This is a genomic window from Paraburkholderia phymatum (genome assembly GCF_040965635.1).
GTDB classification, from domain to species: Bacteria; Pseudomonadota; Gammaproteobacteria; order Burkholderiales; family Burkholderiaceae; genus Paraburkholderia; species Paraburkholderia phymatum_B.
The window spans coordinates 1-57671 of sequence record NZ_JBFRCH010000011.1; the positions used below are offsets into that span (position 1 = coordinate 1).

The following is a 57671-nucleotide window of genomic DNA, read 5'->3' on the forward strand; positions in this document are numbered from 1 at the left end:
CACGCGTCGCCGACGCAAACCGGCTCGATGCTGCCGGACACCTCGAGCCCTTGCGACCACTCGACGAAGCATCGCCAGAAAGTGCGAAAGTCTCGCACGGAGAGATTGTGTAACGACTGGTAGTTATCGAGTACTTTGCCAGTGTGCGTCTGTAGCGCTGCAGCAAACGCGGTCATTTGCGATGTGACCGACCCCTCGGACGTTTCCTTATAAACTGGAATTCGTCCCGTGGTGACGCGTGTGCACGGCGGTGCGCCGGACAGGTTGCAACAGTCCATTGATAGCTCCATCAATGTATTTTTTTTCAAATCGAATTTGTCGAAAGGGCACGAATGCACCGCTCGTTATTCCACGCAGAGGAAGGCGTCGTGACCATTGCCGACTGCATTGCCCGTCTCCTTTGCGGGCGTGTACCGGGTACCGTGACCGTTGCATTTGCTGTGCCACACGCGATGATTTCGCTCTGGTTCATCGCCGTGCTCTTCCACAGCGACCAGTTCAGATGAAATCCCCTGCACGGCAGACATTCTTCTCATCGACAGATGCGGGGAAATATGGATTGGAGAAGTCACGGATCTTCCAGCCGTGTCAATCGCTCCCGCATTTCTTGATCGCAGGAAAAGTGCAATGATTCGCAGAGCGGAGAAGTAAATTCTGGACATCCAACACGCTGGCTGTAATCGATTTCTCCACGACATGTTGCCGTTCAAGGCAAAACCGCGATGCCCATTCGCGACCTGAGCGTCGAAACGATCTTCTTCTTCAGTCCGTTAGCGCACAAAGAGGTTTTAGATGAGCCAACCCATTAGCAGCGATCTCGATCAGTTGCTAGCGTCTATACATCCCGAACTGAACGAGGGTGTCTACGTATTCGCATCAGTGCCAGCGGAAACGGATGTCGATGCGTTGATGCCTGTTGCGACGTTTCGCGAGAAAGAAGGTCCGACACTTATCGTGGAGGAAGAGATAGCCAAGCGGGCGGGACTGGATGTTCTTTTCCGCTCTGCGTGGATTACGCTCACGGTGCGTTCCGATTTACAGGCAGTGGGTCTGACTGCGGGCTTTTGCAAAAGTACTCGGCGAGGCGGGCATTGGCTGCAACGTGATAGCGGCCGCGCATCACGATCATGTCTTTGTGCCCGTCGATTCGGCGAAGAAAGCGACGGCGCAATTGATTCTCTTGCAGAAGCGTGCGCAAGACGGCACCTGAGCCTGGTCGCCGTCATCATCGACGTGAGAGTCGCGCCTCGTAGACGCGCGGCGCGCTTTACGCTCATTCGTCTCGCTGATTCTCGCTGCGTTGTCCAATCGCATCGAGTTCGGCGAGCGTTGCGTCCGTCAGCTTCAATTCGCCTGCCTGCAAGTTCTCGCGCAGATGCGCAACGGACGACGTGCCGGGAATCAGCAGTATGTTCGGCGCACGATGCAGCAGCCACGCGAGCGCGACCTGCATCGGCGTCGCGCCTAGCTCGCTCGCGAGGTTCGACAGCGCCGACGATTGAATTGGCGTGAATCCGCCGAGCGGAAAGAAGGGCACGTACGCAACGCCTTTGGCCGCGAGTTCGTCCACGAGCGCATCGTCCTCGCGATGAACGAGGTTGTAGTGATTCTGCACGCAGACGATCTCCGCGATGCGCTGCGCTTCGGCAATCTGCGTTGCGGTCACATTGCTCAGGCCGATGTGCCGCACGAGCCCTTCGCGCTGAAGTTCTGCAAGCGCCACGACCTGCTTTTCGATCGAGCCTTCGCTCGGGCTGTGAACACTCCCCATGATGCGCATGTTGACGACGTCGAGCGCATCGACCCCGAGGTTGCGCAGATTGTCGTGCACGCCGCGCCGGATATCGTCCGGCTCGAACGCGGGAAGCCACGCGCCATCATCGCCTCGCACCGCGCCGACTTTCGTGACGATCAGCAGATCGTCGGGATACGGATGCAGCGCTTCGCGGATCAATTGGTTCGTGATGTGCGGCCCGTAGAAATCGCTCGTATCGATGTGATTGACGCCCGACGCGATCGCCTCGCGCAGCACGGCGATACAGGCGTCGCGGTCCTTCGGCGGCCCGAATACGCCGGGCCCCGCGAGCTGCATCGCGCCATAGCCCATGCGGCGAATCTTGCGGCCGGCAAGCGTGAAGTGATTGGCTGACTTGAACTTCGACATGACGCTCTCCTTGTTGAACGCCGCCAGTTTGATCCCGTTGCGCTGTTGAATAAAGCGACCTAAGGTGTACGGGTTGTTGAAAATTTCGAACAATCGACATGGAACTCAACGATCTCGCCGCCTTCTTCTCGGTCGCGCGCGCCGGCGGCTTTCGCGATGCCGCGCGTATCAGCGGCGTTTCGGCATCGAGCCTGAGCATCGCCGTTCGCCGGCTCGAAACGAAGCTCGACTTGCGGCTGCTGAACCGGACCACGCGCAGCGTCGCGCCGACGGAAGCGGGGCAGCGCCTGATCGACAAGCTGACGCCGCTCTTCAGCGAAATGGAAGCCGCGCTCGATGTGCTGAACGTATTCAGGGACAAGCCGAGCGGCACCCTCAAGCTGAACGTGCCGTCGAGCGTGGCGCGCATCGTGTTGCCGTCCGTCATCGCGTCGTTCCTCGATGCGTATCCCGACATCCGCGTGGAAGTGGTGGTCGAGGACGGCTTCGTCGATGTGCTGTCGATCGGCTGCGATGCAGGCATTCGCTACGACGAGCGTCTCGAACAGGACATGATCGCGATTCCCATCGGACCGCGCGTGCAGCGTTTCGCGACGGCCGCGGCGCCCGGCTATCTCGACGCGCGCGGCCGGCCGGAGCATCCGCGCGATCTGCTCGCTCATGCGTGTCTGCGCGGCCAGTTCGCGGGCGGCGCAATGCCGACATGGGACTTCGAGCGCGACGGCGAAGTGGTGCGGCTCGATCCGTCGGGGCCGCTCGTCGTCAGGCCCGGTGCCGCGATCGATCTTGCCGTCAGCGCGGCCGTCGCGGGCGTGGGAGTCATCCATCTGTTCGAGGGCATGTTGCGGCCGCATCTCGACAGCGGCGCGCTGGAGCCGATTCTCGAACCGTGGTGGCAGGCGTTTTCAGGACCTTTTCTGTACTATCCGGGTCGCCGCCATTTGCCCGCGCCGTTGCGCGCGTTCGTCGATTTCCTCAAGTCGCAGGATGCGCCCGATGCACCTTCCCGACGCCGACGATAGAGTTATCCCTTTCGACGGATGGACCGGCCCGCGCGCACGGCCTTCGCTGCCGCGCGATCGTTCCGTCCGTTCGCCCGCAAACCCAATCCGCCGAGGTTCACTGCCATGAAGAAGCTGTTGAACGATCCGACGCGCGTCGTGCGCGAAATGCTCGAAGGCCTCGCGATGCTCGCGCCCGATATCGCGCTGCTGCATGACGCGAACGTCGTCGTGCAGCGCGGTCTCCCCGCGCCGCACGCGCGGCGCGTCGCGGTCATCTCGGGCGGCGGCAGCGGGCACGAGCCGGCCCATGCGGGCTACGTCGGCGAAGGCATGCTCGCGGCGGCCGTGTGCGGCGAAGTGTTCACGTCGCCGTCGACGGATGCCGTGCTCGCTGCGATTCACGCGTCGGCGGGACCGAACGGCGCGCTGCTGGTCGTCAAGAACTACACGGGCGATCGTCTCAACTTCGGCCTGGCAGCGGAACTGGCGCGCGCAGAAGGGATTCCCGTCGAAGTCGTCGTGGTCGCGGACGACGTCTCGTTGCGCAACACCGTCGAACGCGGGCGGCGGCGCGGCATCGCGGGAACCGTGTTTGTGCACAAGGTCGCGGGCGCGGCGGCCGCGGCAAACAGGACACTCGGCGAAGTCGCAGCGCTCGCGCGCGAAGCCGCGAACGCGATCGGCACGATGGGCGTCGCGCTCGACGGCTGTACGCTGCCCGCCACGCGACTGGCGAGCTTCTCGCTCGCGGACGACGAGATCGAGCTCGGCCTCGGCATTCACGGGGAGAAGGGCGTGCAGCGCACGCAGCCGATGCCCGCCGACGAGCTGACGGAGACGCTGCTCACCACCATCGCCGACGATCTGCAACTGGCGGAAGGCGAACGTGTCGTGCTGCTCGTCAACGGGCTCGGCGCGACGCCACCGATGGAACTGGCCGTCGTCGCGCGCGCGGCGATCAACGGCCTTCGGCGACGCGGGCTCGTCATCGAGCGCGCGTGGTGCGGCACGCTGCTGTCGGCGCTGAACATGCCGGGCTGTTCGATCTCGGTGATGCGTGTCGACGACGCGCGCCTCGCGCTGCTCGATGCGCCGACCCGCGTCGCCACGTGGCGGAACACGGGACGCGTGAACGTCGACGGCGCAGTGGGTGTCGCGTCGCATGCGGACGGCGGCGCTGTAGCGGGCGCAGCCACGGCGATGCGTGCCGCGCAACGCTCGACGTTGCAGCATGCGTTCGACGCGGCCGCGCGCGCGTTGATGGGCGCCGAAGCGCGCCTCACCGATCTCGATTCGAAAGCGGGCGATGGCGACCTGGGTTCGAGCATGAAGCGCGCGGGCGAAGCGGTGCTCGCGTTGCCGGATACGGCGTGGCCTTCGGAAGCCGACGCGCTCGCGGAACTCGCCGTGACGTTGCGCCGCGCGATTGCGGGCAGCTCGGGGCCGTTCTATGCGACGGCCTTGCTGCGCGCGTCGCGCCGTCTCGCGGAAAGCCGCGCGCCTTCGGCATCGGATTGGGCCGACGCGTTCGATCTCGCCGTCGGCGCGATCGCGGAACTGGGCGGCGCGCAGCCCGGCGAGCGGACGATGCTCGATGCGCTGCGGCCCGCGGCGGACGCATTCTCCGCCGCTGTTCGCGCCGGCTGGCCGCTCGCCGATGCATGGGCCGTCACCGTCGAGGCTGCGCAGAAAGGCGCGGACGCGACCGCGTCGATGATGCCGCGCGTCGGACGCGCGAGCTATCTGGGCGAGCGTGCCGTCGGCGAGCCGGATGGCGGCGCGGTAGCGGCCGTTTGCTGGCTGCGTGCGCTGACGCCGTTCGTTCGCTAAACCGCTGCTAGTTAAAGGATGCGCAATGGCACCTGATCGCGGATCGGCGTCGATGCGCGTTTACGCGTGCGGCGCGATTGGCAACGGGCCTGGCGGCGAAGCGCCGTCGCTTTGATTTCGTTCACGCTCACCTGGCCGTGCAGATCGGTGTTCGTCAGCCGTGGGACGGCAACCACATGAGCCTTTACGCGATCGCTGCGTTGCGCGTCGGCCTTCGCGACTGCGCGCAACGCATCGCATCGCATGGATGTCACTGCGCGCCGAGCTTCTTGATCAGCGCATCGAGTTGCGCCATTTCGTCTTCGCTCAGATCGGTCAGCGGCGCGCGCACCGGGCCCGCGTCACGGCCGACCAGCTTCGCGCCCGCCTTCACGATGCTCACTGCGTACCCCTGGCGACGATTGCGGATCGCCAGATACGGCAGGAAGAATTCGTCGAGCAGCTTGCCCGTCGTCGCGTGATCGTCGGCGGCGATCGCGCGGTAGAACGCCATCGCTGTCTTCGGAATGAAGTTGAACACGGCCGACGAATAGACGGGGACGCCCAGCGCCTTGTACGCGGCTGCATAGACTTCCGCCGTCGGCAGGCCGCCGAGGTACGAGAAGCGCTCACCCATGCGCCGGCGGATCGTCACCATGCTTTCGATATCGCCCACGCCGTCCTTGAAGCCGATCAGGTTCGGGCACTTGTCCGCGAGACGTTCGAGCGTGTCCGCGTTGAGCTTCGAGTTCGCGCGGTTGTAGACGATCACGCCGATGTCCTTCACTGCGTTGCACACCTGCTCGACATGCGCGGCGATGCCTTCCTGCGGCGCTTCCGTCAGGTAGTGCGGCATCAGCAGCACGCCGCTCGCGCCGAGGCGTTCGGCTTCCTGCGCGTACTCGATCGCGACGCGCGTCGGGCCGCCCGCGCCCGCGAGAATCGGTACTTTGCCCTTGCACGTCTGCGTCGCGGTGCGGATGACGTTCGTATAGTCGGACTTCGTCAGAGAGAAGAATTCGCCTGTGCCGCCCGCCGCGAAGAGGGCCGTTGCACCATACGGCGCGAGCCATTCGAGACGCGCCGCATAGGTGTCGGCGCGGAAGTTGCCGTTGCTGTCGAAGTCGGTGACGGGGAACGACAGAAGGCCTTCGGAAACGATCGCTTTGAGTTCTTGAGGCGTGGTCATGGTTCGCTTTGAATGTCGGTCGATGTGAGGCGGCCATGCGTGCTGGCCGCGTTGCTTCGGCGTTTCGGTCTGGTTCGCTGTCAGCGCACGATCAGCGTGCGATGAGCGCGCGGTTAGCGCGCGGTTAACTCAACATCAGCGCACGAGGCAGGGGCGCTTGTTGTCGAACTTCCAGTTGGGAATCAGGTACTGCATCGCGACGCCGTCGTCGCGCGCGCCCAGTCCATGCTGCTGATACAGCGCGTGCGCTTGTTCGAGCGCATCCATGTCGAGCTCGATGCCGAGGCCAGGCCTCGCCGGCACCTTCACCTTGCCGCCGGCGATCTGCAACGGATCGCGCGTCAGATACTGGCCATCCTGCCAGATCCAGTGCGTGTCGATCGCGGTGATCTTGCCCGGCGCGGCGGCCGCGACGTGCGTGAACATCGCGAGCGAGATGTCGAAGTGATTGTTCGAGTGCGAGCCCCATGTGAGGCCCCAGTCGTTGCACATCTGCGCGACGCGCACCGAGCCTTGCATCGTCCAGAAGTGCGGATCGGCGAGCGGAATGTCGACCGATTGCAACTGGATTGCATGGCCCATCTGGCGCCAGTCGGTCGCGATCATGTTGGTGGCCGTCGGCAGGCCCGTCGCGCGGCGGAACTCGGCCATCACTTCGCGGCCCGAATAACCGTTCTCCGCGCCGCACGGGTCTTCGGCGTAGGCGAGCACATCGTGCTTGTCGCGGCACAGGCGGATCGCTTCCGCGAGCGACCATGCGCCGTTCGGATCGAGCGTCACGCGCGCATCGGGGAAGCCTTCGGTGAGCGCCGTGACCGCTTCGATTTCGGCGTCGCCGGAAAGCACGCCGCCCTTGAGCTTGAAGTCGTTGAAGCCGTAACGCGCCTGCGCCGCTTCCGCGAGACGGACGACGGCCTCGGGCGTCATCGCTTCTTCGGTGCGCAGGCGTTCCCAGTCGTCGCGCCCTTCGGCGCCGCTCGCATACGGCAGGTCCGTTTTGTTGCGGTCGCCGATATAGAACAGATAGCCGAGCATTTCGATTTCGTCGCGTTGCTGGCCTTCGCCGAGCAGCGCCGCGACGGGCACGCCGAGATGCTGGCCGAGCACATCGAGCAACGCGGCTTCGAGCGCCGTCACCGCGTGGATGGTCGTGCGCAGGTCGAAGGTCTGCAGGCCACGGCCGCCCGCGTCGCGATCCGCGAACTGCTTGCGTACCTTGTTCAACGCTGCGTGCAGATTGCCGATGGACTGGCCGACGACGAACGGGCGCGCATCGTCGATGGTCTTGCGGATGTTCTCGCCGCCCGGCACTTCGCCGACGCCTGTATTGCCCGCGCTATCGCGCAGAATGACGATGTTGCGCGTGAAGAACGGCCCATGCGCGCCGCTCAGGTTCATCAGCATGCTGTCGCGGCCGGCGACGGGCACGACGCGCAATTCGGTGACGGTCGGCGCGCCTTGGGTTTGGGATGCGATCGTAGACATGAAAGTCGGTCCTGAGGTTCGGTGCTGGGAGCTCAATGTGTGGGTTCAGCAGACGTCGTGCACGGGGTTGGCTGTGTCTGTGGAATGATTTCGATCCAGTTCGCGCCGCGTCCGCCTTCGCAGCGCGACAGCATGGCAAGCGCGCCTGAGCCCGCGTCGATCGCATAGACGGCGACGTGCGTCGACTGCTCGCCGCACGCGATCAGGAAGCGTCCGCCCGAATCGATCCTGAAGCCGCGCGGTTGCGTTTCAGTGTCGGTATAGCCCGCATATTCGAGCGTTCCGTGGTCCGTCACGCGATAGCCGATCAACCGGCTCGTCGTGCGTTCGGCGACGAAAACGAAACGTCCGTCGGGCGTGAGCTGGATGTCGGCGGCCCAGACAAGTGTCGATGGATCGACTTGGGCGCCCGCAGAGCCCGCAGCAAGCGGACGCGCGCGGCCGTCGTGCAGATGAGCGAGCGCGGGCGCACGCGGCGCGATCGAGCGTGCGGTGAGCGTGCCCGTTTCTGCATCGCGTGCGAAAACGGCGACCGTCGCGCGAAACTCGCTCGATACATAGAGCGTCTCGCCATCAGGCGAAAAGCGCAGATGACGCGGACCGAAGCCGGGCTCGACGCGCACCGTCTGCACGAGTTCGAGCCGCGCATCGGCGGCGCGCTCGACGATCGCGTAACACGACACCGTATCGGAGCCGAGCGACGCGACGTACGCAAAGCGGCCATCAGCGGACGCCACGATCGAATGCGCGTGCTCGATGCCGTCGATCACCTGGACCGGTTCGACGTGCGCGTGCGCATGAACATCGACGGCGCGATACAGGCTCACCGAGTGCTCGCCATACGATGCGCCGAGCAGCCACGCGCCGGACGGCGTCAGCGACAGATAGGCGAGGCTGGATGCAATGGACGTCGTTCGCAGTCGCGTGAGACCGCCCGTGCGTGAATCGACGGAATACGTGACGATGGTTCGCTTCGCTGCGCGTGTTGCTGCGTGGAGCACGCTGCCATCGGCGGAAAGCGCCATCGGCATGACGGCCTCGCCGGCGGGATGACGCGCAATGCACTCGATGCGGCCCGTCGATGCGTCGACACGAAACACGGCAAGATCGCCGTCCGCCGCATTCGAGACGATCGCGAAGAACGATGCGGGAGTTGGGGCGCTCATGACGTGCGTGCGTCCGTTCGACGATTCGATAATTGCGATGAACGCGTCATCGTCATCGTCATTTCCGCTGCTGCCCGATTTCGTGATCGGCGAGATACTCCAGCGCGCGGACCATGCCCGAGTGATCCCATGCGTTGCCGCCGTGCGCCGCGCACGCGTTGAAAAGCGCCTGACAGGTGGCCGTATTCGGCAGCGAAACACCGAGCGCCTGCGCCGTCGAAAGCGCGAGGTTCAGATCCTTTTGATGCAGCTCGATACGGAAGCCCGGATCGAACGTGCGCTTCGTCATGCGTTCGCCGTGCACTTCGAGAATGCGCGACGAAGCGAAGCCGCCCATCAGCGCCTTGCGCACCTTCTCCGCATCGACGCCCGCTTTCGACGCCAGCAGCAGCGCTTCGCCGACGGCTTCGATCGTCGCCGCGACGATGACCTGATTGGCCACCTTGCAGATCTGGCCCGCGCCTGCTTCGCCGATCAGCGAGACGTTCTTGCCCATCATGTCGAAGAACGGCTTGACGGTATCGAACGCGGCTTGCGAGCCGCCCACCATGATCGTCAGCGATGCAGCCTTCGCGCCGACCTCGCCGCCGGAAACGGGCGCGTCGAGGTATTCGGCGCCTTTCTCGCGCACGCGCGCCGCGAAGTCGCGCGTCGCGATCGGCGAGATCGAACTCATGTCGACGACGATCTGGCCTTGACGCAGCTTGCTTGCCACGCCGTTTTCGCCGAACAGCACGCGTTCGACGTCGGGCGTGTCGGGCACCATGATGAAGATCACATCGGCTTTTTGCGCGACGTCGGCGGGGCTGCTGCACGCGAGCACACCCGCTTGCGTCAGCTCATCCGGCACCCCGCTGCGCGTGAAGGCGGCAAGCTCGACACCGTTCTTGCGAAGATTGGCGGCCATGGGCTTGCCCATGATGCCGAGTCCGATGAAGCCTGCTTTTTTCATTCGCTACTCCAGATAGTGTGAGGTGAGGGAGCGTTCCGCTCAGTCCGGCATGAAATGCTTCCGGACGTTTAGCGCGGCGTTGCGCAGAAGCCCCATGTCGGCGCACACGGAAACCAGCGTGCTGCCCATCGCGAGATAGCGTTCGGCGTCCTGCTGCACGGGCGCGAGGATGCCCGAGGCCTTGCCCGCCGCTTTCGCCCGTTCGAACACATGCGCGATGGCCTGCTGGACATCGGCGTGCGCGGGATTGCCGAGCTGGCCGTATGCAGCGGCGAGGTCCGACGGTCCGATGAAAACGCCATCGATGCCTTCGACCGCCGCGATTTCGTCGATCGCTTCGACGGCCGCGCGGCTTTCGATCTGAACGACGACGCAGATGTTCTCGTTGGCGACGTGCAAGTAGTCGGCCACCGTGCCGTAGCGATTGCCGCGCTGACTGATCGACACGCCGCGAATGCCGTGCGGCGGATAGCGCGTGGCGGCCACCGCGCGGCGCGCATCGTCCGCGCTATCGACGAACGGAATCAGGAAATTGAAGAAGCCGAGGTCGAGCATGCGCTTGATGATCACGCTGTCGTTGGCGGGCGGCCGAACCACGGGCGCCGAACGGCTGTCTTTCAGCGCCATCAGTTGGGGGATCAACGTGAGTTCGTCGTTGGGCGCGTGCTCGGCGTCGAGCAGGAGCCAGTCGAAGCCCACGGTGCCCAGCAGCTCGGTCGTGATCGGGCTGGCAAACGACGCCCAGCAGCCGATGAGCCGCTCGCCGCTTCTGACGGCGGCGCGAAAGCTGTTCGGCAGCGGTTGATATGGGGGCGGCGGGGTCATCTCATTCTCCTGTCGGCCAGAGTGCGCGCTTTGTCTCGTGCTCTGGGCCCATGCAAGCTGATTGCCCGGCTGGGGAGCCAGGCGCCGGAACATGGTATGTTATAGGACGTCTGAACACAAGATAAGTCGTCAGTTGACCTGGAGGAAGGCTGGTAAACCCTGAGTTTGGCCCCGCGGCATCCGCTATAGGAGTGTAAGACGGCCGCGCTCAAGGGTACGCGTATGGCTACATTTGTGAAAGAGGTCGTACGATGACCGATGCCGACCGGAGGGTGAATGGAGAAAGAACAGCGCGCCCACGACGACTTTCCGAAGAGCCGTTTCCTCATCGGCTGGCCGGTGGACCTTCCGCTCAGCTAGCGGCGTCGCCGCGAAAAACGGATCGCCAACGCGCGACCATCAGATGCGCCGCGCGAAAAAAAAGCGGCCACATGCGGGCCGCTCTTCTGATTACGCTCGATGGGTCACGTCGTGCGAGTCGCCGCTTCTTCCGCCTGAGCGCTGGCACGGCGCAAGCGCTCGCGGCTGCTCGACAGATGCATGCGCATCGCGGCGCGCGCGCCGTCGGGGTCCTTGCGCGCGATCGCGTCGAGAATGTTTTCGTGTTCGAGATTGACGCGCGCCATATACGCGTTGAGATCGCTTTGCGCGAGCCCCGGTGAATCCACGCGGTGCCGCGGAATCAGCGCCGTGCCCAGTTGCGTGAGGATGTCGACGAAATAGCGATTGCCCGTCGCGCTCGCAATCGAAATGTGGAATCGCAGGTCGGCGGCCGTGCTGTCGCCGCCTGCGCGGCTCGCCTCTTCGACGGCGTCGAGCGCCTCGCGTATCTTCGCGATGTCGCGTTCGCTCGCGCGTTGGGCCGCGAGGCCCGCGCATTCCGTCTCGAGGCTGATGCGCAATTCCAGCACCGAGAGCACATCGTTGAGCGTGGTCGCGGGGACCATCTCGAGGCCCAGCGGCTCGCGACGCGGTTCGAGCACGAAGCTGCCGATGCCGTGGCGCGTTTCGATCACGCTATTCGCCTGCAGCCGCGAAATGGCTTCGCGTACCACGGTGCGGCTCACGCCGAGCAACGACATCAGAGTGGTTTCCGTCGGCAGTTGATCGCCGGGCTTGAGCGCGTGCGATGCAACCTGCTCGTTCACATAAGCGACGACCTGATCAGCAAGACTCCCGCGTGGTCGCCTCGGGGTCGAACCTGGTGCTGCAGACGCGGCCATGAAACGCTCCTCGGGGATTCAGATTTGTCTTCATTATACGTTGTCCTACAACGCGAAAGCGGCGTAGTTACGAATTGACTGGCCGCAAAAAGGCGAATACATGCCGGTTCGTATCGCTATTCGTGGCGTCATCGCGCGTCTCGTCGGACATCGCATTGCAAGCTCTCCCTCTACGCCTGACGTCCGTTTTGTTGCAGCAGCAAGCATCCGCAATCCGGCTCACGCATCTCCAGAACGATGCGCGGTGAACACGCGAGCGACACAGTCCGTGCCGGGCACACGTACCTGCGATCTGCGTTCGCCGTGCGGTATATTGCGAGCCTCATCTGCAGCGCACATGAAGTGGGGCAATTCCGTCGCCTTGCCGTCCGCGAGCCGGGACGGTTCTCATGTCGCCAGACCGCTATCGGAACCGTATGCCAGCCTTTGATCTTCGCACCGTCATTCTCATGTCGTCAGTCATGCCCGGGCTGATGTCGCTCGTGATGTTTTCGCTTGGACGTGGCTTTCCGGCGAACATTCGAGGCGTCGGGCATTGGGCGTCGGGGGCGTTGATCGTGTCGGTGTCGGCGATCATGCTTGCGCTGCGCGGCGGCATCGCCGACTGGCTTTCGTTTCTCGTCGCCAATGTCGGCATGATCCTCGGCACGGGGCTGTGGATGATCGGCAGCCAGCTGTTTTTCGGGCGCCGTCCGTCGCGGCGCTTCATCGCCTTGCTGCTGATCGTCGGCGTGATCGCGATGAGCTGGACGACGTGGGTGCAACCGTCCGCGGCGGGCCGCACGCTGTGGATGTCGGTGATCCTGACCTTGACCTACGGAATGCATTGCGTCGTGATGCTGCGTTTCGGCAGCGGCAGCAACACCGCGCTGTTCGTCGGCTGGATGCTGCTGGTCCAGGCGGCCGTGACGGCCGCGCGAGTCGCGACGATGTTCGTGCCGTCATGGGCGAACGCCGGGCTCTTTTCGGATGACATCTTCCAGAAGATCTATCTGACGACGAGCGCGCTGATGTCGCTGACAGTGACGGTCGGCCTGCTGTTCGCTGCGATGGACCGGCTTCGCAATCAGCTCGAACAGCAGTCCTTCATGGACCCGCTAACGGCCTTGCTGAATCGCCGCGCCTTTCTGAGCGCGCATCAGCAGGAACGCGAAAAGACGATGCGCACAGGCGGACTCCTTTCGCTGATCCTGATCGATCTCGATCACTTCAAGCAGGTGAACGACACGTACGGGCACGCGACGGGCGATCGCATCCTGATCGATTTCGCCCGACGCGTCTCCGACATGCTGCCGGAGCATGGCCACTTTGCACGCTGGGGCGGCGAGGAATTTGCGGTGCTGCTGCCACGCGCGCAGCCCGATGAGGTGAGAGAGCAGGCCGAATTCATCCGGCGACGGGTCGAGCAGAAAGAAGATGAGTCGCTGCCCGGCTATACGTGCAGCATCGGCGTCGCGTGCATGGCCGCTGCCGACGCGACGATCGAGCAACTCGCGCGCGATGCCGACGAAGCGCTGTACGGCGCGAAGCGCGGCGGTCGAAACTGCGTCCGAATCAGCGATCATGTGATCCTGCTTTAGACGCGTCATTGCCGCGAACGCAATGAAAACGCGAATTGGCGCGGCGCGCGTCAGCGGCTCGCGGAACGGGCTGCGTCCTGTAACGGGCGCGTTGTCGATCCGGGCGATGAATGTGGGCGCAACGATAATCGGCGTCATCCTGCAGCGCGAACGGCGCCGCAAAGACGCTCGTTCCAAGCTGTTGCCGTCGCGTGGCTTCCGTCATTTCTTCTTCTTGACCGCTAATTCTTGACCGCTAACGCTTGAACGCGAGGCCCGGCTGCAACGCAAAACGGCCCGCCGGGTGGCGGGCCGCTGAAACAGCACCGGTGCTTAGCTGGCGTGTGCCGGCTTAGCTGTCGGCGTTCGCCGCAATGAAGCTCGAAAGCGCCGAGTACGGCTGGCTAATGGGAGTGCCGTTGATCATAATGCCGTACGTGTTGTTGCCGCTGTCCAGCACGTAGTACATCACAGACTGGATATTGTGGCTCTTTCTCGACCGGTAGTAGCTTGCCAGAGTCGACGAAATATAGGCCGCGCGGTAATCCTCGGTTTTCTCGGGACCCGTATTCCATTCGGAGATGATGAACGGCACACCGTATCGGGCCTTGCAGTAGGTCGGCAGATCAAAGCCCGGACCTGCACCGTCGACGCCGATGTTGAAGATGTTGCCGTACACTTCGTAGTTGTGCCACGTCGTGACGTCCCAGCGCACTTTCGGATAGCCGCCGCTGCCGTCCGGCTGCATGCCGTCCCACAGCGCATCGGCTGCGCCGACGTCCGCAACGCAGAAGTTGATCCCGCACTTCGCCGACGGTTGAACCGACTTCACGCCGTCGATCATTCCGCGCATCACGCCGCGCATGACCGGCCAATTGGCGTTGTTGAAATCGGAGGCCTTCGTTCCCGCGTACGTGAAGTCCATGACAGTTGCGTCCTGTCGCGTCAGTTCATTTCCGCATTCATAAAGCGTGACGCCATACGGCTGGAGCGCTTTTGCGACCGCCATGCCGACCGCGAATCCACGGTTGTATGCGGCGCCTTCGCCGGGAAGCAGCTTGCCGGTTGCGTCATAGACGCCCTGGTTGACGAGAACGAACAGCGTGAGTCCAGCTGCCTGGAAGGCCTGCGCCAGCTTCGCGACGGCGTTCAATTGCAGCGGGTCGTCGGTACATCCCACGCGATACGACGTGCAGCCCATGTTCTTCAACATCGCGACGAGTTGCGCCGGCGTGTACGTGTAGTCGAAGTGTCCGTTGACGCCGTAAAAACTCCCGGCCGTCGTCAGCGACGTAGCAAGGCGCGGGTCGTCACACGGCAGCCATCTGTCGAGGTCGGCGAGTACATAGAACTGCCCGCCCGTGCCGCGATGCCAGATCTTGCCGCCGTACCACAGCAGAAGCGAAACGTTGTACGTGTTGCCGACGGTCGCGCGGTTGCGGTAAATGACGCCATTGACGACCGTCCAGATCGCGCCCGTCTTGTCGATGATGTACGTGGCGGAAGGAATGGTCGTGCCGTCGGCCGAAGTGCCACCGAGGCGCGGATCGTTGCAGGCGTTCCATGAAGAGCCGTTCCATCCATAGAACTGGCCGCCCGTACCCTGGTGATAAATGCTGCCGCCGAACCAGAGCAGCAGCGACACGTTGTAGGTGTTGCCGACGGTCGATCCGTTTCGATAGATCACGCCGTTGACGACGGTCCATACCGCGCCGGACGTATCGATGATCTGCGAGGCAGGGGGAATCGTGGTGCCGTCGGCGGAGGTGCCGCCGCCGCCCAGACGCGGATCGCCGCTCGCGAACCAGGTGGTCCCGTTCCACGCATAGAACTGGCCGCCCGTGCCCTGGTGATAAACGGTGCCCCCGTACCACAGCACCAGCGTGACGTTGTAGTTGTTGCCGGCCTTTACGCCGTTCAGATACACGGAACCGCCGGACAGCGTCCACACGGAGCCGTTGTTGTCGATGATGGACGACGCGGACGGAATCGTCGTGCCGTTCGCCGATGCAGCGCTTGCGCGGGCCGTCGATTTGGCAACGGGCGAGTCGCCGCTGATGCCTTCACCGCCACCGCCGCATGCGGTCAGAATGTAACTGCCCCCAAAGGAAGTTAGGAGTCCGAGAAATTGACGTCGTTTCATCATGGCTAACAAAGTCCTCGCCGTGAAGCTCACCGGCAGAAGTTGCGTAATTCGTCTGGGAGATGCGAGGAAAAGCGCAGATCGTCCGCTTCAGGGTTTGGAATTCCTGAAGCGCAAACGTTTGACCGACGCGGTGCGTTCCCGTGACAAGTTAAAAGAGTGCGGCAGGGGCACCCCTGTCCGCATTACCGTCTTGCAGGCAATAAGTACCTCAATGTCCGTAAAGCAGCAAATGTCACAGACTCGGGCAGCACTAAAAAGCAATGAATCGGTATTTAATGCCGTTCAATCAGTCTGAACAGCGCAAAGTCTACCGGGTTCTAGCGATTGTGCGTAATATCATAAGAAAAAACAAAGCAACCACACGGATTCGCCGCATTGGAGAAGTGTTTTGCGCGATGTGCGTTATGCTAAGCGGGTCTTTGCCGAATGATTTGGAGTGCGACCCCTTAGATAAGAATCGGGCAATTTAACCGGCAAGAAGACGGCGAATTATTACCGATTTCGGCATTGAAGGGAGCAAGTATTTTTTTCGGCCGATGGATCGCCTTGGTTGTGGCAGCGCAGGTTTTACCGAGGCGCCATTACCCGCAACACGGGATGTCCGTCGACGCTCTTCAGCGGGAAGTAGACACGATGCGTCGATGGATCGACAGCCACCACATGTGCGTTGGGTCCGATGCTGCCTTCGCCGATCTTCGACACAGCTGACGAACTCGCGGCAAACATCGACACGATGCCTGCCTCGCCCGCAACGTACAGCGTGCGCGAACCGGGATCGAACGCGAGCACGTCGGGATCACGACCGACATCGAACGATTGAACGACCTGCTTCGTGAGCAGGTTGAGCGTCAGCAGTTTGGCGTTGTCTTCGCAGGCAATAAACGCGAGATGCAATTGCGGATCAATATAAAGACCGTGATTGCCTTTAGCGCCAGGCAAATCAATGCGAGCGACGATCGCATCATTCGCTGGATCGATTTCGACGAGCTGTCTTCGCGTCTGCACATTGACGAAGATATGATGCGACGCGGCGTCGTACTGCGTATTGCCTGCTTCGCCGCCGAGGGGAATCGTGTTGATGCGTTGATTGGAGCGAGTATCGATCACCGTTTCGGTCCCGCCCGTCTCGTCGGAGACGTAGAGCTTCCCGGATTCGGCCGCATAGGCCATTCCGTCCGGATAGATGCCACCCGGCATGCGTGCGGTGATTTTCAACGTGGCTTCGTCGATGGCCACGATCTCGTTCGTGCCCGTCGCGGACGCGTACACACGCGACAGTTCGGGAACGACGAGTACGCCGTGCACGGCAGCGATGTTGCCGATGCGTGCGACGACGCGCGAAGCCTGCGTATCGAAGACGATCACTTCGCTGTCGCCCAGATGCGCAATGAACAGCAGATGCCGGCCCGGGTCAGCGCTTTCGTAGTCGAGCCGCGATGCGCGGCCGGGCAACGGAATGTCGGCGACGTGCGTCAACGGCAGATTTGCCGCCGCGGGTTTTTCAGCAGCAGTTGCGGTGTGGTGCACGATCGATGCCACCGCCGTGACCATTGAAGCGACGACGATCACCAGGGCAATGCGAAGACGAATCGTGTCGATCGGACGGATCATGAGTAACCTCCGTCGGGCCTGACAGCTATGCGCGCGTGCCTCGACATGCCGATAGGTTAGCGCATTCCGTTACGCGTGCCTGAGGACTCGATGACGTTGGGGCGCGCAGAGCGTCGGCGCAACTCGAACGTGGTGTGAAGCGCGAGCCCGATCGCCGCGCCGATTAGTTCTGCGATCACGAAGCCGGGCACGCTGGACGGTGCGATGCCCGCGAAGCTGTCCGTGAACATGCGGCCGAACGCTGCGGCCGGGTTGGCAAACGACGTCGACGCTGTGAACCAGTACGCAGCGCCGATGTACGCAGCGACCATGATCGACGCGCGCGCAGCCGGTGCGCGCAGGATAACGAACAGCAGGCCGGCCGTGGCCACGGCTTCGGCAATCCATTGCCCGGTTCCCGCGCGGATCTTGCCCGACAACTCGACGATGGGAAGATCGAACATCGCGTGCGCGAGCCATGCGCCGAGCAATGCGCCGATCATCTGCGCAGCGATGTACGGCAGCAATTCATGTGCAGGCAGTTCGCCACGCAATGTCATGACGATGCTGACGGCGGGATTGAAATGCGCGCCGCTCAATGGCCCGAAGACTTCGATCAGCACATACAGGCCGCCCACGGTCGCCAGTGTGTTGGCGAGCAACGCAATCGCGACGTTGCCGCCCGCGAGCCGCTCGGCCATGATGCCGGAGCCGATCACCACGGCGAGCAGCAGCGCCGTGCCGATCAGCTCGGCGAGAACCTTGCGCTTGAGATCGATCACTGCCGTCATGATTCGGAAATCGCCGTGAGCGCTCTTTGGAGTTCGTCGTTACTCATCGCTTCAAGTGGCAGCGCGAGCAGTTGCAACATCCGATATCCGATTGCCTGACGGGTGAGCTCGAACGCAACGCGCTTGCCCTCGTCGCCGCCGGGCGCAACGGACGGGTCCGCATAGCCCCAGTGAACCTTGACGGGACTGCCTGGCCAATAGGGGCACGTTTCCGCAGCCGCACTATCGCAGACGGTAATGACGATGCGCATCGCAGGCGCATCGTCGCGCGCAAACTCGTCCCAGCTCTTGCTGCGATAGCCGCTCACGTCGATGCCCGCTTGTGTGAGCGCCTCGACCGCCAACGGATTCAGGCGGCCGCCCGGCGCGCTGCCTGCGCTGAATGCGCGCACGTCTTTGCTGTGCTTCGCGGCGAGATGATTCAGCATGGCCTCGCCGAGCACGCTGCGGGCAGAGTTGTGCGTGCACAGGATCAGTACGTTGGTCGTCATAGGTTGCCCGTCGTATTACCCGCTGGACTCAGCAGCACGAAGAAGACGAGGAAGACTTCACGGGAATCCCGGCGGTTTTGCACGACGACGGAGCGCAGCACGCGGCGGCCTCCGGGGCTTGCGTAGGAGACTGCGCCGCCTCGCGCGATTCGCCGAACATCGGAATCGCGTTCAGCGTGTGATACGACTCCCATGCGATGCCCTGCGGATCGACGGTCCAGTACTTGTTCGAGTTCGCGTAGCAGCAGGCCGTACCGATCTGTTCGTCGATGGGCAACGCTGCGCCTTTCAGCCGGTCGTGCATCTCGTCCAGTTCCGCCTGGTTCTCGACCTGCACGCCCAGATGATCCAGGCCCGGCGTCGCGCCGCGCTGCGAGATGGCGAAATTCACGCGCGGATCGTCGAGCATCCACTTCGCGTAGTCGCTCTTCACGACAGTGGGCTCGGATGCGAACAACGCGGAGTAGAAGCGAACGCTTGCTGCGAGGTCTTCGACGGCGACGTGAATGTGAAAGCGCTTCATGATTGCTTCTTCCTGGAAGGGGAGCATGCTGTCGTGGGCGTGCAGGGATTGCCGCCGCAGCAGTTCTCGGTGAGATAGGCCAGCAGGCCGTTCATCGTTGCAAAATTCGCGCAGTAGTAGACAAAGCGCCCTTCCTGCCGGCTCGTGGCGAGTTGCGCGTGAGCCAGCTCCTTCAGGTGAAAGGAGAGGGACGACGGCGCGACGTCGAGCAGCGCGGCGATCTGGCCCGCCGGCATGCCTTCGGGGCCCGCCTGCACGAGGGCGCGAAACACGGCAAGCCGGGACTCGTGTGCGAGTGCCGCCAGAGCGGCGACGGTCTGGTTCGTTTCCATATTTCAATAATAGTCGAAATGTTGGAGAAAGACCAAGGAGCGCGTGCGCTCCTCAGCATGCCGATTCACGCGTGTGCTTCAGGCATTCGCGATCCCGGATTCGGCCAGCGCATCGCGCTCGAAGCGCCCGTAACGCAGTGCGAGCGTCGGAAGCACGATCAGATTCAGCGCCGTCGACGTGAGCAGTCCGCCCAGAATCACGATCGCCATCGGCCCTTCGATTTCGTTGCCCGCCGCGCCGCTCGTCACGGCGAGCGGCAGCAGCGCGAGTGCCGTGACCAGTGCCGTCATCAGAATCGGCACGAGCCGCTCGGATGCGCCTCGCACGGCGGTATCAATGCTCCATGTCGTTCCGTCCACATGCACGAGGTGTTCGTAGTGGCTGATCAGCATGATCGAGTTGCGCAGCGAGATGCCGAAGAGCGTCACGAAGCCCACCATGCTGCCGAGCGACAGGTTGCCGCCCGCGAGCAGCACGCTGACGACGCCGCCCACCAGCGCGAACGGCAGATTGGCCATCACCAGCACGACGCCTCGGCGGCTCTTCAACGCGAGGAACAGCAGCAGCGCAATGCCGACGATCGACATGACGCCATACGCTAGCAGATCGCGCTGGGACTGTGCGCGTGCTTCGCTTTCGCCGGCAAACACGGCGTAGGTGCCCGAGGGCATCGCGATCTCGCGGTTCACGCGCGCCTGCGCTTCGCGGACGAAGCCGCTCACCGCGCGCCTGCCGAGATTGACCGACACGGTCTGCATGCGCCGCCCGCCGTCGTGCGTGATCTGATAGCGGCCGGACACCTGGCTGATCGTCGCCAGTTCGCGCAACGGCACGGACAGGCCATCCGGGTTGCGCAGCATCAGCGCGCCGATATCGCCGAGTGTCGCGCGCGCGGACGGCGCGAGCACCACGCTGACGTCCGCGGTACGGCTGCCCTGATAGATCTGCGATACCGTCGTGCCCTGGCAGGCCGCCTGGATTGCATCGAGCACCTCAACAGGCCTGAAGCCCCAGCGGCTCAACTGGGCGGGCTTGAGCGTCACTTGCAGTTCGGGAATGCCGGGCGGCGATTCCACGCGTACGCTTGCCGCGCCGCGCATCGTTCCGAGCAGCCGGGCAATCTCTTGCGCCTTGCGATCGATGACGTCGAGGTTGTCGCCGAACACGTTGACGACGACGGGTGCCGTCACGCCGGAAATCGTCTCGTCGATACGCTCGACCAGAAACGTATTGACCGATACCGACAGGCCCGGAAACTTCGCGAGCGCCTGCTGGATGCGATAGAGCGTGCGGCTCTGCCGTGAAGCGCTCATCGGGGCGAGATCGACTTCGAACTCGGAGAGCTGCACGCCGACGGGGTCGACGACCTCGTTCGCGCGGCCCGCGCGTTGCGCGACGAGGCGCACGCCCGGCACCTCAAGCAGTGCCTTCGACACCTGCGCACCGATACGCATCGATTCTGCAAGCGACGCACCGGGCGCGAGCCCCATGTGCACGATGTAGTGCCCTTCGCGCAGTTCGGGAATGAAGTTGCCGCTCATGAACGGAAGTGTCGCGAGCGCGGCGACGCACATCACCGCGACCACGACCATGACCGTTTTCACGCGCGCCTCGACCTTCATCAGCAGCGTCACATATCGCGCCTTCAACCTTGCGATCAGCGGCGGTTCGTCGGCGGGGAGCGGGCCGCGCACGAGCAGCGCGAGCGCCATCGCGGGAGTGAGCGTGAGCGCGACGCCGAGCGATGCGAGCACGGCGAGGATGTACGCGATGCCGAGCGGCGCAAAGAGCTTGCCGGCCACACCGGAGAGCGTGAGCACAGGCAGAAAGATCAGCATCACGATGAACGTGGCGAACACCACGGCGCTGCGCACTTCGAGCGACGCGCGAAGAACGACGCGCCAGGCAGGCAATGGAGCAGGGAGCGCGCGATTTTGCCGCAAGCGCCGGTAGATGTTCTCGACGTCGATGATCGCATCGTCGACGACCTCGCCGAGCGCGATCGCAAGGCCGCCGAGCGTCATCGTGTTCAGGCTCACGCCGAACGACGTCAACACGATGATCGCGACGAGCAGCGAAAGCGGAATCGCAACGGCGGAAATGAAAGCGGCGCGCACGTTGAGCAGAAACAGAAACAGCACCGCGATCACGAGCACCGCGCCGATCAGCAACGCGCTGCGCAGATGGCCGATCGACGCATCGATGAAATTGGCCGGCCGGAACACGTCGGCGTTGACATCGACGCGCTCCTTCGCGAGCACCCGTTTGAGCGAGGCCAGCGTCTTCTCGATGTCTTTCGTGACGGCCAGCGTGTTCGTGCCGTACTGGCTTTCGAGCACCAGCATCACGCCCGGCTGTCCCATGATCGACGCCGCACCGACGGCGGGCGCGCTGCCCCACGTGAGCGTCGCGACATCCTGGAGACGGACGGCCGCGCCATTGCTCCAGCGCAGCACGGTTTCGCCGAGCTTCTGCGGCGTGGTGATCTGTCCGTCCGCGTTGACCGCGATGCGCTGATTGTCGTTTTCGACGAAGCCCGCGCCGCGCACGCCCGTCGATACACGTGCCGCCGCAATCACGTCCTGGATCGACAGGCCATAGCGAAGCAGCTTCGATGGATCGACCTGAATCTGTAGCTGGCGCGTGTCGCCGCCGAACACGATCGCGTCGGCGACACCGGGAACGCTCAGCAGTTGCGGCCGCACCGTCCACTGCGCGATGTCGTAAAGGTCCATCAACGAGCGTGTCTTCGACGTGAGGCCGATGGTCCGCACGACACTCGTCGTCGTCGTGAGCGGAAGGAGTCGCGGCGGCATCACGCCTGCGGGCATCGTCGCCGCAAGCGCGCTCACGCGCTCGGAGACGAGCTGGCGGATCTGCATCACGTTCGCGTGCGCGTCGAATACCAGCGTGATCGCCGACAGCCCCTGCATCGATTTCGAGCGCATCGACTGAAGTCCGACCAGCCCGCCGAGGCCGTTTTCGAGCGGCTGTGTCACGAGCGTTTCGACCTGTTCGCTGGTCAGGCCGGGCGCTTCCGTCTGGACGATGCTCATCGGCGGCGCGAACTCCGGAAACACGTCGAGCTTCGCGCGCGTGAGCGTGTAGAGACCGTAGCCGGCCGCGATGACGGCCAGCGCATAGATGATGCCGCGAAAGCGCAGCGAAAACCGGATGATCGCGTTGAGCATGAGGGCTAGTCGGGTGCGTGTCGTGCGAGGCTGGCGAACGGATCAGTCATCGCATTCGGGCGGGTCCTTGCAGGCCGTCGCGATGCCCTGCGGCTTCAGTTCCTCGGACAGCAGCAGCTGCGCGCCTTGCGTGACGACGGCATCGCCGGCATGGAATCCGGACGTGACGACGAAGCCCTGATCGCCTTCGTTGTCGGCGGGCACATAGCGCCGCGTGAAGCGGTCGGGCGCGGTTTGCACATAGCTCCATGCCTGGCCGCCGTACCACACCACCGCTCGCTCCGGAATGACGATCGCCGGCGTGGCTGGCGCGGAAGAAGGCACGCGCGCGCTCGTGCGGGTGCCGACGGGCAGCGCGCGATCCATTGCATAGAACCATGGGTTGCCCTGCACCGACGGATCGCCCGATGGCGAAGCCGAGAGCTTCTGTGCCGGCACGGCTTGACCATCCGGCGTATCGATCGTGATGTTCGCCGGCGCGGTGCCTGCGTAGTCGAAAGGCAGCGTGACGCGCAGCACGATCTCGCGGCCCGCAAGCAGGCGCTGGAAGAGACGGGAGGAAGGCGCCATCGCGGAATCGGCGAGCGCATCGCCGAACTGCTGCCTCATCGTCGCGTCGAGCCCGCTGACCGTCGCTTCCGCCGACCGCCGCTTCGCCTCGTCGGCCTGCATCGCCGCCCGCGCATCTTGCAGGCTCTTTTGCGAGACATTGCGATCGTCGTCGAACAGCACGCGGTTGCGTTCGTACTGCGTGCGCGAGTTGCCGGCCTGTGCCGTGAAGGTGTCGAGATCGGCGCGCGCGGCCGCGAGGCGGGTGCGCAAGTCGAAGAGCGGTTGCAGGTCGACGACGCTCGCATAGGCGGTGCGTTCGGGGCGAACGGTAAGCGCCGCGAGCCGCGTCGCCTCGATATGACTGGCGCGTTGCGCAGCGGCGCTCACGACGATCACCGTTTCGCCGTTCACGGTCTGTACGGTTGACTGTTGCACCGTCTGCGCAGCCGCAGCAGTCGCAGAGGCATTCGGGTAGAGCGCCTGGTAGAGCGTCCAGCACGCTCGCGCCGCCAGCGCAAGCGTGCCGGCGGACCAGAACAGAAAGCGGTTTTTCATTGGCGTGTCTCCTGTCCGGTCGCAGCGTCATTGAGTGAACCGGAGGCAAGCGGCCGCTGCATCGCGTCTTCGAGCGCGCCTGCCGCCTGCCATGCAGCAACGACGGCGTCGAGATGCGCGAGTTCGCTCGCCTCGTAGTCGGCCTTCGCCTGCACGAGGGTCAGGCGGTCAGCGTTGCCGGTGGCGAAACCCGCGACCTGGCTGTCGCGTTGCTTGCGCGCGGCCGCGAGATGGCGGGACGAAATGTGCATCGCGTCGAGGCTTGCCTGATAGTGCTCGAGCGCGTGGTCCAGGTCCCCGATGATCGATTCCTGCAGCGCGGCCGTGCGCGCGGCGGCTTCCTTGCGCTTCGCTTCGGCCTGTGCAATGCCGCCCTGGTTCTGGTCGAAGATGGGCAGCGAGATCCCGGCAACGCCGAACGCAATCTTGTGCGTGCCCGTGTCGTATGTGTAGCCGGGGCCGAGATGGATGTCCGGGTACTGCTTCGCGACTTCGAGCTGCAACGCCGACTCGGCGGCGGCATATTCGGCCAGCGATGCAAGCAGGTCCGCGCGATGGAAGATCGCGTCGCGCCGTGCGTCGTCGGCGGGCGGTGCAGGCGGCGCGCTGCCGAACGCATCGAGATCGAACTGGACGGCGTCGAGCGCGGCGACGGGAACGCCGATTGCCGCGCCGAGCTGCGCGCGCGCATCCTGCCGGGCGCTGACGGCTGCGGCCAGATCGGCTTGCGCCTGTGTCTCGGCGAGCACTTGCGCATCGACATCGGGTCCCGAGTTTTCGCCGACGGCGCGGCGCTTCGTGACCATCCGCACGATCTGCTGTTCGTCGTCGGCCTTGCGCGACAGGAACGCCGTGCGCTCGCGAGCCGCGTATAGCGCGGTCAGCGCATCGCGCACCTGTCCGCGTACTTTCCATGCTTCGCTGCCGATCGCAAGCCGCGCCGCTTCCGACAGATGCGACGCCTGGTCCATCCGATAGCCGCGCTTGCCCGCCGTCTCGATCGGGATGTCGAGCGAAGGGCCCGTTACGTAGGGCGCGCCGGGGCCCGGATTCGGCGTCGCGTACTGGAACGGCAACTGGAGCACCGGGTTTGGAATCGCCGCTGCCACGTCGATACCCGCTTTCGCGGTGCCCCATTGCGCACGCGCGATATCGAGCGACGGGCTGTAGTACCACGCGGCGAACGTGAGCATGCGTTCGTTCCAGCTCGCCAATGGCCACTCGATTTCGTGGCCGAGTTCGCGGCTCAAGTACTGGTGCAGATCGTCGGACGTGAGGGATCTTTCTTCGAACTGTCGGGCAAGCTGCGTCGGCGCGATGGGCTGTGCGCGATAAGTGGCGCAGCCCGCCAGCAAGGTAAAGGCAATCAGTAGTGCGCGGCGCATTCCGGCATCCATGAGTCTCGCTTCCGCCTGCACGGGCGGTTCCAGACCAGGATGCTACGCAAGCGCGTGTGAAGTTTTCGTCAAGACACTGCGGAAAGGGCGTCCGGACTCGCGCTGCCGGGGCCGGCGGCCGGCAGACGCAGCGAGACGCGCGTGCCTCGGCCCGGCTCGCTTTCCAGTTCGACGGGCCAGCCATAGCGGTCGCAGATCTTCTTCACGATCGCGAGACCGATGCCGACGCCGTGGCCCGCCGTCTGCTCCGGACTCGCCTGATAGAACCGGTCGAACACATGCGGCAGCGCATGCGCGGAGATGCCGGAACCCGTATCCTCGATGCGCAGCCAGCCGTCCGCGTAGGAGAACCGGAGGTGCCCGCGATCGGTGTGGCGCGACGCGTTGTCGGCGAGGTTCGACAACACGATGGCGAGCGCGGACCGATTCGCCGCGACGTGAACGTTGCGGTCCATGTCGATCACGGTCTCAACGCCTTTGTTTGCAAGACGATCGGCAAACGGCGCGAGTGCAGTCTCGATCATGCGTGCGAGGCGAACGGGCTCGACATTCTGCGTCGACTCTTCGCGGGCGAGCAGGAGCAGCGCATTGACGAGTTCGCGCATGTTGTCGGCCGCGCGTTCGATCTGCTGAATGCGGGCCCGCGATTTCGTGCCCTGTGCTGCGTCCTGCTCCAGCAGTTCACAACTCGTCTTGATCGTGGTGAGCGGCGTACGCAGCTCGTGACTGACATTGCAGGTGAATTCCTTCTCGCGCTCGATCATGTCCGCCATGCGCCGGTGATAGTCGTTGAATGCTTCGACGAGTCCGACGAGTTCGACTTCATCGTATTTGCCGGGATTGATCGGCGTCGATCCGCCGAGCCTGAGCGCCTTGACCTGCCGCGCGAGCCCTGCGACCTGGCGCACCAGCAGGCCCGACAGCCCGTACGCAAGCCAGATGGTCAGCAGCGCGAAGATACCCGTGCCCGCCATCAGCATGTCGATCACATGCCGGAACTGCTTCTCGTAGACGCTGAAGTTGTAGACGCGGTACAGACGGCGCGCTTCGAACGGCACGACCGCGACGTGAATCTCGCGATCGTCGAGCACGATTTCGTGCGTGCCCTCGGATAGATTCCTGATCGAACCCGGCAGTGCCGCGAGCGGCTGATCTGCCGCCGACACGTATCCGTTCAGGCGCGCGTCGAAGGGCGGCAGCAGCGCGGGATTCGCACGGTAGCCTTGCATCACGTTGGCGATGTCGTCGCGGATCAGCGCCGTGATCAGCTTTTCTTCCTGGGCCTCGGCAAATGTCTTGACGCCCAGCGCCTGGGCGACGAGCAGCACGATCGTCAGCGCGGAAAAGACGAGTGCGACCTTGAAGCGCAAACTATGACGCATGGCCATCGCTCACGACGAAACGGTAACCAAGGCCGTGAACCGTCTCGATCAGGTCGTCTTCGCCCGGCGTGGTCAACGCCCGGCGCAGCGTATAGACATGCGTACGCAGCGTGTCGCTGTCCGGGAGCTGCTCGCCCCATACTTCGTTTTCGAGTTCGGCACGGCTGAACACACGGTTCGGCGACTGCATCAGAATGCGCAGCAGTTGCAGGCATTTGGGCGGCAGCTTGATGGCTCGGCCCGCGCGTTCGACACTCAACGTCGTCAGATCGAGTTGCACGTCCGCGCAACGGATCACGGCGGCCGCTACCTGGCCCTTGTAGCGCTTGATCAGCGCACTGACCCGCGCGCCGACTTCCTTCAGCGAAAAAGGCTTGATGAGGTAATCGTCGGCGCCGTGCACGAAGCCCGCGAGCTTGTCGTCGAGCGTGTCCTTGGCGGTCAGCATCAGCACGGGTGTATCGCGATGCGCTTCCTCGCGCAGCTTGCGGCACAGCGTCAGCCCATCCATTCCGGGCAACGCGAGATCGAGGAGGATGGCATCCCACGGTCCGGCCAGAGCGAGTTGCAGTCCGGCGGGACCACTCGATGCAAGATCGACTTCGTAGCCGGCATTCTCGAGGTAGTCATAGAGGTTGGTCGCGATGCTCACATCGTCTTCGATCACGAGGACCCGCACGATATGTTCTCCCAGGTCGTCAAGTGGCATTCATTTTGCCACGCGCGTGGGGGCTCAAAGGCGATGAACGATGGCGTGCGGTAGTCCACCTCATGCACCGCATCGGTGCGCACGGTCATAAAAACTTCATTCAAGTATTCGCTTTCAGGGCCGTAAAGAAGGCGCATTCCTTCGAAAGCACTCTTCTCTCCGTTCCTCGCGGTCGCGCATGCCATCGCGACGCATTGCCAAGCAGGTCTCCCAATGCGCAAGTTAAGTATCAGAACCCGCCTTCTTCTTTTGACCGGCGCCGTTACCGTCATTGCCCTTTGCATCGGCGCGGCGGGATCGATGGGCGTGTCGAGGTCGATCGACACGCTGCAGCAGATGTATGAGGGACGAGCACAAGCGTTGCAGACGATATCGACCATCAACGAACTTGTCACCGAAACGGTCTTTGCTGTGAGCGACGCAATTCTCGACCCGTCGGCGCAGAAAACCCAGGCGGTTGCTGCAAGTGGCGTCGCTCGCATCGAGCAAGTCGACACGCTGATGAAGCAGTATCTCGCCAACAGCGCATCGGCGGACTCGCGTGAACTCGCGACGAAATACGCTTCGAATTGGGCGAACCTGCGCGACAAGGGTCTGCGGCCAGCCGTTCAGCAACTGAGCGCAAACAGCCTGGCCGAGGCGCAGTGGGTGCAGACGCAAACCGTCGACCCGTTGTCGCGCGCGTTGAAGCAACAGGGCGCGGAACTGCGCAAGATCGAATTGACGGCCGCGCAATCCGAATACGAGCAGGCGACAAAGGCGGGTCACGTCGTCGAACTGCTCGTCATCGGCTTTATCGTCGTCGGCCTGGGTGTCGTGGCTGCGCTGTGCGCGTCGATGTCGAGAAGCCTGTTCCGCGAACTCGGCGGCGAGCCGCAGACGGCTGCGGAAATTGCCAATCGCGTCGCGTCGGGCGATCTCTCCGTCGATGTGCCCGTGAAGCCGGGCGACACGCACAGCGTATTGTTCGCGATGAAGACGATGCGCGAACGTCTGGCCTCGATGATCGGCGAGATCAGTCACTCGACGGATACGATCGCCGAAGCGAGCGCATCCATCGCGAGCGGCACGGGCGCGCTTGCGACCAGCGCAGAGGAACACGCGGCGAGCATCCAGCAGACTTCGGCGAGCATGCAGCAACTTGCATCGATGGTCAGGGCCAACGCGGAACATGCCGCCGAGGCGCGCACGCTGGCGGGCATCGCGTCGGGCAAGGCAGGCGACGGTGACCGCGCCGCGAAAGACGCCGGCGCGCGGATGCGCGCACTCGCGGAACAGTCGGGCCGCGTGCGCGATATCACGTCGGTGATCGAAGGCATTGCATTCCAGACGAACCTGCTCGCCCTCAACGCGGCCGTCGAAGCCGCGCGCGCCGGCAATCAGGGACGTGGCTTCGCCGTCGTCGCGCAGGAAGTGCGCGCGCTTGCCGAGCGAAGCTCGAAAGCGGCAAAGGAAATCGGTGCGTTGATCAAGGAGATGACGGCCGAAGTGGATCACAGCGGCGTTGCAGTCGAAGCAGCCGGGGCCACGATTGTCGATTTGCTGGCCGCCGTTCGCGGCGTGGCGGATCTGGTCGACTCGATCGCGGAAGCGTCGCGCGAGCAGAGCAACGGCATCGAACAGGTCAACTCAGCCGTTCTCGTGATGGACCGCGTGACGCAGCAGAACACCGCTTTCGTGCAGGACGGCGCGCAGGCGTCGGGCGACTTGCGCGTGCAGGCGGAATCCTTGCGCTCGGCTGTGCGGGCCTTTCAGCTTTAAGCTGAAATCTTCTCTTTGCTACGCGAGCCCCGGCCGCTCGATACTGCCGGTGGCTTTGCGCTTTTTGGCTTCGGCCTTCCTGCAAACGTCGAGCAGTAACCATCGGGCGACGGTTTCGGGACGGTCCATGTCGTACCGCGCCGAACGGATTTCCCAGCCGAAATAGACAATAACGCTGCCATCCAGCAGGCGATATGAGCCGGTATAAGTATTGCCATCGATGGCGACTGTCAACGGTCGCCTTTCTTCGTATAGAGATACTGCCACGCTTATGAAAGTGATTCGCAAAATAAAAACCTAAACGGACGAATATTGTGAGTCAACCCAATATACGTTTTGATGCAAATTTACTTGGCGATTAATAGGCGCAATGCGACGCGCAATGCGGTGGCCAGTACTTCGCGAATGAGCCGCGAATTATGAGGCTTTTGCTGCGACTAAAATCTCATAGCGTTAGCTCTCTGATCTATACCGGCTCGGCTCATGAGTAATAACTCCGAGCACAGGAACGACGAGAATCTCCTCGAAATCAGAGGCCGCCGTATTGCCGGCATCTACCTCGCCGGGTTTCTGCGCCTTTATGAGCACTACCGCGCCCGCGCACTCGCGCTCGCGATCAAGGCGACCCGAATCGAATGCGCATATCGCGCTGCCCGGCGAGCCGCACGCAGGAAGTGCACTCGCGCAAGACCCTCAATCCGGCGGATTCGGTGTAGCCTGATAGTCCCGAGCGCAAATGGGAGCCGGTATGGAACAGGAGCTGAAGCTGCGGGTCCGCATCGAAGATCTCGACACATTGCGTCACGCGCCTTTGTTTGCGCAATCGAAAGGCGCGGCCGAGGCTCCCCGGCTGCTGACGAGCACCTATTTCGACACGCCCGAGCTTGCCATTCACGGATGCGGGGCTTCGCTGCGCGTGCGTGCCGTCGGCGACGAGAGACTCCAGACGTTGAAGCTCGAAGGATCGGTGCAGGCAGGCCTGTTCGACAGGGACGAGTTCGAGATGCCCGTCGATGGCGATACGCCCGATCTGACGCTGCTGCACGATTCGATACCCGAGGAAAGCGACTGCGGAAAGCTGATTCGCGACGCGTCCGCTGCGGCCCAGCTAAAGCCCGTGTTTGTCACGCGTATCAATCGATCGGTTTTTCCGCTGCGCTTGCCGTCCGGAGATGAAATCGAAGTTGCATTCGACGAGGGCACCGTCGAAGCCGATTCGGGCTCGGCGCCGATCGCGGCGCTCGAACTGGAGTTGAAACAGGGGCAGCCGGAAAGCCTGTACGGCGTCGCACTGGAATTGCTCGACAGCGTGCCGCTGCGCATCGACCGCTTCAGCAAGGCCGACCTCGGCTACGCGCTGCTCATCGCGGAGCACCGCGCGGCCGTCAAGGCGCAACCCGTGCTTCTGCACAAAAGCGATTCGGTCGAAGAAGCGTTCTGCAGCATCGCGCGCAACTGTCTCGCTCAGGTTCATGCGAACGAGCGCGGCGTCGTGTCCGGGCATGATCCGTCAAGTGTTCATCAGATGCGCGTGGGGCTTCGCCGTTTGCGCTCGGCGCTCGATCTGTTCGCGACGGTCATTCCCGCTTATACCCGTCTCGAAGAGGACTTGCGCTGGATCGCATCGGAGCTCGGCGCCGCGCGTGACTGGGAAGTGCTCGCGGGATCGACGCTCGAACGTTCGGGCGCGAGCGGCAATCCTGAAGAGCTGCTGCCCGTGCGCGACGCATGCTTGAAGATCGCCGCCAACAACCGGCAGCGCGCGGCCGAGGCCGTCGAGTCGGTTCGCTACACGCGGCTCGCGCTGCAACTCGCGCAATGGTTGAGCCGAAAAGAATGGCGAGGCGAAATGTCCGGCGAGCAGCGTGAAGCGATCAACCAGCCCGCGAGGCTGTTTGCCGTGGACGTGCTGCGTCGCCGGCACAGGAAACTGATAAAGCGTGGCAAGGGGCTCGCGGATATCGACGATCACCGTCGTCACCGCGCGCGGATCGCGGCGAAGAAAGTTCGATACGCGACCGAGTTCTTCGCGTCGCTTTGCCCCAAGCGCGTCGTGCAACACTACGTCGGCGCACTGACTGAGCTACAGGACGATCTCGGCTGGCGCAACGATGCCGTCGTCGCCGATCAGCTTCTGAAGTCGCTGCCGCGAACCTCGCCTGAGACGGCTGCGGGGGCGGCCTTTGCACGGGGCTTTCTCGCGTCACGCGTGGCCGCCGATCATCAGACATTGAAGAAGCTCTGGAAACGCTTCAGACGTCTTTCGCCGCCGCACTAATCCGAGCGCTTCGTTATCACGTGTGCAGTCGTCAGGTGTGCGGTGGTCAGGTGCGCGAAACAAGGCGCATCCGACAAGATGCTTTCCACCTCACGCGGCTTCCGGCCGAAACGCGTGATGCGGGATGTCGTGCGCAATGATCGGCTCGCGTGTGACCGCGCTTTCGCTCTGGCGATCCGTCGATGGGGAAGATCCTTCTGGCTCCAACGCGGCGAGCGGGTCGAGAATGCTCGACGCGTGATGCAGACAGACCCACTCCGGATGATCAGGCCTTTGCGGATCGAATTCGCGCATCCAGTTTGTCCCGCAGACGCGGCACTGGTAGTTCTGGACCAGCACGGGCTTGCGACCGAGCGGACGCAGCTTTTTCGGCTTGTGCAATGCCCGCAACTCGTCGTGTGGCACGGTCGCATCGCTGCAGTGCATCCGGTCGCAGGCTTCGCAGGACATTTCAGTCGGGCTCAGCGAAAGAGAAGTAACTATAGCAGCGTAAACGGCCGTGCGCGCAACCAGTACGAGCCGATAAATACTGCATAAGCAGTGCATAAATACGGGATCGCCTTCGGCCTGCTGATCGCGGCAGGGCTGTTCCTTTACGAAGCCCGCGTCATCATCAGCGATAGTCTGCTCGATGAAGATGCCGTTGACGTATTGAGTCAGGCAAATCGTGTTCTTCACGATCTGGAAAATGCCGAGACGGGGCAACGCGGCTATTTGTTGACGAGTGACGAAAGCTATTTGCAACCGTATCGTCAGGGCGTTCGCGACTTCGACGACACCGTGCTCCGGCTTCATCGGGTCGTGGCCGAAAAGATAAGACACCGGATAACGAATACCCGTCGCCATCATTCCACTCACTCTTCAGCAATTTCGATCGCTTGATCGATATTCACCGATTCACGCTGCCGATTCCGGCAATTAGACTGTCTGCGGGATGGGTTGCAGTAATCGGGTATCGAAAGGTTGGCGCTGCAAAGACAGCGCACGGCATGATGTCGTCGATCGTCGACTCAGAACTCGCGTGCTTCGCGTAGCACAGGCGTCCACAACGCTCACGACGATTACTTCACGTTGTCCGCCGTATCGAAGGGACTCGACTGCGCGGCCGCGGCGAACATCTGCGTGAACTCATCGAGCGCGGCGAGCGTATCGCGGCCGCTGCGCGTGATCCTGTAAAACGAAAACTCCAACTCGGGACGAATCACGTCGATCCGCACCTGATTGTGGCGGCAGATATGCTCGCAGAACGACGGCATGATCGCAACGCCGAGCCCTTCATGCGCCATCGCGATCGCCGTCTGCAAATGCCCGACGACCGTTCGTCTTCCTGTCGTCACTTCTTCCTTCGATAGCGACGCCTCGATCAGGCGCTGCAACGGGTTGTCCTTGGGCAGCGTGATCATCGGCAGCCCTTCGAGCGCGCGCCACTGCACGCCGTCGCGCGGCACCTTGCCGATGCCGTGCGCGCCATCCATCGTCGACGACACGACGACGAGCCGCGTCGGAAAGATCGGCACGCGATCGATACCGGACAACTGCGAGAAGAAAACGCCGAACGCCGCATCCAGATCGCCTTCTTCGACCATCTTCAGCAGCTCGCTCGGCGGACGATCGACCAGTTCGATCTGCGCTTGCGGGCTGGTCTCGGCGAAGCGCGCGAGCACTTGGGGCATCAGGCTCGCGGCGATCATCGGCGTGCAGCCCAGCAGCAGCGATGCCTTCTTTTGCCGGCCCAGTTCGTTCAGCTCGATCACGGATTTCTCGAGCGTCTCGACGATCTTCATCGCGGTCGGATAGAACAGGCGGCCCGCTTCCGTCAGCGCGACGGTGCGTGTCGTGCGCTCGAACAAACGGCAATTGAGCTGCGTCTCCAGCTCGCGAATGATGGCACTCAGCGCCGCCTGACTCAGATGCATGCTCTTCGCCGTCTTCGTAAAACTCGATGCGTTCGCGACGCCAAGAAAGACTTTGAGTTGTTTGAGGGACAGGTTCATCGACGGCGATCCTCGAAGGCAGGGCAGGGTAGGGCTGCCCGGATTCTATCGCCGTGCAGGCGTATCCGCGACGGGGACAAGCCCGATCGCGAATACGAGGCCGCGATGACGCGGCGGCCGGGCGCGCCGCGCAAACGTTGCGACAGCGCGCGATGTGGGCGCAGAAAGCGTGCTTCAAGCGAATGCGTAGCGGCCTTCGCTGTCGCGGACGATCGCGCGCCTCGCGCCCGTATCTTCGAGCCAGCGCACGATTTCGCGGCCCTCGCGCGTGCCCGTCGCCGACATCAGTTCCGTGAAGCGCTTCGGTCCGTGTTCCAATGCCGCGTCGAGCGAGTCGAAGCGCGCGCCCGTGAGTGCGGGCGGCGTCGGCACGCGATGTTCGAGATCGCGCTCTTCGCCCGGACGCAGCAGCGGCAGCGTCAGATCGAAGCCGACCTTTGCCGTCACCGTTGCGCGGACCAGCGACGGATCGAGCGGCATCGCGCGCATGCCGGCGTGCATCACGAGATCGCGGTCGGCCTGGAAGCGCGTGGTGAGCGCCCAGTCCATCTGCTCGTCGGAGAAGATGTCGATATCGGGGTCGACGACGAATACATGCTTGACGTTCGCGAGCGACGCGAACACGGCCGCGATTGCATTGCGCGCCTCGCCCGGCACGCGCTGTTGCATCGCGACGCGCACATTGAACATGCCGCCCGTCGCGGGGCTCGCATAGACGCCCCTGATTTCGCGCACGGCGGTTTCGAGCGCGCGCCAGACAGTGACTTCCGTGCGCAGCGCGGCCAGTTGCGCGGTATCGGTGCGCGCCATCGTGCGTCCGCCGATCGTGCACGTCTGGAACACCGCGTCCTTGCGATGCGTGATGGCCGTCAGATGAAAAACCGGGTTCGTCTTGATGCCGCCGTAATAGCCGAGGAATTCGCCGTAAGGTCCTTCAGGTTCCGCGTGGCCGCGTTCGTCCAGATAGCCTTCGAGAATGAACTCGGCGTCGGCGGGCACGAGCAGATCGTTGGTCACGCATTTGACGACGCCCATCGTCGCGCCGCGCAGCGCCGCGACGAGTTCGAGTTCGTCGGCGGGAATGCGCATCGTCGCGCCGACGTGATCGATGGGATGCGTGCCGACGGCGAACGCAATCGGCAGGCGCTCGCCGCGCTTCGCATGCGCGATCGCGATCGCGCGCAGATCGGACGGCGCGACGAGGTCGATGCCCGCCGTGCGCCGGCCACGCAACATCAGACGGCGAATGCCGACATTGGTCCAGCCGGTGTCGGCATCGACGGCGAAGTCGGTTATAGCCCGTACTGCGCGCCGACCACGCAGAAGCCGGTCGCGAACACGGCGAACATCAGCCACGCCTCGGACATGCCGTGTCCAAGAAACGCGACGACGGGGCAACCGATTGCAGGCAGCGAGATGATGGCGAGCACGCCATGACGATCGACGAAGCGGCACAGGATCAGTCCGCCAAGCACGCCGCCCACCGAGAACATCGTCGTGATGATGCCGGCGCTTTGCGGGTTGATGCCGACGCCTTCCATCAGGATCGGCAGCCAGTTCTGCAGAAAGTACAGCGCCATCGAATTGACGATGAAGACGATCCACAGCAGCGGCGTGATCGCGCGCAGGCCGTCGGAAAAGATCAGCTTGAGCACGAAGCGCTTCTGCGGTCGCGGGCATGATCTATCCGAATGCGTTCCGCTCGGCGGGCGTGGGCAGCGCGATTTCGGTCGGCAAGATCGGCTCGGTGTCGGGGCCCGTAATCGGCGGCATTCTGCTGTCGATGCATCTGCCGTTCGCGCAGATGTTCTACGCGGCGTCAGCGCTGCTCCTTATCGCGACGATTTTCTCGACGGTGCTCGCCGTGCTGTACAAGGCGCGCTTCGGCGAGCAGCACGAGCAGCATGCGCAGCACAATAAGGAAAACGCACCCGTCAAGGAAATGCGTTCGGCGCTAGGCGATTCGTGATCGCCGGCCGCGCATCGCTTGCGCGGTTTCAAACGACGTACTCTTTAATAAAACAATCGACGGGCAGGTGAAGCGCACAACCGTCCGTCGCAAAAGGAGACGGGATGCAGACCGCCAGAACCATCGACGTTACCGCGCTGATCGAACGGAAAAAGCTGCGCGGATTTTCTTTGTCATTGATTGTATGGTGCTTCCTGATCGTGCTGATCGACGGCTACGATCAGGTCGCCGCGGCGTATGCGGCGCCTACGCTGATCCGCGCGTGGCATGTGAATGCAACGGGCTTCGGCCATGTGTTCGGCGTCGGCCTGTTTGGCGTGCTCGTGGGTTCGTTGCTGCTCGGTTTTATCGGCGATCGTATTGGACGGCGGCCCACGATAATTTTTGGATCTATATGGTTCGGTATCCTGACGTTCGTGCGCAGCTACGCGACGTCTCTGGATCAACTGACCGTGACCACGCGGCAACACCTGTTGTAGCGTTTTTTTGACGGGCGTAGGCTTGCAGTACGTCACGCGTGAAAACGCCGACGCACATAACAAGTACAGCCAATCGGGAACGTTTCAACGGGGAAGGGGCGATGAAGAAATCTCATACATTGCCGACGCATAGCGCTGGGCCAATCTGGGGCCTGATTTTCGGGGCCGTCATGACGACGATCGCGGCCGCTCTATGGGTGTACGCGAAGACGCACGCCGGTTCGAATCATCTGGACGAATCGCTGGCTGTGGGCGCCGCGCTTGTCGGCGTGTTTGTCGCTGTGTGCGCCGCCCGGGAAATCCGTCATCACAAGCATTGAAGAACACCGGCGATGATCTCGCGCCACGCGTTGTTGCAACGCGTGGCCGCTCGCGATGTTGCCTGGCGTTCGACCGGCGTTTGCCCGGTGTTTGCCTGGTGTTCGCCGGGGGCCGCAGTTGTCCCCCGGACGTTAATGCTCTCGTCGTTATGCGGACAGATCCAGTGCGTTGGTCAAATCGCCCATGACGGGCTGACCGCGTGACTGCATCGCGGCGTCGCGCGCGCGGAAGCCGTCGAGCGGTTCGAGTTCGAATACGCGCGTGATCAGGCGCAAGATCGATGCCGTGTCGTACACGGTGTGATCGACATAGCCCTTCTTCGCGAACGGCGAGAGCACCAGCGCGGGCACGCGCGTGCCCGGACCCCAGCGGTCGCCTTTCGGCGGAGCGACGTGATCCCACCAACCGCCGTTCTCGTCGACGGTCACGATCACCACCATGTTTTCCCATTGCGGACTTGCGCGCAGAGCTTTCACCGCGTGCACGACATGGCGATCGCCCGATGCGACGTCCGCATAGCCCGCGTGCATGTTCAGATTGCCCTGCGGCTTGTAGAACGTGACGGCAGGTAGCCGGCCCGCGCGCACATCGGCGAGGAAGCGATTGGTGCTCTCGTCGTCGCCGAGGCCGCCGTCGCGCAGATGCATCGCGCGCGCATCCGTGCCCGGCCCGAGATTCGCGAAGTAGTTGAACGGCTGGTGGTGATACTGGAAGTTCGGAATCACCGGCGTGCCATCGTTCGTGTTCTTGCCGTGCATGTCGAGCGTCTGCTGGAACGCGCCCGCGTACCACGCCCAGTCGATGCCGCGCTTGTCGAGTTTGTCGCCGATGTGCTCGTGCGTCTGCGGCGGCAGGGCCATCGCATTGCTGTCCTGCGTCAGATCGACGACGCCGTTCGCGCCGAGCTTGTATGGCGTGGGCGCGAACGGCGGCATCATCGTGTTGACGGCATAGCTGATGGTGCGTCCGTCAGCGAGCGTTTCCGGCGGCGTCAGCGCGCTCGGGCCGAACTTCGGGATGCCGTCCATTGCGCTGTTCGGCGATGTGGGGAGCGGTTTCAGATTCGGGTCGTCGGGGCGTCCGCTGAGCGTCTCCGCAATCTGCGCCTTCGCGATGCTCTGCTGCGGATTCGGATACATGGGAGGAGTCGCCGCGACCAGATACTGATGGTTCAGGAACGAGCCGCCAAACGCGCCCTGAAAATAGTTGTCGCACAGCACGTATTCGCTCGCGAGATCCCACAGGCGCAGGTCGTAGCTCGCGTTCGCGTAGTGCCCCATCGTGAAGGCACCCGAGTCCGCCCACGCGGCGAACATATCGTTCTTGCCGCCGTTGATCTGCATCTGGTTCTGATAGAACACGTGCCACAAATCATGCGTGACCAGCGACAGCGGCAGGTGCTCGCCGTGCGGACCTCTGAGCGCAAACGGCGCGTTCGGCAGATCGGTCTGATATTGCTCGCCGGCCTTGTATGGAACGCCGTCCGCGATCTGATCCTTCAGCAGCCAGCCGCCCGGCACTTTCGGCAGGCGAGGCAGTACGGTCTTGCCGTCGCGGTCGCGCTGCACGCAGTTTTCCGGTTTCACTGCGGAGAGCGGCCGCTCGACGCCCGGAAAATTGCCGAACAGGTTGTTGAAGCTACGGTTCTCTGCATAGATCACGACGATCGTCTTGATCTTCGAGCGCAGTGCGCGGTCGAACTGCGGTCCCGCCGCGACGCCCGTAACCGGGACATCGCGCGACGGCGGCAATGCGCAGCCGGCCAGTCCGCCCCCCATCGCCACAGCGGCGACTCCGCCGAGGAAGTGGCGGCGGCTCGGGCGCTGCGGGGTCTGCGCGGGATCGGCGTCTTCATTGACGGGCGGAGAAGAGGGCGGTTCGGTGCGTTTCATCTGGATATCCAAGGATGAGGGAAACGATCGAAAAGGCTTGCGCGAAGCATAGCGCATGGCGGCTATGCGCGGGCGTTCGCAACAGGCGGCGCAGTCGGGGCAATATCCTTGCGTATCTGTCGTGACACTTGCGTGACAGAGAAATTGCTCGATGGCGGTCCGCCCTCACTCGGCGGATTCGGCGTCGATCAGCGTTCTCGTTGCCTGGAAGCCGGTCCGTGCGTTATGCCCAAGCCGTTGAGTTGCGCGTGGGAAGGTGCTCGGCGAGAGACGAGACGACGGCTCGATGTGAGGTCGTCGTTCGGGTGGTGGGGCGATAGGTCTAACGCGCCCTTCGGGAAGGAAGGCTGGATATCCAGTCGCCTCTCGAAGGCAATCCGCATCATGCAGATTCGTGCGCCGTGAAATGAGCGGGACGCGACGCGCTACTTTTGTTTCGATCGTGCCTGTCGCAAAGATCAGAAGCCTTGCAGCGTTTGTGTCGCGTGTGCAACGAGATGAACAACGGCGAAGATCGTGCCGCCGATACATGCCGCAAGGGCAATTGCAACGAACGGAAGCAAGACGATATTCACGTTAGCAAAATCGGCCTCGTGTGAAGCGCTTTTGCGCACGCCGAAGAAGCTCCACAAAACGATTCGAATGAGCTTGAGGATTTCCATGGCTCTCTCCATCAGGTCAATTAAGAGTACGGCTCATGATCTGCCTTCGACAGAAACGAAGAAAGGAGCAGTTGACGCAAATCCGATAGAAGCAGAGCGCATCACCCATTCATCGCCTATCCCGCCTCGTTTAACCGGGTGCGACAAATGTTCGCAATAAGGCCTTTAAAGGCGCAATGAAGCGATCTCACCTGCATTCGCTGATCCAGATCATGATCGACAAGCCTTCATATCTTGATAATAAAAACATACGTATGTGATGCATCTTAATGCGGTGCGATAGCACGCCTTGTCAACGCCTGAACGAGAACGGAGAAACTGTGTTTTGCTACCAATGTGAACAAACGGACCGCACGGGTGCCCAGCCCGGTTGTGCATCTTCAAAGGGCAATTGCGGCAAGGACGCGACGACGGCTGACCTGCAGGATCTGCTAGTGCATGCTGTGAAGGGTCTCGCGCAATACAACACGCTTGCGCGCACGATGGGACATGCCGATCGCGAAGCCGACCGGTTCGTTCTCTACGCGATGTTCACCACGCTGACCAACGTCAACTTCAACGCCAGCCGCTTCGCCGCGCTGCTGAAGGAGGCGGCCCAGCTTCGCGACCGGGTCCGGTCGGCTTATGAAGACGCAGCGAAGGCCGCGGGTGAAGTCGTAGAGGCGCCTGCCGGCCCGGCCGCATGGCAACCGGCTGGCGATCTCGCCGGTCTGCTCGCGCAGGCGCAGACGGTCGGCATCAATGCGGGCATCGAGACCGCGGGCGCGGATGTCATCCGCCTTCGTGCGCTGGTGATCTACGGTCTCAAGGGCGTGTGCGCCTACGCTCATCACGCGCAGATGCTGGGCAAGGAGAGCGAAGAGGTCTACGCGGGCGTCGAAGCGGCGCTCGTTTTCCTCGCCACCGAGCCGAGCGGCGTCGAGGCGTTGCTCGCGCAAGCGCTCAAGCTGGGCAGCCTGAATCTCAAGGTGATGGAGCTGCTCGACGACGCCAACACGAGCCGCTTCGGCGCGCAACAGCCCACTGCCGTGCGTGTCACTCCCATGGCGGGCAAGGCCATTCTCGTGTCGGGACATGACTTCGGCGATCTGCAAGCGCTCCTCGAGCAGACGGAGGGCACGGGCATCCAGATCTACACGCACGGCGAAATGCTGCCGGCCCACGCGTATCCGAAGCTCAAGGCGTACCCGCACCTCGCCGGCAACTTCGGCGGCGCGTGGCAGGACCAGCAGTCGGACTTCGCGAATTTCCCCGGCCCCATTCTGATGACGTCCAATTGCCTCATCGAGCCGCGGCCGCAATATCGCCAGCGTATTTTCACCACGGGACCGGTGGGCTGGCCGGGCCTGCGGCATCTGGAGCATCACGACTTTTCGGTGCTGATCCAGGCAGCGAAGGCGCTGCCGGGGTTCCAGGAGACGGCTCCCGAAAAGACCATCACCGTGGGCTTCGGACGTCATGCTGTCCTCGGCGTCGCCGACAAGGTGATCGACGCGGTGAAAGCGGGCGCGATCCAGCATTTCTTCCTGATCGGCGGATGCGACGGCGCTGCGCCCGGCCGCAACTACTACACGCAGTTTGCCGAGCAGGCGCCGAACGACACAGTCGTGATGACGCTGGGTTGCAACAAGTATCGTTTCAACCAGCACGAATTCGGCGACATCGGCGGCATTCCGCGTCTGCTCGATCTCGGGCAGTGCAACGACGCGTATTCGGCGATCCGCATCGCGGTGGCGCTTGCCGATGCGTTCGAGTGCGGCGTCAACGATCTGCCGCTGTCGCTGATCGTGTCGTGGTTCGAGCAGAAGGCGGCCGCCGTGCTGCTGACGCTGCTCGCGCTGGGCATCAGGAACATCCGCCTCGGACCGACGCTGCCGGCTTTCCTGACGCCGAACGTCCTCACGATCCTGGTCGAGCAGTTCGGTATTCAGCCGATCGGCGACGCCAGTTCGGATCTCGCCGCCGCGCTTGGGCGCAAGGCAGCCTGAGTCTTATCCGCCAGGCGTCATGAGGCGCCTGGCTTTTCTTTGCGCAGAATTCCATGACATTCCAAATCCAGCTCACGACACGCGATGAGCAGCAGCTGAGTTTCGACTGCGCGCCCGATCAGGATCTGCTCACGGCCGCTGCGGAAGCCAATATCATGCTGCCCTCGCAATGCAGGAAGGGCAGTTGTGGCGCGTGCCACGCGTCCGTCACGCACGGCGATTATCAGATGGGCGAACACAACGCCGATGCACTTTCGGCGGGTCAATCGACTGCGATCCTGATGTGCAGGACCACGCCGTGCAGCGATCTGCGTATCAGCGTTCCATACGATCACACGAAAGTGCTGCGTCACGCGGTGCCGCGTCGTTCGACGACGATCGTCGGCCTCGAAACGATCGCGCAGAACACGGTCCGCCTGGAACTGGCGATCTCTCCCGACGACGAGGGCGGCAGCGCCGCCGAGTTCGAGCCCGGGCAGTTCATGGAAATCGAAATTCCGGGCAGCGACGAGCGGCGCCCGTATTCGCTTGCGAATACAAGCAACTGGGAAGGGCGGCTCGAATTTCTGATCAGATTGCAGCCGAACGGGCGCTTCTCGACTTATCTGCGCGAGCGCGCCAAGGTTGGCCAGCAGCTTATGGTCCGCGGTCCGATGGGCGGCTTCGGCATTCGCGATGGCAGCTTTCGCGCGCGCTGGTTCGTCGCCGGCGGGACGGGCGTGGCGCCGATGTTGTCGATGCTGCGCCGCATGGCCGACTTTCAGGAAATGCAGGACGCGCGGCTCTTTTTCGGCGTGAATCAGGAAAGCGAATTATTTCTGAAGGACGAACTGAAAGAGCTGAAGGCACAACTGCCGCAACTCGAAGTCGATCTGTGCGTCTGGAAGCCTGAAACGGACTGGGATGGCTTCAGCGGCACACCGGCCGATGCGCTGTCCGCTGCGTTGGCAAACACGGCCTGTCAGCCGGATATCTACGTCTGCGGACCAGCCGCGCTGATTCGTGCCGTCGAACGGATTGCAATCGACTCGGGCTTGCCGTCCGATCAATTCGAAAGCGAGCGGTTTGTTTCCAGTGCCGGCGCGGTGTGATCGACGTGCAGCAAGCTATCTGTTGATCGCCGCCCCCACCACACTCACCCTGCTTCGTAAGATGAAGTCGCGCGCCATGTCGATCGCGATGCAATCGACCGCATGACCGGCCCTTCGCACGATCGACCAGCAAAACCTGGCGGGCGATGCGCCTTTTGCAGGCGCATCGCCCGTCATCAGGCGAACCTGGTGTAGCTTTCGCCGATGGCACTACCGTCTGCATGGTCCGCGCCCGTCAGTCGCGAAAGCCCTGCAATACGGCGCCGAGCTCTTCGAGCGTGAATGGCTTGCGCAGCGCCGCCCAGCGAATCGGCAACGACGGCACAGCCGGCATCTCGTAGCCCGACGAAAACACCAGACGGATCGACGGCTGAATCGCAGCCGCCTGTCTGGCGAGTTCTACGCCATCGATGCCGGGCATCCTGAGATCCGTGATCACCACGTCAAACGGCTCTTCGCGCAGCCAGCCGAGGGCTTCTTCAGGCGACGTGGTGAATCTCGGCGCGTGGCCAAGCAAGCGGATCAGTTCGTTGATCGCCTCCGACAGATTCCCGTCATCGTCGACGAGCAGGATGCGCAGCGTCTGCGCACTATCCGGCCGCTCAATGGCGGAGGCATCAGCAGCGAGCACATCCTTCCCGCTGTCGAGCATCTGCCTGACCTTGTGGGCAAGCTGCTCGCGGCTATAAGGCTTGCTGAGCAGTTCGACGCCCGGGTCGAGTCTGCCGCCGTGGACGATTGCGTTGTGCGTATAACCCGATGTGAACAGCACCTTGAGACGCGGCAGCAGCGTGACGGCCTGGGCCGCCATGTCGGTGCTTCGAACGGGCCCAGGCATCACGACGTCGGAAAACAGCAGGTCGACGTCCACGCCGCTTCGCAGCACGGTCAGCGCCTGTTGCGCATTGTCGGCCTTCAGCACGTTGTAGCCGAGTTCGGAAAGCGTGTCGATTGCGGTCGTCTGTACCTTCGGATCGTCCTCGACGACGAGAATGGTCTCCGTTCCTCCCCTCACGGGAGCGCGCAGCCGAGGCGGCGGCTCGATTGCCGGCTTCGCCGAGCGGGGCAGATAGATCTTGACGGTCGTGCCGTGGTCGAGCTCGCTATAGATCTTGATATGGCCGCCGCTCTGCTTCACGAAACCGTAAGCCATGCTCAGCCCGAGGCCCGTACCCTGGCCTTCGGGCTTCGTGGTGAAGAACGGATCGAACGCGCGCTCGACGATGTCTTGCGGCATGCCCGTTCCCGTATCCGTGACGGCCAGCAGCACGTACTGTCCGGCGGCGACATCGGGCACGGTCGCGATGTATTCGTCGTCGAGCATCGCGTTCGACAACTCCATCGTCAGCTTGCCGCCGTCGGGCATCGCGTCTCTCGCATTGATCGCGAGATTGAGAACCACGTTCTCCAGCTGATGAATGTCGACCAGCGTGTTCCACAATCCGCCCGCGACGACCGTCTCCACACGTATCGTTTCACCGAGCGCGCGCCTAAGCAGATCGTCCATGCCGCGAAGCGCCGCCGCCAGATTGATGACCACGGGTTGCAACGGTTGCTGGCGGCCGAATGCCAGCAGTTGCGATGCGAGCTTCGAGCCACGGTCGACCGCGTCGATGGCCTTGTCGACCCGCTCGCGCGTCCACGGATCGCGATGATGCCGGCTGTCGAGCAGTTCGAGATTGCCGCGCAATATCTGCAGCAGGTTGTTGAAGTCGTGAGCCACGCCGCCCGTCAGCTTGCCGACGGCTTCCATCTTCTGGGCCCGAAACAATGCCGTGCGGGTCTCTTCGAGTTGCCGGGCGGCTTCCATGCGTTCGGTGATGTCCCGCGTGATCTTTGCGAAACCGACGAGCGCGCCGTCTTCGTCCTTGATCGCATCGATCACGACGTGAGCCCAGAAGCGCCGGCCATCCTTGCGTACTCGCCATCCCTCGGACTCGAAGCGTCCTTCTTCCGCGGCGATCGACAGCCCGCGTTGCGGCAGTCCCGCTGCCGCATCTTCGGGCGTATAGAAGCGGGAGAAGTGCGAGCCGATCACTTCTTCGGCGTTGAACCCCTTGATTCGCCGCGCGCCGGCGTTCCAGTTCGTGATCATGCCTTCGGGCGACAGCATGAAGATCGCGTAGTCCGTGACGCCGTTGACGAGCATCCGGAAGCGCTGCTCGCTTTCGACGGCGGCCTCGTAAGCGATTTTCTTGTCCGTCATATCGCGCACGATTTTGGCAAAGCCGGCAATGCGACCCTGTTGGTCTTTCAATGCCGTGATCACGACGCTGGCCCAGAAGCGCGAGCCGTCCCGCCGGACGCGCCAGCCTTCGGAGTCGGAACGTCCCGTGCGCCGCGCCGTTTCGAGGGCGGCCGCGGCGGCGCCTTGAGCACGAGCCTCCGGCGTATGGAACATGTCGAAATGCCGGCCAATGACTTCCTCGCTCGCGAAGCCGTGAATCTGCTCGCCGCCGACGTTCCACGTCCTGATCGTGCCGTCGCGTGACAGCCCGATCACTGCATAGTCGCGAACGGAGCTGACCCATCGCTGGCACCAGTCTTCAGGGAGGGAATGGTCGCCAAGGTCGTCGTCTTGCATCGTCGTCTCCCCGTTCTTCCACTTCATCTCAAGCGTCGCCAATGGCCAATCAAAACGTTGAGCACGTTCCATGCCCGGGCTTCGTCAATCGAACCGTCAGTTTGTTGCCCTTGCGATGACCTCGTACGCTCGAAGCTGCCTATCGTAGCGGAGATGGCGCGCCCAGTCGTGCAGCGAATCGCAGTGCTGGCCCGCAGGCTATGTCGGCATCGTTGTGAACCGTAGCGTCGGCAGATTTTTGCACAAGCATACAGCTTGAGCATTGGCCTGTTTTCGCTCACAAGGCCGTACGGTAAGGCATTCGCCGGCTTGCGACAGGAATCCGTAATCCGTCTCGATAGTCGGTGCGGGGTCGTCGTAAGTTTGTCGATGCGGGCGATTCTTGCCGGCATTCATTCGCGAACCGCCGATCCATGCCTGACCGATCGCACACGACGCCAAAGGCTCTGAACAACGAAGTCGTTTCGTTTCGGCGACCCAGGGTTACGCGGCCGCCGCGGGGTGAGGTGTCGCGGAGCTTTACGGGGCGCTGCGCGAGTCCGCTATGCGGTGGTTCTCGTGAGCGTCGATTGTGCGATGGCTAGGGACCGGGCGCATCTCGACGCAATCCGCCATGCTGTTTCGCGGCTGCCCATCGTCGCGCTGATACGCGGCAGCCTGGCGAACTTGCAGCCCGTCGCGTTCGACCGCGTGGTGAGCGACCCATCGGACATCGGTCACATAACGGCTGCACTCGATCAGGTCACAGCCAGCCACATCGCCGTAGTCCCTCCTCTCCCGATCGCGCCGCAAGGCGACGCGGGACTGGCGGTCGCGCAGCAGTGAAAGCATCCCGAATCGGTGCGACGGGCGTCATCATCGGCTCCTTGTGCCCGGCTGATCGCCGATGAAATCGCGCTTCGGCCGTTCCGGCCGCCCGCACTCAATCGGCGCAGCCTCACTGTCATTGCCGCGCCCGCGAGGAACGCTCATTGCTGATTCGACACAACACATCACGCGTCGCAGCGGCCAGTGTCGTGCCGCTGCAATTTCCCGCAGCAAAGACACTTCATGGAGCCAGTCATGAATGAGGCCGCACACAAACCCGCTGTCGCGTCGGCGGCGCGCAAACCCGGACGGGACGCAATCGAATTGCTGACGAGCGATCATCGCGCCGTCGAAAAGCTATTCGATGCATTCGAAAAAACAGGCGACGACGATCTCGAAGCGAAGGGCGCGCTCGCGCAGCGCGCGTGCGAAGAGCTGACCGTGCACTCGATCATCGAGGAAGAGATTCTGTACCCCGCTGCGCACAAGGCGCTTGGCAAGCACGACGCGATCGACGTGAACGAAGCCTTTGTCGAGCACTATCTCGTGAAGACGCTCGTCGAGAAGTTCGAGTCGCTGAAGCCCGGAGACAAAGGCTTCGACGCGTCGTTCAAGGTGATGTCGGATCTCGTTCGGCACCACATCGAGGAAGAGGAGTCGGAGCTGTTGCCGGAATTGCGCCGGCGTGGAATCGATCTCGTCGCACTCGGCGACAAGCTCGGCGCACGCAAGGCCGAACTCGTGAAGAAGCTCGAACGAGCGGGCAGCAAGCTGGTCGGTGACAGGTCGCTGTCGTTTGGCCGCCCGGCGTGAGCTTCGTGCATATAGTCAAGCGTCGCCGCACGTGGCATCTGCCCGCGCCGATGCCACACGTTTACCTGGTTTACCTGGTGAGCAGACCCTGAGGCATGCTCACGCGTGCGGCGCCCGCGCACGGTGATTGCCGCTGAACAGCTCGACCATCCCGCATGCGACGGCCGTTGCGAGCAACGCCGTTGCAATGGCTGGATAGCGGTGTTGGCGGCGTTGTTCGCCACGCGGTTCAACCAGCTTCTTGCTGCGCTGCACCCACTCCGCAGCCCGCGCCTTTAGCGCATCGATACGCGACGGGCACGCGTTCCCACTGCTTTTACCCTTCCGCTGACCGCTAGCGCATCGCATTTTGCGCGCGTCGATCGATTTGATCGACAATGATCGATGGCTCTCACAAGAAATTTGTTATAAAGGCTCCGATTGCACCGGCCGTTCGGCTCACGGCTCGCCCGCCGCCTTCCCGAATGGACGCGCATTTCCCAACATCCATCGGCGCGCTTGCGAACTGCCCGTCAGCGACTGAACCGGGCACGCGCGGAAACCGAGTAAAGGGTAGGTCCTAGTATGAGCAAAAGCACATCGCAAAGCCCGGAAGGGAGCGGTTCCGGCACGGCCGCGCACAGCACGTTGCCGTTTCCGGTCGTGGGGATAGGTGCGTCTGCGGGCGGCGTCCAGGCATTGATCCGGTTCTTCGAGAATGCGCCCGCCACGATGGATATGGCGTTCGTGATCATCCTGCATCTGTCGCCGGAGCACGCCAGTCACGCCGACGAAATCCTGCAGCGGGCGACGCGCATGCCCGTCACGCAGGTCACGAGCACGACGGCCATCGAGAAGAATCACGTCTATGTGATTGCACCCGGCAAGCAGCTATGGCTGTCCGACGGGTATCTGCGCGTCGGCGAATGGGAAAAGCGCAGCCATGCAACGGTGACGATCGACGAGTTCTTCCGCACGCTCGCGGATGCGCTCGACATGCACGCCGTCGGCATCGTGCTGTCGGGTACGGGCTCTGACGGCGCGGCAGGACTGAGCCGCGTGAAGGAAAGTGGCGGCGTGACGATCGCACAGGAGCCGAACGACGCCGAACACCCCGAAATGCCGAATCATGCGATCACGACGGGCCAGGTCGACATCGTGCTGCCCGTCGCCGAGATGCCGCAGCGGCTGCTCGAATTGTGGAGCAACGCGCAGAACATCCGCTTGCCGCTGCACAACAACGCCGAGCTTGCGGCCGAGCAGCCCGACGACCAGCCGCGCGGCGGATCGGAGCGCGCGCTGCAAGACATCCTGATGCATTTGCGCGTGCGCACGGGCCACGATTTCCGGCACTACAAGCGCGCGACGGTGCTGCGGCGCATCGAGCGGCGCATGCAGGTCAACGGCGTGCGCGACCTCGAAGCGTATCGCGCGTTCCTGCGCAACACGCCCGAGGAAACGACGGCACTGCTCGCGGACATGCTGATCGGCGTGACGCAGTTCTTCCGGGATCGCGAGGCATTCGACGCGCTGCAGAGCGTCGTGATGCCGCCACTGTTCCGCTCGGCGCCGAGCGAAACCCAGGTGCGCGTGTGGGTCGCCGGCTGCTCGACGGGCGAGGAAGCGTATTCGATTGCGATACTGCTTGCGCAGGCACGCGAAGCGGCGGGCTCGGCGGCCGCGATGCAGGTGTTCGCCACCGACATCGACGATTCCGCGATCGTGCGCGCGCGCTCGGGCTCGTATCCCAGCACCATTGCGAGCGACGTGCCGCCCGAGCTCTTGCGGCGCTATTTCACGCAGGACGGCGGGCGTTATCTGATCGTGAAGACGGTGCGCGAACGCATTCTGTTCGCCGCGCACAGCCTGTTGCGCGATCCGCCGTTCTCGCATCTCGATCTGATTTCCTGCCGCAACGTGCTCATCTATCTGGACCGCGCGGTGCAGCGGCAGATTCTGGAACTGTTTCACTTTGCGCTGCGCCCGGACGGCTATCTGTTTCTCGGCACGGCAGAGTCGGCCGATGCCGCCGACGACCTTTTCACCATCGTCGACAAGAAGAACCGCATCTACCGCGCGAAGCCGATCGTCAATCGCATGAAGCCGGCTGTCGGCTTTCCATCGCTCTCCATGACGGCTTCGACGTCGCATGAAGAAGCGCCCGCGAGCGGCGCATCGGCGCCGCCGCCGGGCGCGCCCGAGCGCCGCGTCTTCTCGTTTTCGGCGCTGCATCAGCGGGTGCTCGAAGAGTATGCGCCGCCCAGCGTGATCGTCGATCGCGACTCGACCATCGTGCATCTGTCCGACAACGTCGGGCGATTCCTGAGGCATGCGGGCGGCGAGCCGTCGACGAACATCATGACCGTCGTGGTGCCCGAGCTTCGGCTCGACTTGCGCACGACGCTTTTTCGCGCGCTGCAAACGGGCGCGAGCGTCGAGGCGCGGCGCGTCAAGATGATGCGCGACGGCCGTACGTCGTGGATCAACATGACCGTGCGGCCGTTCCATGATCAGGGCCTTAGCGCGGACTTCTTCCTCGTGCTGTTCGATGAAGTGCAGGAGCGGATGACGGACGAAGGCGAGTCGGAGAACGAAGGCCAGGACCCCGTACTCGTGCAGCTCGAACAGGAGCTGCAGCACAGCCGCGAGCAGCTGGCGACGACCATTGAGCAGTACGAAACCTCTGTCGAGGAGCTGAAGGCGTCGAACGAAGAGCTTCAGGCGATCAACGAAGAACTGCGCTCGGCGACGGAAGAACTCGAAAGCAGCAAGGAGGAATTGCAGTCGGTCAACGAAGAGCTGACGACCGTCAACGCCGAATTGCAGTCGCGCGTCGAGGACACCGCGAAGGCCAATGACGACTTGCAGAACATCATCGTCTCGACCGACATCGCGACCGTGTTCGTCGACAAGAAGATTCAGGTGAAACGCTTTACGCCGAGCGCAACTCGCATCTTCAAGCTGATCGACTCGGATATCGGGCGGTCGCTGTTCGACATTACGCATTCGCTCCAGCATTCGACGCTCGCGGAAGACGTCAAGGAAGCATTCGAGAGCCTGAAGCTCATCGAGCGCGAAGTGCAAAGCCACGACGGCAAGTGGTATCTGATGCGCCTGCTGCCTTATCGCACGGCCGACGACCGGATCGACGGCGCGGTGCTGACGCTGATCGACATCACGAAGCGGCACGAGGCGGAAGAGCAGGCGCGCATCGGCGAACAACGGCTGCGGCTCGTCGCGCAGTCGACCAACGACTACGCGATCATCGTTCAGGACCCGTCGGGACGCATCGTGAGCTGGAACGCGGGCGCCGAACGGATCTTCGGCTACGGCGAGGCCGAAGTGCTGGGCAAGAACATCGAACTGGTCTATCGGCCCGACGATCGCGCGGCAAACGTGCCCGCGCACGAGCGCGAAACAGCCGCGAAGGAGGGACGCGCCGACGACGAGCGCTGGCATCTGACGAAGGATCATCGCAGGGTCTATTGCAGCGGCGTCGTCACGCCGATTCGCGACGCATCGTTTACCGGCTTTGCGAAGATCGCGCGCGATGTCACCGAGCGCAAGGAGCGCGAGGACGCGCAAGAGGCCGCGCTGGCCAGGGAACGCACCGAGCGCCAGAAAGAGTCGCTGTCGAATCAGCTCAAGGACGATTTCATCGCGGTGCTGTCGCACGAGCTGAAACATCCGCTGAACCTGATCGGCGTGAAGGCGGAGATGCTGCCGCGCCTGCCCGAGACGCGCGGCATCGAAGCCGTGCGCGAAACGGCGGATGCCATTCGCCGCGCGATGCGCAGCCAGGCGCAGATCATCGACGATCTGCTCGACTTCTCGCGCGTGAACACCGGCAAGCTCACGCTCGATCTCGGGCACGTCGATCTGGCCGCCACGGTGAACGGCATCGTGCAGTCGTGCGAGGCGGACGCGGCCGAACGCGGCGTCGTCGTGTCCGCGACGGGCGTCGAACAGCCCGCGATGGTGCTCGCCGATCCCGTCCGGTGCGAGCAGATCATATGGAACCTCGTTTCCAACGCGCTGAAGTTTTCGCGCGCCGGCGGCCGGATCGATCTGCGCCTGACGCGCGAAGAAGGCATGGTGCGCGTCGACGTGGCCGATACGGGCGAAGGCATCGAACCGTCGGAGCTGTCCTCCGTCTTCGACATGTTCCGCCAGGGCGCGCGCAGCCGCATGCGCGGAGGTCTCGGCATCGGGCTCGCGCTGGTCAGGCAACTCGTCGACATGCATGGCGGACGCGTCGCCGCGCACTCGGACGGCCCCGGGCGCGGCACGACGATGAGCGTCTGGCTTCCGGCGATGGACGAGACTGGTGCGCCACCGCGCGACCACATATCCGCGCAATACGCGATTGCGGGCGCGCGCGTGCTGATCGTCGAGGACGACGCGGACTTCGTGTCGTCGTTGACCGCGTTGCTGGAGCTGGAAAGGGCATCGGTGACGGCCGTGCCGGGCGAGGCGCAGGCATGGGACGCACTCGCCGACCGACCCGTCGACGTAGTGATCGTGGACGTGCGCGCGTCGGCCGGCGACGCGTACGCTCTGGTGCGCAAGATCAAGGCCGACCCGCAACGCGCGCGCATCGGGACGGTCGCGATCATCGGACTCAACCGTGAATCGGACAGGCAGGCGGCCATCGACGCCGGCTTCGACGCGCTGGTCGGCAAGCCCATCGACTTCGAGGAGCTGCTGCAAAAACTGCACGCATTGCTGACATCCACTGCCCCGGCGGCGGGCTCGTGACAGCGCGATAGCGGCGGCGAGCGGGCGGCGCGTCCATCGCGTCTGCGAAAGAAGCGCCGCGGCGCCCGTCATTACCCGGCGACGGATGGGCTCGCCTTTGTCGATCGCGGCCCGCGCGATGACGCAATGCGTGGGCCTGGCAACTATCGTCCCGCTTCCACGCGATTCGCCAGCGACTGCTGCGCGTTCCCGGCGGCGCGGCGGTACGACTGAAACTGCGCGAGCGTTTCCGGCATCGGCGCGAGCAGCGATTCGGCATGCGCCTTGACGCCGTCGTTGCGCATCAGGCGTTCGACGAACAGCTACTGGGCCTCGATGCGTTGCTTTGCGGCCGCGATGTGCTGGTCGGCCCGCGTCAGAAGATCCGGGTCGATCGAAGAAGGGATGCGGCTCACGTTTCGACTGACGTGCGAAGCCGTTCCCCGCGACGTTGCATACGAATCTTCGCGCACGGGTTCGATTTATGCTGGTTCATACCGAGGAGGGTCTATGAATCGGCGAGATATTGTAGTCATTGGCGGATCGCGTGGCGCGTTTGCGGTGCTCAGGACGCTGGTTTCAAGATTACCCAGGGATTTGCGGGCCGCAGTGTGCATCGTCTTGCATATCGGCCGGCACGAAAGCGTGTTGCCCGAGTTGCTGTCGAAGTGGGGGCCGTTGCCTGCTCGCCATCCCGTCGAGGGCGAGCCGATCGCCAACGGCACGGTCTATGTCGCGCCGCCCGGCCGGCACATGGTGCTGTCGAACGGTTGTCTGGGGCTCAACGAGGGCGCGGCTGAAAACTTCGCGCGGCCGGCCGCCGATCCGCTGTTCCGCTCGGCTGCCGTGCACTATGGCCGACGCGTGGTCGGCGTCGTGCTCAGCGGCGACCTGGACGACGGCGCGGCGGGGCTCGCGACCGTCCGCGCGCACGGTGGCTTTTGCATCGTTCAGGACCCGGCCGATTGCGAAGCGCCGTCGATGCCGCGCGCGGCGATGGAATCGGCGGGTGCGGACAGCGTCACGACAGTCGACGATCTCGCGCGCAACATCATGGCCGCGATCGAGGGCGCGGCGCTCCGTCAGCAGGAGGAACCAGCGATGAGCAGCGAGCAGCAGCTTGATCTCGAGGCCCGCCTGGCGCAACTGGGCATCGTTACGCCAGAGGAACTCGATCGCATCGGGGTGCGTTCGTCGTTGACGTGCCCGGACTGCGGCGGTGCGTTATGGCGGGTCGGCGACGACCGGCCTCTGCGCTACCGCTGCCATACGGGGCACGCATTCAACGCACTGTCGCTCGCCGAGGGGTACTCGAAGGAATCGGAGAACGCGATACGGGCCGCGATACGCGCGGTGCACGAGCGCGTAATCTTTGCAAGAGAACGGCAAATGTCGGCCGAGCGCACGGGCGACGCCGCGCAGATCGGCATCGAGCAGGCGCGGATTGAAGAGGGCGAAAGGCTCATCCGCATGCTGCGCAATGCCGTGAGCGAGGAGTTGTCGCACGATCTGTAGGTTGCCGCGTGCCTCGAGGTCCGCGCGCGCATTGCCCGATACCCATCGTTGCTTCGCGTGGAATCGCATGCGAAGTGGCCGCGCTTGCATCACCCGCGTCTCACGTAGTGGTCCGACACGATGTTGCGTCGATGAATCCATGCAATCGCGAGTTCCATCGCCTGGTCCCGCGCTTCCTGGGATTCGGCGAAATCACCTTCGACGCCGAGCGTCCGCGTCTCACCCTCGCGGTCCGTGACGATGGCTGCGGCCGTATAGCGGCCGCCTTCCGCGGCCGTTACGATCGGCCGGATCACGCAACCACGGTACTCCGTAACGTCTTCCGTTTGCATGTTGCCTCCCGGTAGCCAAAGAAACGCCGTCATGGCGCACTGCGCGGCTGTCGAATCAGACAGCGCGTATTGTCGGGCGCAAGTCCCGCGCCCGATGGGTAAACCCCGCTCGCAACAACAATCCTTTCCTCGTAACCGTCTTAATCTTAAGCGGCTACATACCTAGACTGTCGTCACTGATTACGAACAGGCCTGTTCGTAAAGTACCAAAGCAAAGTCTGGAGGTAGTAGCCATGAAGTCCCTGATTCAAGCCGTTGTCGTTGCCGCTGCTTTTGCCGCTCCCGTCGCCGTGTTCGCGCAGTCGAACCAGCCGGTCACGCGCGCGCAGGTGCGTGCCGAGTTGATCCAGCTCGAAAAGGCCGGCTACAACCCGTCTCGTGGCGAAGATCCGAATTACCCCGCCGACATCCAGGCTGCCGAAGCCAAAGTGGCTGCGCGGAATGCCGCGACGGCTGTCGGCGGCGTGACGGGCGGCTCGTCGGCTTCGGGCCGCCCGGCTGTATCGCAAGCCGACTGGAACGCGATGTACAACCGTCCGTGAACAAGGGCTTCATGAGCGTTTGACAGGACACTCATCGCATCTTGTTGTCGCTGCATCGTCGCTCCTTTTTGAAAGCGCGGCTCGCCCGCGCGGCATCGTTTGGAAAAGGGCTCGCTATAACGTGACAACACGCGTGACCACACGATAGCGGGCCTGTCATGTGGAATACCTCCGCCGTCGGGCTCCCTCGGTGGCTTCGCACAGACCTTCGTGGTCTGTGCGCTTTTTGAAGCACACGCATAGCGGTTTTGTTCGCCGCGACGTGTAGCGCTCTCATTCGATCGGCCTGCGCATGCACATGCAGCCAGGTGTCATCGAACTGTCCCTCACCCGATCCGTCGAGCACAAGGTCCAACTTCCAGCGCCGACTCACGCGACGTTGCTTTCTATTTGTTGGCCTTCCGTTTGCACCCGAAAGATCCCATTTCGCGAACATGGCAGAACCGCCATTTTCGCGTCATCGGTTTGTTGGGCCTTACGCACTAGCATGAACGCGTAGGTTGCCGCGGACGCGCAGAGAAAAGTGACGCCGCTGCCGGACGTCACCATTGCGCGTTCATAACGGATACCCGGGCCTGTATGTGGATCGTCAATCTCGCATTGAAGCGGCCGTACACGTTCATCGTGATGGCCATCCTGATCGTCCTGGCGACACCCTTCGTGCTGTTCACGACGCCAGTCGACGTGCTGCCCGAAATCAACATCCCCGTCGTCAGCATCATCTGGAACTACACTGGCCTGTCCGCCGAGGACATGGCCAATCGCATCACGTCCGTCAACGAGCGCAGCCTGACGACGACGGTCAACGACATCGAGCACATCGAGTCGCAATCGCTCGCGGGCATTGCGATCATCAAGCTGTTCTTGCAGCCGAACGCGAACATCCAGACGGCGATCGCGCAAACGGTCGCCGTCGAGCAGGCGCAACTGAAGCAGATGCCGCCGGGCGCAACGCCGCCGCTCGTGATCAGCTATTCGGCGTCGAGCATTCCCGTGGTTCAACTGGGCCTGTCGAGCACGCGGCTCTCCGAGCAGGACCTGAACGACACGGCGCTCAACTTCCTGCGTCCGCAGCTCGTCACGATTCCGGGCGCTGCCGTGCCGTATCCGTACGGCGGCAAGACGCGTCTGATCTCCGTCGATCTCGACACGCGCGCGATGCTCGCGAAAGGGCTGACACCCCTCGATGTCGTCAACGCGGTCAACGCGCAAAACCTGATCCTGCCGACGGGTACCGCGAAGATCGGACCGAAGGAATACACGATCAACATGAACGGCTCGCCAACGACGGTCGCGGGCCTGAATGAAATTCCTGTGCGCACGGTGAACGGCGCGACGACTTATCTGCGCGAAGTCGCGCACGTGCGCGACGGCTTTTCTCCGCAGACGAACGTCGTGCGCGAAGACGGCCGGCGCGGCGTGCTGATTTCGATCCTGAAGACGGGCAGCGCATCGACGCTTTCGATCGTCAACGCATTGCATGCGCTTCTGCCGAATACGACGGCGGCGCTGCCGCCCGATCTCAAGGTCACGCCACTGTTTGATCAGTCGGTGTTCGTGAAGGCCGCGATTCGCGGCGTGGTGCGCGAGGCCGTGATCGCCGCCGCGCTGACAGCCGCGATGATTCTGCTTTTTCTCGGCAACTGGCGCAGCACCTGCATCATCGCCATTTCGATTCCGCTCTCGATCCTGACTTCGCTGATCGCGCTGCATGCGCTCGGGCAGACGATCAACATCATGACGCTGGGCGGTCTCGCGCTCGCGGTCGGCATTCTGGTCGACGACGCGACCGTCACGATCGAGAACATCGAGCGCCATCTGCACATGGGCACGAATCTGCACGACGCGATTCTCGATGGCGCGGGCGAGATCGCGATTCCCGCGCTCGTGTCGACGCTGTGCATCTGCATCGTGTTCGTGCCGATGTTCTTCCTGACGGGTGTCGCGCGCTACCTGTTCGTGCCGCTCGCGGAAGCCGTCGTGTTCGCGATGCTCGCATCGTATGTGCTGTCGAGAACGCTGGTGCCGACGCTCGCGATGCTGCTGATGGGCCACGCGCACAAGCGCGACGCGCATGCGAGGCCGAATCTGTTCATGCGCCTGTACCGCCGCTTCGACAGCGGCTTCGAGACGATGCGCGCGGCGTACATCATGGTCCTCAGCAGTCTGCTCGTACGCCGTCGGTTATTCGGCTCGATGTTTCTTGCGTTTTGCGTGGCGTCGCTGGGCCTCGCGCTTGCGCTTGGCGAGGACTTCTTTCCGCGCGTCGACGCGGGCGAGATACGTCTGCACATGCGCGCGCCGACGGGCACGCGGATCGAAGAAACGGCGCGGCTCGCCGACGAAGTCGAAAAGGTGGTGCGAGAAGTGATACCCGCGAAGGAACTGGGCACCGTGCTCGACAATCTGGGTCTGCCGTATAGCGGCATCAATCTTTCGTACAGCAACGCGGGCACCATCGGCACGCTCGACGGCGAAATCCTGCTCGCGCTGAACGGGGACCACAAGCCGAGCCTCGGCTACATCGACCGTTTGCGTGCGTTGTTGCCGCAACGTTTTCCCGGCACCGAGTTCTTCTTTCAACCCGCCGACATCGTCACGCAGATTCTCAACTTCGGTTTGCCCGCCGCGATCGACGTGCAGATCGTCGGCTCGAATCAGGAAGGCAATCTCGAGACGGCGAGAAAGCTATTGAAGCAGATCCGCTTGATTCCGGGCGCCGTCGATGCGCACATCCAGCAAAAGCTCGACGAGCCCGTCATCAGCCTTCAGATGGACCGCACGCGCATGCAGCAACTCAATCTCAATGCGAACAACGTCGCGCAGAACGTGCTGGTTTCGCTGTCGGGCAGCACGCAGACGTCGCCGGGATTCTGGTTCAATCCGCGCAATGGCGTCGAGTACAACGTTGCCGTGCAGACGCCGCAATATCAGATCTCGTCCGTCGATCAACTGCTGCGCACGCCCGTATCCGCGACCTCGACGGCGCCGACGCAACTGCTCGGCAATCTCGTGCAGGTCTCGCCGCAAACGCAGTTCGCGATGGTCACGCATTACAACATCCGTCCCGTGATCGACGTGTATGTGAGCGTCGAAGGGCGCGATCTCGGCGGCGTCGACGCGCAGGTTCAGAAGCTCGTCGATCGGACACGCGCAACGCTTCCGCGCGGCAGCGGCATCACGATACGCGGCCAGGTCCAGACCATGCGCACGTCGTATTTCGGGCTCGGTATCGGCGTCGCGACCGCGATCGTGCTCGTCTATCTGCTGATCGTCGTGAACTTTCAGTCGTGGATCGACCCGCTCATCATCGTCAGCGCATTGCCGGCGGCGCTGGCGGGCATCGTGTGGATGCTGTTCCTCACGGGCACGCATCTGAGCGTGCCCGCGCTGACGGGCGCGATCATGACGATGGGGGTCGCGACGGCGAACAGCATTCTGATGGTCGCGTTCGCGCGCCAGCGTCTGACGGCGGGTACGCCGCCGTTGACGGCCGCGCTCGAAGCGGGCGCGAGCCGGATCAGGCCCGTGCTGATGACGGCATTCGCGATGATCATCGGCATGATCCCGATGGCGCTCGGACTCGGCGAAGGCGCGGAACAGAACGCGCCGCTCGGTCGCGCGGTGATCGGCGGGCTGCTGTTCGCAACGGTTTCGACGCTTTTCTTCGTGCCGCTGCTGTTCGCGGGCATTCACAGCCGGCTCGCGCATCGCAAGGCAGGGCGCGAGCAGCACAATCAATCGGAGGACCGCGACGCTCATGAACGAGATCAGCGACACGACCGAAACGGAAACGGACACAGCTCGACGACGGACGGCCGAGATGACTGAGAAGACGCATTCTTCGCTAGCGATTCCGGCCCGGGAAACGGAAGACGGCCACGCACTGCCGCCGCGCCATCTCGAATGGCGGCGCGCGAAAATCGCCGTCCTGGTCGTGCTGATGCTGCTCGCCATCGGCGCGCTGCGCACAGTGGTGGCGAACATCATGCAAAACCACTCGGTCGCGCAGATGACGCAGCAAAATGCGAAGCAGTATGTCGAGGTCGTCACGCCGAAGGACAACGACGGCAGCAACATGACGGTGTTGCCGGGCACGCTGCGCGGCTATGTCGAGTCGCCGATCTATGCGCGGGCAACCGGCTATCTGCTGCACTGGTACGCCGACATCGGCGCGCGCGTGAAGGAAGGGCAACTGCTCGCCGAACTCGATACGCCGGAGATCGATCAGGAACTCGCGCAGGCCGTCGCGCAGCGCGATCAGATCCAGTCGAGCCTCGGACTCGCGAAGAGTTCTTTTGAGCGCTGGCAGCAATTGCGTCAGCGCGACGCGGTATCGCAACAGGAACTCGACGAGCGGCAAAGCACGTATCTGCAGGACGTCGCCAATCTCGCCGCCGCCGAGGCCAACGTGAAGCGCTTGCGCCAGCTCGAAGGCTTCAAGCGGATCGTCGCGCCGTTCGCGGGCGTGGTCACGCAGCGCAACGTCGATGTCGGCGATCTGATCGATGCGGGCAGCGGCACGAGCCGTGCGCTCTTCGCGCTCGCGCAGTCCGATCCGTTGCGCGTGTATGTGCAGTTGCCGCAGGCCTACGCGCAGAACATCAAGGTCGGCGAGGATGTCGTCGTGACGCAGGCCGAGCTTCGGGGGCAGCAGTTCGACGGCCGTATCAAGAACATCTCCGGCGCGATCGACGTGCCCACGCGTTCGCTGCAAATCGAAGTGACGTTGCGCAACCCGGACGGCGAGCTGCGGCCGGGCGCCTATGTGCAGGTTGCGTTGCCATCGGATGCGCGCGCGCAGCTGACGGTGCCGGGCAATGCGCTGCTGTTTCGCGCGGAAGGTCCGCGGCTCGCGGTCGTCGACAGCAACGGCGTCGTGCATCTGCGC

47 protein-coding genes and 2 pseudogenes (1 of these 49 running past the window's edge) are annotated in these 57671 nt (G+C 63.3%); 21 read left to right on the top strand and 28 right to left on the bottom strand.

Translation table 11 applies throughout. From position 1 onward, the window contains the following. Positions 1–368: 368 nt before the first annotated feature. Together AB4Y32_RS19910 and AB4Y32_RS19915 are read left to right on the top strand one after the other, a co-directional pair. Positions 369–506, top strand: a complete 138-nt coding sequence (locus AB4Y32_RS19910) for a hypothetical protein (protein ID WP_368722992.1) — start codon at positions 369–371, stop codon at positions 504–506. Between the two features lie 286 nt (positions 507–792). Continuing rightward, positions 793–1210 (top strand): annotated as a pseudogene (locus AB4Y32_RS19915) (ACT domain-containing protein). A gap of 63 nt (positions 1211–1273) precedes the next feature. Here the strand turns inward: AB4Y32_RS19915 and AB4Y32_RS19920 are convergent. Beyond that, the gene (locus AB4Y32_RS19920) at positions 1274–2164 is read right to left on the bottom strand and encodes an aldo/keto reductase family oxidoreductase (RefSeq protein ID WP_368722993.1); all 891 of its coding nucleotides are present in this window, start codon (positions 2162–2164) and stop codon (positions 1274–1276) included. Between the two features lie 98 nt (positions 2165–2262). Here AB4Y32_RS19920 and AB4Y32_RS19925 point away from each other — a divergent pair, with 98 nt between their 5' ends. Further along, a complete protein-coding gene (locus AB4Y32_RS19925) occupies positions 2263–3186 on the top strand; it encodes a LysR family transcriptional regulator (RefSeq protein ID WP_368722994.1) in 924 nt (307 codons plus the stop codon). Positions 3187–3291: 105 nt separating this feature from the next. After that, the gene (locus AB4Y32_RS19930; RefSeq protein WP_368722995.1) at positions 3292–4998 is read left to right on the top strand and encodes a dihydroxyacetone kinase family protein; all 1707 of its coding nucleotides are present in this window, start codon (positions 3292–3294) and stop codon (positions 4996–4998) included. 250 nt (positions 4999–5248) lie between these two features. Here AB4Y32_RS19930 and kdgD read toward each other — a convergent pair whose 3' ends face one another. The 6 genes from kdgD to AB4Y32_RS19960 all read right to left on the bottom strand — a co-directional run bounded on the left by kdgD (position 5249) and on the right by AB4Y32_RS19960 (position 11817). Beyond that, positions 5249–6166 (bottom strand): 5-dehydro-4-deoxyglucarate dehydratase, encoded by a 918-nt coding sequence (gene kdgD, locus AB4Y32_RS19935; protein ID WP_368722996.1) that lies wholly within the window; start codon positions 6164–6166, stop codon positions 5249–5251. 135 nt (positions 6167–6301) lie between these two features. Next, positions 6302–7651, bottom strand: a complete 1350-nt coding sequence (gudD, locus tag AB4Y32_RS19940) for a glucarate dehydratase (protein WP_368722997.1) — start codon at positions 7649–7651, stop codon at positions 6302–6304. A gap of 32 nt (positions 7652–7683) precedes the next feature. After that, positions 7684–8817: a lactonase family protein gene (locus AB4Y32_RS19945; RefSeq protein ID WP_368722998.1), complete on the bottom strand. Its 1134-nt coding sequence runs from the start codon at positions 8815–8817 to the stop codon at positions 7684–7686. Positions 8818–8875: 58 nt separating this feature from the next. Then, positions 8876–9769, bottom strand: coding sequence for a 2-hydroxy-3-oxopropionate reductase (locus AB4Y32_RS19950; RefSeq protein ID WP_368722999.1), 894 nt, complete (start codon positions 9767–9769; stop codon positions 8876–8878). 39 nt (positions 9770–9808) lie between these two features. Next, positions 9809–10594: a 2-dehydro-3-deoxyglucarate aldolase gene (gene garL, locus AB4Y32_RS19955; RefSeq protein ID WP_368723000.1), complete on the bottom strand. Its 786-nt coding sequence runs from the start codon at positions 10592–10594 to the stop codon at positions 9809–9811. Between the two features lie 464 nt (positions 10595–11058). Then, positions 11059–11817, bottom strand: a complete 759-nt coding sequence (locus AB4Y32_RS19960; protein WP_368723001.1) for a FadR/GntR family transcriptional regulator — start codon at positions 11815–11817, stop codon at positions 11059–11061. Positions 11818–12266: 449 nt separating this feature from the next. Between AB4Y32_RS19960 and AB4Y32_RS19965 the strand changes: the two genes are divergently transcribed. Then, positions 12267–13397 (top strand): GGDEF domain-containing protein, encoded by a 1131-nt coding sequence (locus AB4Y32_RS19965; RefSeq protein WP_368723002.1) that lies wholly within the window; start codon positions 12267–12269, stop codon positions 13395–13397. A gap of 331 nt (positions 13398–13728) precedes the next feature. Here AB4Y32_RS19965 and AB4Y32_RS19970 read toward each other — a convergent pair whose 3' ends face one another. The 11 genes from AB4Y32_RS19970 to AB4Y32_RS20020 all read right to left on the bottom strand — a co-directional run bounded on the left by AB4Y32_RS19970 (position 13729) and on the right by AB4Y32_RS20020 (position 27006). Next, complete coding sequence (locus tag AB4Y32_RS19970; protein ID WP_368723003.1) at positions 13729–15522, bottom strand: hypothetical protein; 1794 nt, start codon at positions 15520–15522, stop codon at positions 13729–13731. 567 nt (positions 15523–16089) lie between these two features. Then, positions 16090–17133 (bottom strand): hypothetical protein, encoded by a 1044-nt coding sequence (locus AB4Y32_RS19975; RefSeq protein WP_368723004.1) that lies wholly within the window; start codon positions 17131–17133, stop codon positions 16090–16092. 56 nt (positions 17134–17189) lie between these two features. After that, positions 17190–17903 carry an aquaporin gene (locus tag AB4Y32_RS19980; RefSeq protein WP_439899812.1) on the bottom strand — a complete coding sequence of 238 codons (714 nt, stop codon included), beginning with the start codon at positions 17901–17903 and terminating at the stop codon, positions 17190–17192. Next, on the bottom strand, positions 17900–18394 hold the full coding sequence (locus AB4Y32_RS19985) for an arsenate reductase ArsC (protein ID WP_368723005.1): 495 nt from the start codon (positions 18392–18394) through the stop codon (positions 17900–17902). The genes AB4Y32_RS19980 and AB4Y32_RS19985 overlap by 4 nt, the downstream gene beginning before the upstream one ends. Positions 18395–18422: 28 nt before the next feature. Further along, positions 18423–18917: an ArsI/CadI family heavy metal resistance metalloenzyme gene (locus AB4Y32_RS19990; protein ID WP_368723006.1), complete on the bottom strand. Its 495-nt coding sequence runs from the start codon at positions 18915–18917 to the stop codon at positions 18423–18425. After that, positions 18914–19249 (bottom strand): ArsR/SmtB family transcription factor, encoded by a 336-nt coding sequence (locus AB4Y32_RS19995; protein ID WP_368723007.1) that lies wholly within the window; start codon positions 19247–19249, stop codon positions 18914–18916. Before AB4Y32_RS19995 ends, AB4Y32_RS19990 begins: the two co-directional genes overlap by 4 nt. A 78-nt stretch (positions 19250–19327) precedes the next feature. Continuing rightward, a complete protein-coding gene (locus tag AB4Y32_RS20000; RefSeq protein WP_368723008.1) occupies positions 19328–22441 on the bottom strand; it encodes an efflux RND transporter permease subunit in 3114 nt (1037 codons plus the stop codon). A 42-nt stretch (positions 22442–22483) separates the two neighbouring features. Beyond that, positions 22484–23548: an efflux RND transporter periplasmic adaptor subunit gene (locus tag AB4Y32_RS20005; protein WP_368723009.1), complete on the bottom strand. Its 1065-nt coding sequence runs from the start codon at positions 23546–23548 to the stop codon at positions 22484–22486. Next, positions 23545–24933, bottom strand: a complete 1389-nt coding sequence (locus AB4Y32_RS20010) for a TolC family protein (protein WP_368723010.1) — start codon at positions 24931–24933, stop codon at positions 23545–23547. The genes AB4Y32_RS20005 and AB4Y32_RS20010 overlap by 4 nt, the downstream gene beginning before the upstream one ends. A gap of 80 nt (positions 24934–25013) precedes the next feature. Continuing rightward, a complete protein-coding gene (locus AB4Y32_RS20015; protein ID WP_368723011.1) occupies positions 25014–26327 on the bottom strand; it encodes a sensor histidine kinase in 1314 nt (437 codons plus the stop codon). Further along, positions 26317–27006: a response regulator transcription factor gene (locus tag AB4Y32_RS20020; protein ID WP_368723142.1), complete on the bottom strand. Its 690-nt coding sequence runs from the start codon at positions 27004–27006 to the stop codon at positions 26317–26319. The genes AB4Y32_RS20015 and AB4Y32_RS20020 overlap by 11 nt, the downstream gene beginning before the upstream one ends. 243 nt (positions 27007–27249) lie before the next feature. On the opposite strand from AB4Y32_RS20020, the gene AB4Y32_RS20025 reads away from it, so the two are divergent. Beyond that, a complete protein-coding gene (locus AB4Y32_RS20025; protein ID WP_368723012.1) occupies positions 27250–28797 on the top strand; it encodes a methyl-accepting chemotaxis protein in 1548 nt (515 codons plus the stop codon). An 18-nt stretch (positions 28798–28815) separates the two neighbouring features. Here the strand turns inward: AB4Y32_RS20025 and AB4Y32_RS20030 are convergent, their stop codons facing one another. Continuing rightward, positions 28816–29031, bottom strand: a complete 216-nt coding sequence (locus AB4Y32_RS20030) for a hypothetical protein (protein WP_368723013.1) — start codon at positions 29029–29031, stop codon at positions 28816–28818. Positions 29032–29234: 203 nt separating this feature from the next. Here AB4Y32_RS20030 and AB4Y32_RS40700 point away from each other — a divergent pair. Further along, positions 29235–29518: pseudogene (locus AB4Y32_RS40700) on the top strand (phospholipase D-like domain-containing protein); the annotation flags it as partial. A 27-nt stretch (positions 29519–29545) separates the two neighbouring features. Continuing rightward, on the top strand, positions 29546–31075 hold the full coding sequence (locus AB4Y32_RS20035) for a CYTH and CHAD domain-containing protein (protein WP_368723014.1): 1530 nt from the start codon (positions 29546–29548) through the stop codon (positions 31073–31075). Positions 31076–31165: 90 nt separating this feature from the next. On the opposite strand, the gene AB4Y32_RS20040 is transcribed toward AB4Y32_RS20035, so the two are convergent. Beyond that, the gene (locus tag AB4Y32_RS20040; RefSeq protein ID WP_368723015.1) at positions 31166–31525 is read right to left on the bottom strand and encodes a hypothetical protein; all 360 of its coding nucleotides are present in this window, start codon (positions 31523–31525) and stop codon (positions 31166–31168) included. Positions 31526–31615: 90 nt separating this feature from the next. On the opposite strand from AB4Y32_RS20040, the gene AB4Y32_RS20045 reads away from it, so the two are divergent. Then, a complete protein-coding gene (locus AB4Y32_RS20045) occupies positions 31616–31957 on the top strand; it encodes a CHASE3 domain-containing protein (RefSeq protein ID WP_368723016.1) in 342 nt (113 codons plus the stop codon). A gap of 179 nt (positions 31958–32136) precedes the next feature. Here AB4Y32_RS20045 and AB4Y32_RS20050 read toward each other — a convergent pair whose 3' ends face one another. The 3 genes from AB4Y32_RS20050 to AB4Y32_RS20060 all read right to left on the bottom strand — a co-directional run bounded on the left by AB4Y32_RS20050 (position 32137) and on the right by AB4Y32_RS20060 (position 34724). Then, positions 32137–33069 carry a LysR family transcriptional regulator gene (locus tag AB4Y32_RS20050; protein WP_368723017.1) on the bottom strand — a complete coding sequence of 311 codons (933 nt, stop codon included), beginning with the start codon at positions 33067–33069 and terminating at the stop codon, positions 32137–32139. A 174-nt stretch (positions 33070–33243) separates the two neighbouring features. Continuing rightward, positions 33244–34425 carry a UbiD family decarboxylase domain-containing protein gene (locus tag AB4Y32_RS20055; RefSeq protein ID WP_368723018.1) on the bottom strand — a complete coding sequence of 394 codons (1182 nt, stop codon included), beginning with the start codon at positions 34423–34425 and terminating at the stop codon, positions 33244–33246. Further along, positions 34362–34724, bottom strand: coding sequence for an MFS transporter (locus tag AB4Y32_RS20060; RefSeq protein WP_368723019.1), 363 nt, complete (start codon positions 34722–34724; stop codon positions 34362–34364). Before AB4Y32_RS20060 ends, AB4Y32_RS20055 begins: the two co-directional genes overlap by 64 nt. Positions 34725–34747: 23 nt before the next feature. Here AB4Y32_RS20060 and AB4Y32_RS20065 point away from each other — a divergent pair, with 23 nt between their 5' ends. The 3 genes from AB4Y32_RS20065 to AB4Y32_RS20075 all read left to right on the top strand — a co-directional run bounded on the left by AB4Y32_RS20065 (position 34748) and on the right by AB4Y32_RS20075 (position 35837). After that, positions 34748–35038, top strand: coding sequence for a hypothetical protein (locus AB4Y32_RS20065; RefSeq protein WP_439899813.1), 291 nt, complete (start codon positions 34748–34750; stop codon positions 35036–35038). A gap of 104 nt (positions 35039–35142) precedes the next feature. Next, a complete protein-coding gene (locus AB4Y32_RS20070) occupies positions 35143–35517 on the top strand; it encodes an MFS transporter (RefSeq protein ID WP_368723020.1) in 375 nt (124 codons plus the stop codon). 101 nt (positions 35518–35618) lie between these two features. Continuing rightward, the gene (locus AB4Y32_RS20075) at positions 35619–35837 is read left to right on the top strand and encodes a hypothetical protein (protein WP_368723021.1); all 219 of its coding nucleotides are present in this window, start codon (positions 35619–35621) and stop codon (positions 35835–35837) included. 147 nt (positions 35838–35984) lie between these two features. Here AB4Y32_RS20075 and acpA read toward each other — a convergent pair whose 3' ends face one another. Then, positions 35985–37730, bottom strand: a complete 1746-nt coding sequence (gene acpA / locus AB4Y32_RS20080) for an acid phosphatase (RefSeq protein WP_439899814.1) — start codon at positions 37728–37730, stop codon at positions 35985–35987. Positions 37731–38188: 458 nt separating this feature from the next. Next, entirely contained in the window at positions 38189–38392 is a 204-nt protein-coding gene (locus tag AB4Y32_RS20085; protein ID WP_368723022.1) for a DUF2970 domain-containing protein, read from the bottom strand. Between the two features lie 320 nt (positions 38393–38712). Between AB4Y32_RS20085 and hcp the strand changes: the two genes are divergently transcribed. Further along, positions 38713–40380: a hydroxylamine reductase gene (hcp, locus tag AB4Y32_RS20090; RefSeq protein ID WP_368723023.1), complete on the top strand. Its 1668-nt coding sequence runs from the start codon at positions 38713–38715 to the stop codon at positions 40378–40380. Between the two features lie 53 nt (positions 40381–40433). Beyond that, positions 40434–41471 carry a 2Fe-2S iron-sulfur cluster binding domain-containing protein gene (locus tag AB4Y32_RS20095; RefSeq protein ID WP_368723024.1) on the top strand — a complete coding sequence of 346 codons (1038 nt, stop codon included), beginning with the start codon at positions 40434–40436 and terminating at the stop codon, positions 41469–41471. Between the two features lie 235 nt (positions 41472–41706). Here the strand turns inward: AB4Y32_RS20095 and AB4Y32_RS20100 are convergent, their stop codons facing one another. Beyond that, positions 41707–44055: a PAS domain S-box protein gene (locus tag AB4Y32_RS20100; RefSeq protein ID WP_368723025.1), complete on the bottom strand. Its 2349-nt coding sequence runs from the start codon at positions 44053–44055 to the stop codon at positions 41707–41709. A 576-nt stretch (positions 44056–44631) separates the two neighbouring features. Here AB4Y32_RS20100 and AB4Y32_RS20105 point away from each other — a divergent pair. From AB4Y32_RS20105 to AB4Y32_RS20115, 3 genes are all read left to right on the top strand, one after another. Further along, entirely contained in the window at positions 44632–44880 is a 249-nt protein-coding gene (locus AB4Y32_RS20105) for a hypothetical protein (protein ID WP_368723026.1), read from the top strand. Positions 44881–45117: 237 nt separating this feature from the next. Beyond that, positions 45118–45675, top strand: a complete 558-nt coding sequence (locus AB4Y32_RS20110; protein WP_368723027.1) for a hemerythrin domain-containing protein — start codon at positions 45118–45120, stop codon at positions 45673–45675. Between the two features lie 564 nt (positions 45676–46239). Further along, positions 46240–50412 (top strand): CheR family methyltransferase, encoded by a 4173-nt coding sequence (locus AB4Y32_RS20115; protein ID WP_368723028.1) that lies wholly within the window; start codon positions 46240–46242, stop codon positions 50410–50412. Positions 50413–50555: 143 nt separating this feature from the next. Here AB4Y32_RS20115 and AB4Y32_RS20120 read toward each other — a convergent pair whose 3' ends face one another. After that, complete coding sequence (locus AB4Y32_RS20120) at positions 50556–50696, bottom strand: hypothetical protein (RefSeq protein ID WP_368723029.1); 141 nt, start codon at positions 50694–50696, stop codon at positions 50556–50558. Positions 50697–50901: 205 nt separating this feature from the next. Between AB4Y32_RS20120 and AB4Y32_RS20125 the strand changes: the two genes are divergently transcribed. Beyond that, entirely contained in the window at positions 50902–51906 is a 1005-nt protein-coding gene (locus AB4Y32_RS20125) for a chemotaxis protein CheB (protein WP_368723030.1), read from the top strand. An 89-nt stretch (positions 51907–51995) separates the two neighbouring features. Here AB4Y32_RS20125 and AB4Y32_RS20130 read toward each other — a convergent pair whose 3' ends face one another. After that, positions 51996–52238, bottom strand: a complete 243-nt coding sequence (locus AB4Y32_RS20130; protein WP_368723031.1) for a hypothetical protein — start codon at positions 52236–52238, stop codon at positions 51996–51998. A gap of 233 nt (positions 52239–52471) precedes the next feature. Between AB4Y32_RS20130 and AB4Y32_RS20135 the strand changes: the two genes are divergently transcribed. The 3 genes from AB4Y32_RS20135 to AB4Y32_RS20145 all read left to right on the top strand — a co-directional run. Further along, positions 52472–52780, top strand: a complete 309-nt coding sequence (locus AB4Y32_RS20135; RefSeq protein ID WP_368723032.1) for a DUF4148 domain-containing protein — start codon at positions 52472–52474, stop codon at positions 52778–52780. Between the two features lie 579 nt (positions 52781–53359). Further along, entirely contained in the window at positions 53360–56611 is a 3252-nt protein-coding gene (locus tag AB4Y32_RS20140) for an efflux RND transporter permease subunit (protein ID WP_368723033.1), read from the top strand. Beyond that, positions 56604–57671: the 5' portion of an efflux RND transporter periplasmic adaptor subunit gene (locus AB4Y32_RS20145; RefSeq protein WP_368723034.1), read on the top strand. 168 nt of this gene lie beyond the right edge of the window; the window shows 1068 of its 1236 coding nt (coding positions 1–1068); its start codon is at positions 56604–56606; its stop codon lies off the right edge, out of view. Before AB4Y32_RS20140 ends, AB4Y32_RS20145 begins: the two co-directional genes overlap by 8 nt.

Excerpts from the sequence above, each read along its gene's own strand:
- AB4Y32_RS20075 (WP_368723021.1), top strand. The coding sequence starts at position 35,619 with ATGAAGAAATCTCATACATTGCCGACGCATAGCGCTGGGCCAATCTGG.
- AB4Y32_RS19980 (WP_439899812.1), bottom strand. The coding sequence starts at position 17,903 with ATGACGGCAGTGATCGATCTCAAGCGCAAGGTTCTCGCCGAGCTGATC.
- AB4Y32_RS20035 (WP_368723014.1), top strand. The coding sequence starts at position 29,546 with ATGGAACAGGAGCTGAAGCTGCGGGTCCGCATCGAAGATCTCGACACA.
- AB4Y32_RS19990 (WP_368723006.1), bottom strand. The coding sequence starts at position 18,917 with ATGAAGCGCTTTCACATTCACGTCGCCGTCGAAGACCTCGCAGCAAGC.
- AB4Y32_RS20025 (WP_368723012.1), top strand. The coding sequence starts at position 27,250 with ATGCGCAAGTTAAGTATCAGAACCCGCCTTCTTCTTTTGACCGGCGCC.
- AB4Y32_RS20010 (WP_368723010.1), bottom strand. The coding sequence starts at position 24,933 with ATGCGCCGCGCACTACTGATTGCCTTTACCTTGCTGGCGGGCTGCGCC.
- AB4Y32_RS20050 (WP_368723017.1), bottom strand. The coding sequence starts at position 33,069 with ATGAACCTGTCCCTCAAACAACTCAAAGTCTTTCTTGGCGTCGCGAAC.
- AB4Y32_RS19975 (WP_368723004.1), bottom strand. The coding sequence starts at position 17,133 with ATGATCCGTCCGATCGACACGATTCGTCTTCGCATTGCCCTGGTGATC.
- AB4Y32_RS20105 (WP_368723026.1), top strand. The coding sequence starts at position 44,632 with ATGGCTAGGGACCGGGCGCATCTCGACGCAATCCGCCATGCTGTTTCG.
- AB4Y32_RS19930 (WP_368722995.1), top strand. The coding sequence starts at position 3,292 with ATGAAGAAGCTGTTGAACGATCCGACGCGCGTCGTGCGCGAAATGCTC.
- kdgD (WP_368722996.1), bottom strand. The coding sequence starts at position 6,166 with ATGACCACGCCTCAAGAACTCAAAGCGATCGTTTCCGAAGGCCTTCTG.
- AB4Y32_RS19925 (WP_368722994.1), top strand. The coding sequence starts at position 2,263 with ATGGAACTCAACGATCTCGCCGCCTTCTTCTCGGTCGCGCGCGCCGGC.
- AB4Y32_RS20140 (WP_368723033.1), top strand. The coding sequence starts at position 53,360 with ATGTGGATCGTCAATCTCGCATTGAAGCGGCCGTACACGTTCATCGTG.
- AB4Y32_RS20065 (WP_439899813.1), top strand. The coding sequence starts at position 34,748 with ATGATCTATCCGAATGCGTTCCGCTCGGCGGGCGTGGGCAGCGCGATT.
- AB4Y32_RS19965 (WP_368723002.1), top strand. The coding sequence starts at position 12,267 with ATGTCGTCAGTCATGCCCGGGCTGATGTCGCTCGTGATGTTTTCGCTT.
- AB4Y32_RS20000 (WP_368723008.1), bottom strand. The coding sequence starts at position 22,441 with ATGCTCAACGCGATCATCCGGTTTTCGCTGCGCTTTCGCGGCATCATC.
- AB4Y32_RS20070 (WP_368723020.1), top strand. The coding sequence starts at position 35,143 with ATGCAGACCGCCAGAACCATCGACGTTACCGCGCTGATCGAACGGAAA.
- AB4Y32_RS20135 (WP_368723032.1), top strand. The coding sequence starts at position 52,472 with ATGAAGTCCCTGATTCAAGCCGTTGTCGTTGCCGCTGCTTTTGCCGCT.
- AB4Y32_RS19950 (WP_368722999.1), bottom strand. The coding sequence starts at position 9,769 with ATGAAAAAAGCAGGCTTCATCGGACTCGGCATCATGGGCAAGCCCATG.
- AB4Y32_RS19985 (WP_368723005.1), bottom strand. The coding sequence starts at position 18,394 with ATGACGACCAACGTACTGATCCTGTGCACGCACAACTCTGCCCGCAGC.
- AB4Y32_RS19920 (WP_368722993.1), bottom strand. The coding sequence starts at position 2,164 with ATGTCGAAGTTCAAGTCAGCCAATCACTTCACGCTTGCCGGCCGCAAG.
- AB4Y32_RS20130 (WP_368723031.1), bottom strand. The coding sequence starts at position 52,238 with ATGCAAACGGAAGACGTTACGGAGTACCGTGGTTGCGTGATCCGGCCG.
- AB4Y32_RS19995 (WP_368723007.1), bottom strand. The coding sequence starts at position 19,249 with ATGGAAACGAACCAGACCGTCGCCGCTCTGGCGGCACTCGCACACGAG.
- AB4Y32_RS20110 (WP_368723027.1), top strand. The coding sequence starts at position 45,118 with ATGAATGAGGCCGCACACAAACCCGCTGTCGCGTCGGCGGCGCGCAAA.
- AB4Y32_RS19945 (WP_368722998.1), bottom strand. The coding sequence starts at position 8,817 with ATGAGCGCCCCAACTCCCGCATCGTTCTTCGCGATCGTCTCGAATGCG.
- acpA (WP_439899814.1), bottom strand. The coding sequence starts at position 37,730 with ATGAAACGCACCGAACCGCCCTCTTCTCCGCCCGTCAATGAAGACGCC.
- AB4Y32_RS20095 (WP_368723024.1), top strand. The coding sequence starts at position 40,434 with ATGACATTCCAAATCCAGCTCACGACACGCGATGAGCAGCAGCTGAGT.
- garL (WP_368723000.1), bottom strand. The coding sequence starts at position 10,594 with ATGACCCCGCCGCCCCCATATCAACCGCTGCCGAACAGCTTTCGCGCC.
- AB4Y32_RS19960 (WP_368723001.1), bottom strand. The coding sequence starts at position 11,817 with ATGGCCGCGTCTGCAGCACCAGGTTCGACCCCGAGGCGACCACGCGGG.
- AB4Y32_RS20085 (WP_368723022.1), bottom strand. The coding sequence starts at position 38,392 with ATGGAAATCCTCAAGCTCATTCGAATCGTTTTGTGGAGCTTCTTCGGC.
- AB4Y32_RS20115 (WP_368723028.1), top strand. The coding sequence starts at position 46,240 with ATGAGCAAAAGCACATCGCAAAGCCCGGAAGGGAGCGGTTCCGGCACG.
- AB4Y32_RS19970 (WP_368723003.1), bottom strand. The coding sequence starts at position 15,522 with ATGATGAAACGACGTCAATTTCTCGGACTCCTAACTTCCTTTGGGGGC.
- AB4Y32_RS20120 (WP_368723029.1), bottom strand. The coding sequence starts at position 50,696 with ATGCGCAACGACGGCGTCAAGGCGCATGCCGAATCGCTGCTCGCGCCG.
- AB4Y32_RS20005 (WP_368723009.1), bottom strand. The coding sequence starts at position 23,548 with ATGAAAAACCGCTTTCTGTTCTGGTCCGCCGGCACGCTTGCGCTGGCG.
- AB4Y32_RS20100 (WP_368723025.1), bottom strand. The coding sequence starts at position 44,055 with ATGCAAGACGACGACCTTGGCGACCATTCCCTCCCTGAAGACTGGTGC.
- AB4Y32_RS20040 (WP_368723015.1), bottom strand. The coding sequence starts at position 31,525 with ATGTCCTGCGAAGCCTGCGACCGGATGCACTGCAGCGATGCGACCGTG.
- gudD (WP_368722997.1), bottom strand. The coding sequence starts at position 7,651 with ATGTCTACGATCGCATCCCAAACCCAAGGCGCGCCGACCGTCACCGAA.
- AB4Y32_RS20015 (WP_368723011.1), bottom strand. The coding sequence starts at position 26,327 with ATGCGTCATAGTTTGCGCTTCAAGGTCGCACTCGTCTTTTCCGCGCTG.
- AB4Y32_RS20125 (WP_368723030.1), top strand. The coding sequence starts at position 50,902 with ATGAATCGGCGAGATATTGTAGTCATTGGCGGATCGCGTGGCGCGTTT.